The organism is Aquimarina sp. RZ0 (assembly GCF_008370685.1).
In the GTDB taxonomy this organism is placed as follows: Bacteria; Bacteroidota; Bacteroidia; order Flavobacteriales; family Flavobacteriaceae; genus Aquimarina.
This window is the reverse complement of sequence record NZ_VTZU01000042.1, coordinates 1-57,671: the sequence shown is the minus strand read 5'-3', so window position 1 is coordinate 57,671 and position 57,671 is coordinate 1. Positions and strand designations below refer to the sequence as shown.

The following is a 57,671-nucleotide window of genomic DNA, read 5'->3' as shown; positions in this document are numbered from 1 at the left end:
TTTTATGACCAAAGAGGAAGCCATCGCTAACTATGAAAATAGCCCAGAATGGCTTAAAAAGTTATGCGTTGCTTTTGCCGATGGTATCAATTTTTATCTAAAAACACATCCTGAGGTAACTCCCAGATTGCTAACTCATTTTGAACCATGGATGCCCATGTATTTTAGCGAAGGCTCTATTGGTGGAGATATAGAACGCGTTTCTATCCATAAAATCAAAGCTATGTATCAAGACGGTATGGAAATACCTAATGAAGAGGAAGAAGTGATACAAAGAGAAAAGGAAATGCTAGAGCCACAAGGATCAAATGGAATTGCCATTTCTGGCGATCTTACACAATCTGGAAATGCAATGTTATTAATTAACCCGCATACTTCTTTTTATTTTAGGGGCGAAGTACATATGGTAAGTGAAGAAGGCTTACATGCCTATGGAGCTGTAACCTGGGGACAATTTTTTGTATACCAGGGGTTCAATAAAAAAACAGGCTGGATGCATACATCCACCTATACAGATGTTATTGATGAATTTATAGAGACTATAACGACCAAAGATGGGAAACCTATGTATAGATATGGTAATGAACTACGCCCGATAGAACAATATTCTGTTACTTTGAAATATAAAGAGGGCGAAACTCTAAAAGAGAAAACATTTCCAGCCTATAGAACACATCATGGCCCCATCACACATCTCAAAGATGAACATTGGGTTGCCTCTGCACTCATGTGGCAACCAGTAAAAGCATTACAACAATCTTTTATTCGTACAAAACAAGATGGATACGATGGTTTTCGTGATATGATGAATATACGTACTAATTCTTCTAACAATACAGTATATGCTGATGCTGAAGGTAATATTGCCTATTTTCATGGTAATTTTATTCCGATACGGGATCCATCTTTTGATTATACAAAAGCTGTTGATGGCAGCAATCCTAAAACCGACTGGAAAGGACTACATACGGTAGACGAAACTATAACACTCTTAAACCCTAAAAATGGATGGATTCAGAACTGTAATTCTACTCCATTCACTGCTGCGCAAGAATTCAGCCCTAAGAAAGAAGACTACCCTTCTTATATGTCTATCGATCGGGAAAATTTTAGAGGAATACACGCAATAGATCTTTTAAAAAACAAAAAAGACTTTACCCTTGATAGTCTTATTAGCCTAGCCCATGATCCTTATCTCCCTGCATTTTCGGTATTAATACCAGGACTGGTAGAAGCTTATGATAAAATAGATAAAACAAAAGAAGTAGGAAGTAGTATCGAGATTTTACGTAATTGGGATTATAAAACTTCAAAAAAATCCATTGCGATGACCCTTGCACACTTTTATGGAACCAATTATGCTAAAAAAGGAAAACGACCAGAGGATCAAACTCTTAGTGATATGGAATTATTCACATACTTCGGTACAGAATCTCCTTTAGAAGAACGGTTAGCTATTTTTAAAGAAACGCTTACACAATTAAAAACAGATTTCGGAGAGATTTTACCCTGGGGATTGGTGAATCGTTTCCAGAGAATTAATGGTGATATCAAACAGCCTTTTGATGACCAGAAATCTAGTGATGCTGTAGGGTTTGCATCGGGACGTTGGGGAGCCTTAGCTGCATATGGTGTGCGATATACAAATAACACAAAGAGAATCTATGGAACCCGAGGTAATAGTTTTGTTGCCGTAGTAGAATTTGGTGACAAAGTCAAAGCAAAAACTATTCTGGCGGGTGGTCAAAGTAGTAATCCTACTTCTCCACATTTTAATGATCAAACAAAATCTTATATAGAAGGTAGGTTTAAAGATGCTGCATTTTATAAAGAAGATGTAGTAAAGCGTGCAAAAAAGACATATCATCCGGGAGAAAAATGACCAGTTGGAATACTCTTTTTTAAATCAATAAACTATTAAAGTTATTTTTTGATTCTATGGGGTAATTAGTATATTAGACATTAAATACATCAATTAATGAGAAATCTTAAAATCTGCTCTATATTTTTTTACTTTTTATCAATTTCGCTTTGGTCTAATACGCAAAAAACTTCTGTAGAATATATCGAAACAGATGGTATCATTAAAGAAATTATTTTTAAAATGAGAGGACATAGATCCTCAGCAACTGCCACTGTAAGTTATAAAAAGATAAAAGGATATAATCTATCGAGTAAAGTAAAACTGATGCACATCCCATTTATTGGTTCATTAGACAAAGAAGGTCTTATTATCAAAGTTTTATACAATAAGAATATACCACTCCTTTTTACTGGATAGTACTCCCTTCTGGCAATCCTATTGGCTGTATACTATTGTTCTAATTAGATGTTGACATTTTTGGTGTTCCAGCTAATCAAGAGAGCCAAATAATTAGTAACACAATAAAGGTTTACGTAAAATTTAGTCTTTAAAAACTAATATTTCCTATTTTTAAGTTAGGCAATAATATTCCTTTATCTAAATCATTTTTGTAACTTTAAGTTGAGAATAACTAACTCTTATGGCTTTTACAGGAAAAGAATTTGAAATCCTTGCAGAAAAAACATCACTTTTCCTTGTCTTAATGGATAAAGAAGGAAAGGTTCGCAAAGTAAATAAAAGATGTGAATCTTTATTCTTGCTACCCAAAGATCAAATTATAGGTCAGTCCATGTTCCAACGTATTCTTGATGAAGACGAATCTGATTTCAGAAAACTTATCTCAGCACTATCTGACAACTCGCCTCAAGCTAATCGAATATATAGATTTGCCACATTAGTTTCTGATGCGATATTATCTATAAAATTTGATTTTGTATATCACCACGATCAAATGATCTATGCCACAGGAATCGATGTGACAGAGGAGAATGAAGAGCATAATTTATTAGTGACACTTTCTAAACTCACCAAAACTGGTGTTTGGCATTTTGATCCCTTAAAAGAAAAGTTATATTTTTCTAAAGAGTGTTATCATCTTCATGACATAGCACCCAATACACCAATCGCATTAGAGACAGCTATAAAGTATTACCACCCTGCATCCAGACAAAAGGTAGAAAAACATATCGATAGTCTTATTAATGATAAAAAACCTTTTGACTTTATTGAACGACTAATTAGCGAAAAAGGAATTGAAAAATGGGTACGTGTCATCGGAAAACCTGTACTTCATAAAAATAAAGTGATTTTTATTAATGGAAGCTATTCTGATATTACAAATCGATATAAATATATCAAACAACTAAAACATAATGAAGAAACCAAAAACCTGGCATTAAAAGGAATACGGTCTGGTCTTTTTGATTATAACATCGAAAACAATTCTATTTTTTATAGCACGGACTTTAAGAAAATGCTAGGTCTTCCTCTTGACAAAGATTTTGTTCCAGAAGAAATTTTTAGAGAAATGATTCATCCAGATGATGTAGATGATTCTATACAAAGACATACAGATAATTTAAAAAAAGATGGGTATCATTATCATAATTTTTATAGACTCAAGCACCTTAATGAAGGATATCGACATTATGAAGTTTATGGATATCGAAAAAAAAATAAAAATGGAGAAACTATTAGAATGATTGGTAATCTGATTGATATACATCAGAAAAAACTAAATGAACAAACCATTGTGGAAAATCAGAGTAGATTATTAGCAATGGTCAACAATAGTTTTGCATATACGGTATTACTGAATACCAAAGGTGAGATTCTAATGGCTGACGAAAACTCATTATATATTATCAAAAGAGATTTTAAAGTAGACCCTACGACCACCCCATCTCTATTTATAAATGTAATGCCAGTAAATTTCAAAAATACGTTTGCTCACGAGTTTAATGAAGCATTAAAAGGCATAAGTGTAAAAAAAGAGATAGAACGCATTACTATTAAAGGTACTACACAATGGTTAGAATCAAAATATACACCAATTTTTGATGATCAGAATAAAGTGAATGCAGTGCTCATTAGTTTTCATGATATTACAGAATCAAAATTAGCAGAACTAGCCATAAAAGAAGCACATATAAAGGAGCAAGAGCTCAGCAGCCTTAAATCAAATATTCTTTCAAACTTTAGCCATGAAATCAGAACTCCATTAAATGGTATTATGACTATTTCAAACCTATTATTATCTGGTGAAGAAAAACAGCAAGAACGAAAAAAATTATTAAAATACCTTGATCAAAGTAAAGATAGATTATTAAAAACTATTAATAACCTTTCTCTATATAGTGAGTTTGAAACCATCAGGAAAAATCTGGATTATATTGAGGCAGATATGAATTATACTGTAGAAACTTCCTATCGCGAATATCGGCACTTAGCCAAATCTAAAGGCCTTACTTACTTGTTAAAACTTGATGAAAGTTGCCCAATTGCTACTATTGATGAAAATATATTCCGAACAGCTTTAAACAACATTATACACAATGCTATTAAATATACAGACACGGGTAAAATTGTAGTTAAATTAAAAGCAATTAAAGAATATATCCATATCACTGTTAAAGATACAGGAATCGGAATTGACAGAAAAAACCTCAAAAAGATATTTGATCCCTTTATACAGGAAAGTATAGGACTGAATCGCAAGTATGAGGGTATTGGCATAGGATTAACTTTATCTAAAAAATATATAGAAATATTAGGAGGAATAATAACTATCAAGAGTGAAACACTTAAAGGTACTAAGTGCACTATTAAAATACCGCGAGTTTTATGAATATACTTTACGTAGAAGACAATAAAATCAATGCTATGGTTATGGATAAAATGCTTTCGAAAAATGATGCTAAGGTAATCATTGCCGAAAATGCCTCGAAGGCACTGAATATGGTAAAAGAAGTCTCCCTAGATCTCATCCTGGTTGATATCAATCTGGGACTTAATCAAATGGATGGATGTGAATTATTAAAGCATTTCAAGAAATTAGACATGCTAAAAAATATTCCAATGTATGCGGTAACCGCCTATGCAATGCCAGGAGATTCACAACGTTTTATACAATTAGGCTTTGATAAATATTTCTCTAAACCAGTAAATTTTGAAAAATTATTGATTGCTATCTCTAAAGTAAAGAAATCAAATGTTTCTTAAACTAAAAACGAGTATCAAATCTTGATACCCGTTTTTTATACTTTTATAAAATTTCTATTTATTGTTGTTCATAATCAGAATCCCAGTCTGTACCATCATCTCCTTTTTGACCATCCATTTTAATCATAAAGTTTTTAGCTGGAAAATATGGTTTCATATGAATATCCAAAAATACTCTATCTTTCTGCTGTGGATCTTGCTCAAAACGTTTAATAGAAAAATCTTCTATTAATTGATCTGGTCCGGTAATACCATCTAAGAATTTTACAATCTGTCCCATTAATTCTTTACGTGTTCTGGCATTAAAGTTTTCAAAAGCTCTTCTGTTTAGGAAATCCATTAATACTTTTGTCACATAATCGAATACACGAACTACTGAATATGTCTGTAAGCCCAGGTTATCTCCATTAAATAATGTTTTGGCAGAGAAGGCCATCACTTTACCATACTCATTAACCATCGGTACCAATCCAAGTTTTTCTAATTGAGCAATTTCACTTTTCTTTAGATCAAAACGTACACCATCTACTTCATTCATACCTCCAAATTTCTTACCTGCAGTAACTTGTGACATCAATGTTTTATATATTTTTCCGGCAAGAGCACTAGATGGAGGTACAAAAAGATCATCCTCCTCACCTACTTCATCATGTTTTCCTCTTCCCACCAGCCAATTACAAGACATAATTACATTAGACCTGTATTTATCACCTCCAGTTAAGTTAGCAGCTTCAAACATTTCCATGACATCATCTGGTTCATCGAGATGCTCAAAATCGGTGATCATCATTACTTTATTTTCATGAGCAATTTTGGCCCACTTCTCTACTACCTTATTAGACCCCAAATATCCTGGTATTACTAATAATCCATAGTTATCTCTCAAATCAAGACGATCATATCCCTGGACTAATTCTTCCTGGACAGCATCAATAAATCTAGTGTTATCCAGATCTTTTAACTGCTCCAGTTCTGCATTCATAATATTAATATTCTTAATTTTTTGAGATTCTGTATTCTTGAAAAATAAAGCTACAGATCTATAGGACTGTTCTAAATCTCTGGTTTGCTCTAATGCTGCTCCAAGATTTTTCTCTAATGACTTACCAGCAATTTTGGATCTCTTTTCTGATTCATCTACCATAACAGAAAGATCTTCAGATGATGATAAAATATCTCCCCAAATCTCTAACGTTTTTTGAAGTTTTGCTCGTTCAGCCTTTTTAGAAGATTCTGTAAGAAAAATCTTTTTACGCGCTTTACGATCAGGATTCATATTCTGAACGTCATCTATGCACGCTTCCAGTAGATCAAATCCACCGTACTTAGCTAATTTTTCTTCATTTATTTTTAACTCCTTTGCTGGATTTTCTATTTTTATACTCTCTTGAGCTTGTTTCCCTGCTGCCATGTAATCTTTTTTTAACCTTGTTGTAATTCTGCTAATAGTGATTGAATAGATCTTAATAATGCTTCCTTAGCATCAGGATCTGCCAATGCAGTCTTTAAAATTTTATTTGATTTAAGTTGTTTTACAACCTTTAGATACTGATCTTTTTCTGTATCCAAATCATTCAAAAATTTGCTTTGATTTATGATCCCTTTTTTTCCAAAATCACCTAAATGACTAAATTTCAAAGTTTCTTTGCTCTCTACCCCATCAGCATCTTCAAACTCAACTTCTACTTCTGGTTTGTAATTTTCGAATACTTGCTCAACAGAGGTAAGTCCACTGACTATTTTAGGTTTAATTGCCTGGTCTTGAGTCAATTTTTGAACAAGCAATGTTTTGTTTTGCCCAATTTCTAAAATTGCTTCACTAGCATCAGTTTTTACTTCTGTTCCTCCTAATCCATATGTGTTATTTCCCATATTTTTCTTAAATAATGATTGTAAATTATAAATATACTAAATTTTATTACAGCATATCGGCTTTATTTATATGTCCATTGCATTTTTTCTTCTTTTACATCAAGACTCACCTTACTTCCTTTACCTATCTTTCCGGTAATCAACATTTTAGACAAAGGCCCTCTAAGATCAGTTCTAATAACTCCTCTCAGTGGTCTTGCTCCATATTTGGGGGTAAATCCCTTATAGGCAAGATATTCCTGAGCTGCCTCTGTAAGTTCTAAAATTACCTCTTGCTTATTAAGAGCTTTGTGTAGATCTTTTAACTGAATATTAAAAATCTTAATTACATTTTCTTTTGTAATGGGTGCAAAAGGTACTATTTCTGTTAGTCTTCCTAAAAATTCTGGTCTAAAATGCCTTCCCATTATCTCCAGAAGATCCGAAGATTTAGGAATCTCTCCATCGGTAAACGATTTAACAACATGTTCACTACCAATATTAGACGTAAACAAAATTACAGCATTCGAGAAATCTCCCGTTTTCCCCAGGCGATCATTTAATTTTCCTTCATCTAAAATCTGTAGAAATATATCAAATACTGATGGATGTGCTTTCTCGATTTCATCAAATAAAACTATTGAGTAAGGTTTTTGTCTTATTTTATTCACTAACAAACCTCCTTCTTCATACCCAACATATCCAGGAGGCGCCCCATATAACAGGGCAGCAGAGTGTTCTTCTTTAAACTCTGACATATCAAATCGTATAATAGCATCCTCTGTCTGAAATAAAAACTCTGCCAGCGATTTTGCCAGTTCTGTTTTTCCGGTTCCGGTAGGTCCTGTAAAAAAGAAAGAACCTGTAGGCAGTCCTGGTTTACTCAAACCTGATCTCGATTCTAATACAGCTTCAGAAATTGTCTTAATAGCATGGTCTTGTCCGATCACTCTTTTCTTTAAATGATCTTCCATACTTAATAATCTCTCTTTTTCATCTGCCTGAAGTTTCCCGACAGGAATTCCTGTCTTATTAGCAATAGTAGCAGAGACATCATTTTTATCAATAAATGTCTTTTCTTCGGATGATTTCTCAAAAAATCGATTCAGGATATTAGAAATTTTTTCTTTGTAATTATCTAAAGTTTCTACCCCTAACTTCATTTCTTCTTCGCCCAACTCTGTAAATAAAAGATAACTGAATTTATTCTTTAGATTATTATATATCCAACTAATTGAATCTATCTTTTCGGATTCATCAGATTCTTTTGCAGTAATTTCTTCCAGGTTTTTTTGTATTTCCTCTACTTGATTCGCGGTTGTCTCAATCATGTATCTGGAAGCGGACATCGTTCTATCAATAAGATCTATAGCCGCATCTGGTAAGCTCCGATCTTTATTAAACCGCTTAGACAATCTAATTGCTTCGGCAATCGTATCATCTATGATATCCAAACTATGGTGTTTTTTATACTTATCTATAGTATTTGATATCATTTTTAACGTATCATTTTCTGAGGGTTCTTCCAGAGATACTATTTCAAATCTTCTGGAAAGCCCTTCATCAGTTTCGATATGTTTTCTATAAGCATCATTGGTACAGGTAGCTATAAAAGTTACTTCCCCTTTGGCCAATTCTGATTTTAGGATATTAACTAATCCTTTATTACCATTATCTTTATCTGTAAGATTATTCAGTTCATCAATTAGTAAGACAGGTTTATCAAACTCCTTTAATGCTGCTAAAATCTTCTTAAAACGATCTTCTACCTCGCTTTTATAACTCGCACCAGAAACTAAATTAATAAAATCTAATTCATAAATCTGAGCATTTTTTAACGATTCCGGTACATTACCATTCACAACAGCTTGAGAAAAACCATCTAACAAAACAGTTTTACCTACACCGGGCTCTCCGGTAATCAAAACATTAGGTTTAGAATGTCTTCCTAATATTTCAGTAATCATTTTTACTTCTGCATCTCTTCCAAAAACATCATCCAACTGCTGGTTTTTTGCTCCAAATGTCTTATCAAAGCAATAAGTTTCCAGAATTCCAGTATCTGCTTGAGAACCTGTTTTTGCACTCTTAGCTTTTGTCTTATTTGCTTTTCCTGTTATAGTCTTTCCTTGATTGGCAGCAATTAAAATCTCATCAGCTTTGAGTGGTAATGTTTTTAGCTGCTCATACGAAAATCCAACACCAGGAGTACATAAAGAAATTAGAATGGCTTTGGATGTTATTTCTTCTTCACCTAACTTTAATTTAATCGTATCAGCTTCGTTAAATACTGCTTCAATAGATTTATCTCCTTTTATTACATCAGGAATGTTAACCACTCTGGGCAATGCTTCAATTCTAACCTCTGACCATTCTTCATAATAATAAATATCCCCATCTATCTGATTAAAAAAATCTCTTAGCCCAACATCTTTATGGATCAATGCTTTTAATAAGTGAGCAGCATTATACTCATTATTATGATATTCTTTGGCAATGGATTGCGCTATATGAATTGCATTATTCACCTTAGGTGATAATTGGTAATCTAAAATTTGCATGAAGTCGGTTTTTCGTAAAGTAAACAAATAACCTAGTAATAAGCAAAAATTTATTAAATAGCCCTAAATAAAAATTTAAAACTAAAAGAAACTGCGCTAACAAACTAAGAGTGTATTACTTTATAGAAACCAAATATAAATTAAAATCTTAGCATGAATTACCTGTTTTTTGGCTAAAATCCCCCCCCTGTTTTCCGGGTAATACTATAAAGATATATTTATACCATTTATTTGGCGTGTCTACATTCAAGGCGAAACGAATAATAGACCCTAAAAAAGTTCAAAATATCATTTTAGGAGAAAAAAAAATGATGAAAGAAAAACACGAATTAGAAAATCAAATTTTGGGAATATTCCAAGAAAAAGGGAAGGGCGCAAATAAAATCGTTTTGCAAATGCTAAAGCCCACAACACCGCTAAAAAAACGTGCCGTTATCCGTAATATACTTTCACGCGTTTATATCAATAATGATGGAACATATTTTTTAAAACCATTTTTAAATGAACAAAAAAACTAACCATATGCCGCAATTACCACCATTGCCGTATCATCTGCATATTGATAAAGCTCCTAACAATGAGCGTGCAAAATCAGGGAGTATCAGTCACCAAAATACACCGCGCTTTGTGTGTCGTTTTCTAATTGGTGATGTTCCTAAAGAAACAAAAGGTTTGACCGTTCATAATGCAGAAACGGGCGTGACTTTATACAATCTTATATTGTCCGATACTACAGACTTAAAAAATGATTTACGCAATGTTGAGAGCGCAATGAAAGAGGGCGCACGGGTTATATATGACACTATAAACCCTCCATTCTTCAGGAAATAAGCAAGCACCTGAAGAAATAAAAAACGTAGTTAATTAATCAATAGGCTTGTTCATTGATGGGGAAGATTCATAAAGTTCATCAGGAAAATATTTATAATATTTGAAATGATGTTTTTTTAATAATTTTAATCCATAATAATCGTGCATCTTAAATTCTCGATTATAATCATTAATATCCCACGGCGCTAACACACGATTAACAAATTTTGAATCTTTGAAAGGGTCTTCTTTTTTAAATTTTTTACGGCATTTATATAAATATTCTATTACGTGACCTACAACAAAAGCACGTTCAGAAAAAGAAAGGTCATTGGCTATTTTTCTATCTTTAGTCGTAAGTCTGCTAGAATAGCTACGTAATAAACTAAAATAATCATCTTCACTAGATTTAGTATTTCTATAGATTCTTGTGAGATTGGCTTTATTTAGGATAAGAGTGTTGTCTGTATTTTTAGACCATATAAGTTTTTCAAAAGATACTAGGTCTTTAGGTTTGTCATTTCTTAATAGATTATTTCCTGTAAGACTCTTTTGCGAACCACAAGAAAAAATCATCAAACCAATCGCCAGTAGACAGCTTAAATTTATTATTTTTTGATATTTGAATATATTAATTAAGTATCTCAATTTCATAATAAAGTAGGTGTCTATTTGTAAAAATCTTTACACTCTTTTTTTGCTATCTCTGCTTGGTGTTTAGCAAAGTACGTTCGGTCATTAATATAATCCATATAGTTTTTCGTTTTTGCTTGAGTCACTTTTAAGCCACATACTCGTTTAATATCTATTTTTCTGAGTTTGTCTTTTAGACGAACAATAGATTTTTCTGTGTTTTTTATATTTTCCTCCCCTTCTTTAATCTCTGTTAAATCTCTGGGTGAAGGATTATTTTTCGCCTTTAGCTTCTTTATGTTTTCCTGATCCTCTTTAATATAGTTCTCTTGATAAGCAATTAGATCGTTAATTTCCTTCTTTCCATCAGCAATGCTTTGGTTACGTGTTAGATCACCCAATTTAGTATTCTCGCTACTCATATCTGCCACGTCCTTAAAAAACGTGTGTTCCATCCCAAGCATATGCGCTATTTCGTGAGCAAATACCGAAACATCACTTAATCCACCATTAAAGATAACAGTTCCTTGACTTCTTATAAGGCTTGTTTGCGAAAAACCTTGTATCAAAGGATCAGTATAACTTTTATCAGTCACAAAAATGAGCGCACCTTTATGCGTTTTCCCATATTTGGCAAAATACATATCCTCTAATTTATCTATTAAAAATCTTGGGTTTGGATCTCGTGTACCATAGATTTTTTCACCATCTTCATCGACTGATACTGTGGGTTTAATAGTCGTTTTTTGATATTCCCAATCTTGAAATACGCCGCTTTTATAAAACTGCGTCCAATTGTCTTTAGTAACATCTATAACAATACATTCAGGCGATGGCTTTATAGGGGCTATAGTAAACCTAAGACCTATCTGACTAAAAGCCTTGCTGTTAAGGCTATCTATTAGTTTTGTGCCATTTGTTGCACTTTTATAGAGTGTTTGTGCATCTGATTTCTCGGTGTTTGGGTTGGATTTAAAAACAACTGGAACAATTTTTATTGCAAGGTTTTCAATGCTATTAGGAGACATTTCTATTTTGCCAACTTCATCTCCATTATAATCCTGTATGATAATGTATTCTGTTTGCCCAAAGGTGTTTAATGCCTTTATTTCTATATCAGAACCTTTGCTTTTTAACTTTTCTAATTTAATTGGTGGGTTGCTACCTGCATCTGACTTTTTATCGTAAGATATTTCAAAATTCGCATTTTTTACAATCGTTAAAAAATCAGTTTTTTCGTCCTTCCCACTTATCAAAGGTGTTTTAATATTTATAGTCGCTACCTTCCCTTTGGGAAGATTAATCCAAGTGACAGGATAATCTTTGCCGTAGTACTGCACTATTTCATACATTTCTTTTAAGATTGCCTGCTTTTGGGGATCAGTACCTCCCTTTATAAATTGGCTACTTGGTTCATCCAATATATGACTAATATCGGAAGTAGGCGTATTTTGAAATTTTACAATTTTTGAAAAATTAGTATCCATTTCACACCAGTCTATCCCATATTCACCAGTAAATTTAGTAGGGTCTATAGGGGAAGGTGTTACAGTAGCTATATATTTTGCGGGTAGTATTGGCATTAAACTTGCCGATCTGGTCTCTCCGTCTTCAAAAGTTATTCTAAATGTAGTTTTTTTCATTAGTCTTTATTTTTTTGCTCAACTACTTTTAATTCAATTTGTTCTAAATCATTACTAATAACAATGTTTCGAAGCGTGTCATTAGGTAATACATCGCCATTATATTCAAAATCATACTCTGCATCATTTAGATCAATTGTTAGGCTATCACCTATACGGTTTCTAGTTTCTATGTTTAGCACGATGATGTCGCCCTTTTTGTAATCGTCAATTGCTTCACCATCTGTATTGGTTAAATAATAATTCGTTACTTTCTTCCCATTATCAATAACAGTCGGTTGCACATTAAGCATTGCGGGGTCTGTCACCGCCCAATGCCTTTTTAGCAAAACTTCGCCATCACGGATGATTGTCGCGGGGGATAGGCTCACATCTATAGTTAAAGGATTATTGCCAGTAGATGAAAAATGGTATTGGCAGAAAATACAATAAACGTCTAATAATTCAATGGTGGTGCTTTTGCTCATTCCATTAACTGGAGAAAATACAATTTTACAGCGTTTTTTCATCATTGTGGCGTGCATTGCCCATTCTACAAACGTAATATCTTTGCTTGCTTCGATCACAAATTTGAAAGGGTTTGCGTTGGGTGTGCTTACTGGTCGCCCTGTATAATCGGAGTTTTGAAAGAAGCCGAAAAAGAAATCCAAAACACGGAATTCTATATCATCGACAATCAAAGCAATTCATATACTCATAAATGGTTGGTTTTAAGGATTCAAAAATAAAATAAATTAGGTGTTCTGTGCTTTATATTCCCTGATTTTTTTCGTCAATCTAGTAAGTGTATTCTGGTGGATTATAACTTTACCCTCTTTTATTGCTAATAAGGGGTTCACTACTAACTGAATTTACACTTTGACCTGATTGCAATAATTCTACAATCATTAACTTAAATTCATCTTCATACTTTTTTGCCATAATTCAAATATAAGATTACGGGCTATATTTTTCTGTCCTATTAAAAGTAGACATTCCACTATTTACAGGACATACTTTTTTATAGATTTTAATTGAAATTAAACGAGCATCTAGACTCTACCTGGTCAATTGTAAAACCATCAATATATCTCATAAAGTATGCATATATTGAACCCAAATGATAATTACTTATAGACCCCTAATTAGTATTATTGGAGTTATAAAACATTCTCATGAGAAATAAGGTTCTTCTCCTACTCTTTTTTATTGCAAATGCTGGCTGGTCTCAAGATTTATCTAAACTTTATGAAAGAGTCAATCCTGCTGTGGTAGTAATATTTACTCAAGAAGCTAAATTAGAATCTAATGCAGGAGTTACCAAAACAATAACTTCAGAGGGTTTGGGGTCTGGGTTTATGGTTTCAGATTCTGAAATTATTACGGCATCCCACGTCGTTGATGTTGCTGAACAGCTCAAAGTTCGATTTCTGGATGGAGATATACGATCTGCCAAAGTGATTTCCACTTTTAAAACTGCCGATGTTGCATTAATTAAACTAGATATACCAAAAAAATACGTTACAACTGTTTCTTTTGGTGATTCTGATCAGATAAAGATCGGAGAACAAGTTTTTATCGTGGGAGCTCCTTTTGGGTATAGTCATTCTCTATCCTCGGGTTATATAAGTGGTATTATCAAAAACAAACAAGGTAACAACCCCTTTACGCAAGCTGAATTTATCCAAACAGATGCCGCCATCAATACCGGTAATTCTGGCGGACCTATGTTTAATATGAAAGGTGAAGTTATAGGCGTAGTAAGTCAAATTCTTACCAAATCAGGCGGTTTTGAAGGTATTGGATTTGCAGCAACTGCTAATATTACTAAAAACCTGATCGCAAACAACAGAACTCCCTGGTTAGGTTTTGACGCATATCCTCTTATCGGTAAAACCAAGCGATTATTCAATGTACCCCAAAACAGTGGTTTATTGGTACAGCGTGTAGTCTTTGGATCAATATTACATAAAATGGGACTGCAAGGAGGGGATACCGAAGTTGTGATTGATAGACAAAAATTAATAATTGGAGGTGATATTATTCTGGCTTTTAATGAAGTTGAATTTGATTTAACCGATGAATCCTTGGCAAAATTAGGTAAACTAGGAAAGAATCTTAAATCTACAGATCCGTTAGAACTAAAAATACTCCGCAATGGAAAAATCATTACATTGAAGCGATAACTAATTGTTTTGTGAATTAATCCTATTTAATGAAGTACTACACTATTCTAAAAATAATACCCATATGCATAACGCTTCTCTTCTATGGTTCTATCAATGCGCAGGAAATCAAAAATGACTCCGTAGTTACTCCATTCCGTAAAGGAAAGTGGCTTACAGGATTATCCGGCACCATCAACTCGAGTACTATCGAATTAAGAAGCACGGATGAAACAACTACAACCAATGAATATGGGATTAATCTCACTACTGGAAAATTTATAAAAGACCGTTTTTTAGTAGGAGGTACAATTGCAGCGAATAGAAGTAATAACTCAGGAATTGTGGAAAGAACTACAGAAAACTTATTTGTAGGGCCGCTAGTTTCCTACTACATCTCCAAGGTAGAGCGTGGCTCACTTTTTTTTCAGGTATCCCCCGGGTATGTACGTTATATAGATAATACTCGCATAGAACAAACCACTGGTTTTGTAGAAGAATTGAGCGAAGGCAGTGGTTTTGGTACACTGCTCGGCGTTGGATATTCTTATTCTTTTTTTGATCTGGTCACCTTTGATATAGGATTAAAAACCAATTTATTATGGATCAATATTGATCAAGAATCGATTCCTGTAAACACTGCTACCTCAGAAGATATTTTTGTGAATAGCATTTCTTTTTCATTTGGTTTTAACATTTTAGTAGATACATTCTAATGAAAAAGCAAATTTTAATATATATGGTTGCTCTGATATCATTAATATCTAATAGTATTCAATCTCAGAGTAAAGAAACTGTATTTAAGACAGATACGATTGCAAGTACAAAAAGTATTCAATTTATAGGAGTTCCTATTGCATTTTATACACCAGAGACCGAATTTGGTTTTGGCGGTGGTGGCCAAGTATTTTTGCTAAACAAAACCAATATCTATAATGACCGCCAGTCAAACATTTTATTTAGTGGAATTTACACACTGAATGAACAGTTTTTATTTGAAGTCAAGCCAGAAATCTATTTAGGTAAAGGAGACTATTTTATCGATATAGACTATGTTTGGGAGATCTATCCTAACCTATTTTGGGGAATAGGGAATAATGCTCCTGACAGGGATGAAGAAGTCTATAACATGACTTCGCATAAATTAAAGATTGGTTATCTAAGACGTTTACCTCCAAATCTTAATTTTGGATTTGAATATATCTTCGAAAATCACCAGGTTACTGAAGTTGAAGAAGGAGGAATTCTGGATGGTGAGACTATTTTGGGTAGTGACCGCGCTATTATTAGCGGGTTAGGCGTGACCTTTAATTTAGATACCCGAGATGATCTGGGGTCTCCTCTATCAGGTCGTTATTATAAATTGAATGCACAGTTTTCAAGCGAACTTCTGGGAGCAACCCACGGATATAATAAATTCTTTTTGGATTTACGAACCTATGAATCATTATCCAAAACGAGCATCCTGGCAATGCAGGTATATAGTGAAAACACTTTTGGAGATGCGCCTTTTCAAGGGTTGGCTAAGTTTGGAGGAAGTTATAGCGCACGAGGGTATTTCTATGGTCGATTTACAGACAACCATATGTATATAATACAAACAGAGTATCGATGGCGTTTTAGACCGCGATGGACAATGGCGGCCTTTGGATTGATAGGTGAAGTAGCAAATACTCCCGAAGACTTCTTTAGTATAAGCAACATGAAACCGAGTGCAGGAGCGGGAATACGTTTTAAGTTGCTTAAAAATAAAAGTACCTGGTTACGATTAGATACCGGATTTGGAGAAAATGGAAATAGTGGTTTTTATTTTGGAATCAATGAAGCTTTCTGATAATGAGCTCATCATGAGTACTGTTTTGAGCTACAAAATTTACATATTGCACGCTAATTTTGTTAGTTTTTTTAACCATAGCTACGAGTTATAGTGAAAAAAACCTACTCCATCATAGTACAAAAGTCAAACTTTTCGGTTGAGAACCACTACTCAGGATGAGTTCAATGCTTTAATGAGAGAATATCATACTTTCTCGATATTCACCAGGGGTTAAACCTGTCCATTTTTTAAAGGATCGAATAAAATTTGGACTGTCAGAATATCCCAAGTGTTCACTAATCAAATTAATATTCATAGTAGAGGTAGTTAGAAGGCAAACTGCTCTTTCTTGTAATATATGACCTAGAATATCAGAAAATTTAGCCTCTTTTGATTTTAGTATCCTTTTCAGACTACTCTCAGAAGTATTAAAATGACTAGCGAGTGTTTTAAGAGAGGGGATACAACCATACTTATAGCTCGATATCACATTTTCAATAACTTCTACTATATTTTTTTCTTTATACTTAGGTACTCCACAAAAATTCAGAGGATTGGTATAAGTCTCGTGCTCCAGTAAAGATTTTGAAAAAACAAATCGATACTCTGGTTGATTGTATTGAACAGGACATTCTACGCCTGGTAACAAGGACTTGATACCAGAAAGCGCAGCATCTGGTATATGGATAGAGATTGGATGCCAATTGTGTCCTCCATATACGGTAAACAATTGAGATACGATTGTCAATAAAATATACTCTGGTATTCTGCATTTTCTAGAGTTTTGATCTAAAAATGAAAAAGAGAATATAGCCTTATTTTTATGAATCTTTAAATTTGTTTGAAGATTTGTCTGAAGTACATAATTGGATTTGACAAAAGCAGCAATAGCATCATTCAATGTTGAGAACCCTGTCAGATATGATCCATAACTACCTAATTCTGAAAGACTAAAATCATTAAGGGAATTAACTATGAGTGTATCATTCTCACTATTTCTTCTCAGTAATGAAAATAATTCATGAGCTACCATTGTAGGAACATAGTTTTGTGAACTAGAAAGATCAAAATGTCGTATTTCACTTTTTTGAATAATTTTTTCGGTATCAATTCCGAAATTTCCTAACCTAATCAACAGTGGTTTAAAATAAGATACCTGATATACAAAATACTCTTGTTTCATTATACATGATTTATGTGCGGGTATTACTAAAAATCATGATCTAAACGAATAAGCCATATTAGATCACACTAAATGTATTTGATCTACCATGCTAAAAAAAACAAAAATAAGTGAAGTGGATAAATACCTATTTAAAGTGTCTGGATTTTGATTTCAATTACTCATTAGCCAATTCTTAAAATCCTTTGCTTTTGCCTTACTAATGATAATACTATCATCAATTTCTGGGGTTACGGTTACTTTAATTTTTCCATAAAAAGGATAATTTATTTTATCCACAGCATCACGATTTATAATGAATTGTCTATTCACTCTATAAAATGATTCAGGATCTAACTCTTTCTCTAGTTCTTGTATTTTTTTATCAAAAGTGAAGGACTCTTGAGAAAAAGTAATTCCTCGCACTATCCCAGTTTTAATATAAAAAAAAGCAAAATTCTTGACTTTTACCGGGATAATATCTCCTCTATTAGGTATTAACAGGGTAGAATGGTATTTTTTGCGCTTCGCTTTCAGGTTTTCTAACAGTAAATCAAATTCTTTTTGCACCCCATTGTAAGTATTCTTCTTAAACTTAGTAATAGCATGTATCAGTTCTTTTTTACGAATTGGTTTCAGCAGATAATACAAACTATTCACCTTAAATGTCTCAATTGCATATTGATCATAGGCTGTGGTAAAAATTATAGGGGTGTTCAGTTCAATTTTCTCAAAAATTTCAAAGCATATACCATCTCCCAAATGGACATCCATAAAAACAAGGTCAAAATCTCTATTTTTTCTAAAATATCGTATGGCAGACTTTACACTATCCAATATTTCAACGATTTCTATTTCAGTGTTTTCGAGATACAGTAAATCAATTAGATTTTTGCCAGCAGCAATTTCATCCTCAACAAGTATAGCCTTTATAGCATTCATAATTAGTGCATAGGAAGTTTAACAATAAAATGATCTTTTTTATGAACCTGAATATCTTTTTCTTTTAAAAGAATATACCGTTTTGATAAATTTGCAAGTCCATATCCTGTACTTTTCTCAGGGTCGTTTCGGGGCTGGATTTTATTTTTGACTATAATATACTCATTTTCATGGTAAACCTCTATCGTTAAAGGATAATCTTTAGAAATTTCGTTGTGCTTTATTGCATTTTCTACTAGTATTTGTAGAGAAAGAATAGGAATCAAAGTAGAATAAAAATCTTGTGCAATGTCTATTTTTATTTGAACATTAGTACCATATCGTATGGTCACCAAATGTATATAATTAGTCAAAAACTCTATTTCATCTCTTACAGGGATGAGGTTCTTTTCACTGCTTTGCAAAATATATCTAAAAATGGAAGAAAGCTTGTCTACAAAATCAACAGCTTCTTCCTGGGAATTTCGGATAATGTAATTTAAAGAATTTAAAGAGTTAAATAAAAAATGAGGGTTGATCTGACTCTTTAACACCATTAATTCATTCTGAATATTCTCTTTAATAAGCATTTCTTTTTCAATTTCATTCATTTTCTGTTTTTGCTGAAAAACAAGCAACCAACCAATTAAAACTGATGTTATGCCCATAACCACCCAAACATAACGTATCCCTTCTCTTTCTGGCTCTACAACTTTAAACAATACCATCTGATGAATCCACATGATTAGATAAAAAGCAACTATAGAGAAAGAAGTAATAATTATAATAAAAGTCAATAATCTAACTGACTTAGAAAACCGTAATAAATACTTAGTTGAGTATACGGTCATATATAAAAGAACTATACAATATGCAGCAAAGCTTAGTAATCGAAATAAAAAAACAAAAACCGAACCGGCTGCAACATCATTAAAATAAGCTAAACTAGGGTATACGATAAATAAAAACCTATTCAGATTAATTAAGAAAGATATACTAAGTGATATCAGTAATAAAGTTCTTATTCTGATTTTAATTTGTTCCCATGTAATCAATTTGATTTTATAATGTTTCAACTTAATATTAGTTATTGGTTTTGTTAATGTATTTACCTATAACAATAGCAGTCAAAATCACTAAATAAAATTGACCCATCATGCCTGTTAAAATAGCTGCTTTTTGCGCTAAAGAAGTCACTGGAACGATCTCGCCGTAACCAATCGTCATTAGCGTGATGTAGGCGTAATACATTAATCGTTCTGTAAATAATTGTGGTTGGTCAATAGTCGCCTTAAGTCCTTCAAAAGAATTTGGATAGACCATTTCTATGGATAAGCAAATAAAAAAACTGATGAGCCCTAATGCGATATATCCGCTAATCAATCCGAAAATCACATTTTTGTTTATGATTTTAGCTTGCCAAATTTGTTTAATAATTTCCAAAGTGACAATGGTATAGAATGAGAAAAACACTCCCATATTGAGTAAAGAACGCAGTTGGTTATATTTATTTTCAATCATATTTGCACCAAAAACAATTCCGGAAACAATCAATAAAATAATAAAAAACCAGGTAAGTTTTTTCTTCTTAGAGATTAATAAAATCCCTGCAACCAAATTGATCAAAAACAATATGGGTGATATATGAGTCTCGAAAAAGTCTCCTGGAATAATCAATGACCCAAAAAGGATAGCTATCTGACTACACAGAAAGAATTCAAAACGGTATGGGTACAATTTTTCTATCATAATTACTTATTCAACCACTATAAAACAATCAGCATCTCTATCGTAATTGTATCCTCCGATCTGATTTTTTTCAAAACATTCGCTAAAAAACTTAATGAGGTTGATCTCATAGCTTTGTAAAGATACCTGTAAACGATCTAATACAGATTTATGAATCCTTAGTTTTTCTTTTTTATATCCGTTTTTTGATACTAAAAAAGAAAGTTTACGACTGCTTTTGGGATAAACCAATCTGACAAAGCCTTTAACCGGGTTATTAGTCTTATCAAAACGATCTTCATATACGTTTGCATCCGGAGGAAGCAATTGATAGGGTTCTAATTGTTTAATCATCCAGTTTAGTGAAACCCCGCTAATATTTGTATTTCTGGCTCCTCCTCCTACATCAGAATGTGCTCCAAAAAACCAGACTTCATTAGCAACTTCTTCCGGTTTTACTTCAGGGCAGGTGGATACCATGCGTTGCTGCGTAAGCAATACTGGTGTAAATATAGAACTGCGATTATCATTAAGTGATAGGGCATGTACTGCTTTTTTTACATTACATAACTGATCAAAGTAGTTATTTTTTGGTGCATAATATTCCTCATCATATTTTGGAACTCCAAGTGCTGCTACTGTATCCCACAATCCTATAAATTCAATTTTATAATCATCAGGGTTTATGGGTTTTCCTGTTATTTCAACAATATCTTTTCTCCGATTTTCTAAGGTTTTTTTAGTTTTATGCGCATCAAAAATCTTTTTAATAAATTTTAAACGCTTTTCTTTAGGAATATCTTTGACATCTATAATTCCTGCAACATAAATCAAGCCTGCCAAAATTCTAGATGCGTAGGCGCCACGGCTAAATCCAAAAATATAGATTTCATCCTTTCTTTGATGATCATAATGTTCTACCAGATATAGATATCCTTTGCATACTTCGCGTCTTATTCCTGAACCTGTGATCATTCCTAATACATCTGCTCCATTTCCAACTCCTCTAAGATATACAGCACTTACATTTGTATTATCCTGGAGTGTAGTTAGGTTATAAAGTTTAGATACATTGGTATAATTCTCCTCATTATTATGAGTGCCGTCTAGAAATATTGCCAGCTTTTTGGGATCATTTTCCTTATCTATAGGATTGTGAACAATAGGAGCTTTTATTCCACAGTTGACGAAAAAAAACAGTAGTATCAATAGCACTATTTTTACTAGTTTCATCTGTTTATAATATTGTTTTAGGGGGCATATGGAACTCACCAATAATCATGCTACTATGAATAAAAAAATTGTTATGTCTTGCTTCATTTCTTTTTAAATTGATCGGAAACAATTTTGGAAAACTTGTTTAAAATCTTTTTTCCCGAATTGGGATCTGTAACATCTACCAGGCAAACATTTACCAATTGTTTGTCTTTTTTCTGGGATAAATCATACGTTATCGCTTCTAAAACATACGTAGTTGATGTCAACTCTACTTTGGGTACATCTCCTCCTTCTAGCGCTGATAGCTTAGGTAACATGTGAATATCATCACCAGCATTAAAGGAAAAGAAATATCTTTTTTGATATTCTGCAGGAATGTCAACTCGTTTCGGAGTATTGTCATTTCTCGTATTTATTGTGTTTTTTAATGATGTAACCAAAATAGCAGTAATCCCATCATTTTTAAATTGTTTAGTGATCTCTGCTATTTCTTCTTCTGTAGGATCTTCTTTCTCTTCAAAATCAGGAAATGTTTTATGTATTTCTATTGCATTAATACCTTGATTTCTTAACTGATTTGCAATGGAGACTTCATAAGATTTCCTTACCTCCACATCAGGACTTTTGGCTGCTATCAAAATTTTCTTGCTTTTTACGGCTTGAAAATCTTTTGACTCCCAAGAGTCTATCAATTTAACAGAAGAACAACTCCAAGTTATTATACAAAGTAATATCACTAGTAAAAAACGTTTCATTTTTTTCATTAATATAAATTTAGTTAGTCAATTTTATTAGTTTGTTATTGAGTAAAAGGGTTTCTATTCCTATAATAAACATCCAATGATCTAAATTTAGATTTGAGCTAGTTCCTGAATAAATACTACTGATAAAAAACAACTCTAAACTACTATCATATTGTTTTATCATCATTAAGATATTTAAAATGAATAGCCCAACTTTATTCCATATCGAAGTGCAGGAAGTACAATATTTGTATCCTGATTTCCATTTATTCGAAAATCCAGATTAAGTCCATCAAAAACAGCATATTCAGAAAGAGCATCGGATACGTCATCATAAAATTCTTCTGGCACGGGCTGCTTTTCTACAAGTTTAATCCTATTTGTACTAACACCAGGTCCCGCAATCAAAAAATCGATAAAAAAACGTTCCCAGATTATTAATTTATAACCTATTTCCAATCCTCCCGCGAATGTTACTATGTTGGCATCAATTTCTATAGTACTGTCCATTTGATTACTATCCGTATAAACACCTAAGATTTCATCGGTAAAATTTTGATATTTTGCGTAGGCTCCAACATAAAACCCAGATAATCTATTTCTGGACTTCTGAGTATACCACCTAAATTCTGGTAAGATCTTTATTCCCTTAAAATTAAATTCATCGATAGAAATTCGATCTCCGTTAATTCCCGAAACTTTAAATATCCCTGAACCTGTTTTTAGTCCAACCGAAATTCCAACACTCATTTTATCACTAATACCCCGTTCATATTGAATCTGAACAGTACCAAAAATAGGTAAAATAGGATCTATGCTGATGTAATTTTTTTCTTGTGCGTTCGTCGTACCACTTACAAGAAAACAAATAGCTATCAAAACTTTATTTTGCATTATACTTTGATTTTTTAAGATGGTTCAACAGATGGATTACATCAGAATTTTAGTTATCTAGCAAATTTTTAAGTAACTTTTAATCCAATAATGTGTCATCAAACTCATATCCTTTATAATCCACCTTATATAATACACTATAAAAAGCAGGAATAAACAGTAAGGTAATTACAGTACCAAATAACAATCCTACCATAATAGTTACCGCCATAGGTTCCCAAATAGCGCCTCCACCCAAATACAGTGGTATCAATCCCAAAACAGTTGTAAAGGTTGCTAGCAAAATTGGCCTGAACCTTTGTAAGCATGCCGCAATAATTGCATCTTGGGGCGATCTCTTAATTTCATTTTCTTCAATCTCTATACGATCCACTAATACAATAGCATTATTGATCACAATTCCTGCTAAAGAAATGACTCCCAGAAATGCCATAAACCCAAATGGTGTCCCAAACAATAATAAACCTAACACCATTCCAATGACTCCCAATGGTATTGTGCATACGATCATCATCATTTTTCTAAAGGAGTTAAATTGTATAATGAGTAACATGATGATAATAAAGGCTGACAAGGGCAAATATTTTACTACAGCGCCCATATTCTCTGCAGTGCTTTCTGCTTCTCCACCCAGGTCATAAGAGTATGCGCCTTTCCAACTTTCTTGCTTCTTTTCTAACCAAGGTGTTATTTCTTCTATAATGGCAGAAGCATTACCATCTTCTGTAAGTTGAGAAGAAATCGTAATGGTTTTTGTTAGATCTAATCGCTTTATTTTAGAATATTGCCATTGAGGTATAATTTTGGCCACCTGTAAAAATGGAATACTCTTGCCAGAGCTTTGTGCATAGATATTCAAACTTTCTAAGGAAGAAAGTGTTTGCTCTTTATTATTTTCACCTTGCATGATGATCGGAATATTCTTATCATCTTCACGATATTCTCCCGCTCTAAAACCATCCAATACCGTTTGCAATGAGGTTGCAATATCTTGATTGGTTACACCAGCAGATTGTGCTTTGGTTTGATCAATTTGGATCACAAATTTCTTGCCTTTTGGTCCCCAGTCATCTTTTATATTTTTAGTCCCCGAAATTTGAAATAATTGAGATTTAATTTGACTTGAAATCGCAGCCAGACGATCTGGGTCATCACCCGAAACTTTAATTTCTACAGGGGCTCCACCACCGGTAGAACCCAGTAATCCTGATTTTATATCTGCATTAGGAAAACTTTCATACGTAAAAACATCCAAAGCATTCACCACAGCTGTATTGTCTTCAAAAGATGATGTATTCACCAGAATATGGGCATAATTAGAATTTGCTTCATCTGCATTGTATCCTAAATCATATGACGAAGGTCCTTCTCCTATAAAAGCAGACCAATCTACTATTCCTTGAGATCGCTCTTCGTTTACCAATAACTCTTTTTTAATAAACGTCTCTATATCCTGCACCACTTTTGTTGTTGTTTCTATATTCGTTCCTTCGGGCAAATTAATATCAATGGTAATCATATTACGATCACTATCAGGGAAAAACAAAAACGATAATAATGTAAAACCATATAATGATAAAAAGAACAGTGCAACGATACTTACAAGGACCGTTCGTTTCCAGGATAAAGCAATCAGGATTAAATTTTTATAGTATTTCTTTAAGGTATTAATTATTCTGTCTAAAAAACTCACTTTGCCTTCTTCTTGTTTTTGCACTTTGAGGAAGAATACACAAAAAAGCGTAATGATGCTTAATGACAATAACCAGGAAGAAAGTAAAGCAATAGTAATCACCACAAATAAAGGTCCCATAATATCTCCCATCACAGATTCTGCCATATAAAAGGATAAGAATGCTGCTGAAGTGGTCAATGTCGAAATTAATAACGGAATAATTAATTCTCCACAAGAATCTATGGCAGCTTTTTGCACAGAATCACCTTTTTCCAATTTTACCATAATAGACTCGGCGACCACGATACCATTATCTACCATCATTCCTAAAGCCATAATTAAAGCAGCCAATGTAATCTGATTAAGACCAACACCAATCAATCCCATGACCATCAATGTCGTTATGGTTACAATTGGGATCAAACTAGCAATCACTAATCCCGTGCGTAATCCTAAAAAGAAGAGCATAACGGCTAATACAATGACAATCGCCTGGATCAAATTGCTTACAAAACCACTTATTTTTACATTAATATAAGAATCCAACGAAGAGATCCGAAAAACTTCGAGACCTACTGGGAGTTTTTCTTTCCATTCCTTTAGCACGATATCTAATTCTTCTCCCATTTTAATAATGTTGGCACCTTCTTTTAAAGAAACGTGGAGCGAGAGGGCATCTTTACCATTAATTCTAACTTTTTGGGTGGGAGGATTTATGTATCCCCTTTTTACTGTAGTAATATCATTAAGTGTCACTACCTGACCATTTTCTCCAACGGGAATTAAGGTATTTTGTATATCAGAAATACTATTAAAGTTTCCGGTAGGCTCTAAGGTAATTCGCTCATCTTCAACTGAAATCTCACCACCAGAACTTAAAATATTTGTACTACTGATAATATTTTGCAATCGATTTGATGTTAGTCCGTAAGTTTTTAATCGTATATTATCAAACTCAATAAAAATACGTTCCTCCTGATCTCCGTTAAGTTCTACTTTGGCAGCGTCATCTAATTTGATCAAATCGTCTCTGAGATCATCTGCATAGTCTTTCATTTCGGCATACGAAAAACCATCACTTACTAGTCCCACAGCAATACCAAAAACTTCACCAAGACCATCGTCTTTTAATTGAGGATGTACATTATTAGGCAGTCCTTGTACTGTGCTTAATTTTCTGCGTAGTCGATCCCAGACGGGTTGTAGCTCCTCTGGAGCAACCTCCATTCTTAATTCGACTTGTACAACAGATAATCCACTACGAGAAGTACTTTTTACGAGTTTTAGTTCCGGTAATTCCTGAGCTACTTTTTCGATCTTATCGGTTACCAATTCTTCTACACGTTCTGGTCCTGCACCAGGAAAAGAAGAAACAATAGATGCAACTCTTATAGTATATGGTGGCATACTATCTCTGGACAATGACTGATACATAACAGCACCCATAACAATCACCACAGTAAGGATACTTAAAACAACTCGGTTTTTTTCAATAGAAAACTTGGTAAGATTCATACACTGATTCTTTTGTGATGGTTATTGTAATTTTACTTTTTGTCCTTCAAGTAATGTTTGTAAACCTGCGGTTGCTATTTTTTGTCCTTCAAAAAGTCCCTTTTTTACTTTAAAACCAACTGTAGTAAGCTCCCCGATTTCTATAGTCTGTTTTTTAATAACTCCTTTAACCCCATCCTCTGATTCGATGATATACACAAAATTACCATCACCATCTTCACCTACAGCTTTTACTGGAATAATAATTGAATTGTCACTTGCTATTCCTGTATTTTCAAAATTGAAGGTAACTTTTGCTGCCATTCCAGGCTTGATATCGGGTGTTGGCGTATCAATTCCTATAGACGTAGTATAGGTCGCTGCACCGTCATCTACTGTAGGGGCTACTTCGAGTACCGTTCCATCAAAAGTCTTTTGATCTAATGAAGAAAAGGCTATGACAGCTTCCATACCAGTTTTTACCGTATTCACTATATTTTCTGGTAATCCAACTTCGATTTTCATCTGATCTCCTGCATTAAGAATAGCAAATTGATGTCCTGCACCTACACGTTCACCAACACCCCCATCGGTATCTGCAATTAAACCATCTTTGGGTGCTGTTATGACTCCATAACTTAATTGTGTTGCTTGTATCCCTTTGTTACGTTTTGCAGACTCGTATTGAGAGAGTGCATTCTGATATGAATTTTTGGTTTGTTCGTATTCACTAAGAGATTTACTCCCTTTTTCATATAGAGATTTCATACGATCCAATTCTGATTTTGCAGTATTCATAGCTGATTTGGTACTATTCAAAGCAGAAATTGTTTGTTCATACGCCAAATTAGCCTCTACATTATCAAGTTTGGCAATAAGGTCACCTTTCTTCACTTTTTGACCTTTGCTTACGTTTACTTTAGAAATAATACCACTACTCCTAAAACTTAATTCTATTTTATCTCCTGCTTTGGCTATACCACTGAATGTCCTTGTTTTTTGCACTCCCAAAGTTCCTACTGTTTCATAACGTACTGGTCGTAATACTTCTTCTTTTTTTACCTCAGCATCTTTACAAGCAGTAAGCATCGAAAATGCAAATACCACTAATATTATATGTTTTACGAATTTCATAGTCATTACTTAGTTTTTATTTAAAATATATTGCGTAGCTCTTTGAATAAAATCCTGATTACTTGCCTCGTCATTCATTAAAAAGAAATACCCTATAGCTCTTTCTAGCTGCATAGAGGTCAATAGATAATCATAATTAGCAGTTGCTCTGGCTAACTGTGCTTGCAAATAATTGGTCTGAGCATCGATTAATTGGATGAGTGGAACTGCGCCCTGAGCATATGCGTTTTGAGTAAGATCCAGGCTCTCTTTGGCAGTCTCTTCTGATACTTTGGATATTTCAATATTTGCAATTTGATTGATTATGTCAAGCAAAATATCGTTCACATTTCTTTCGATGTTCAATTCGATGTTTTCTTTCTGAATCAATAACTGATCTTCCTGAATTTTTGCAGTTTGTCTATTAATGTTTCGCTGATTTTGCTGAAATATAGGTAAGGAAAGGTTTACGCCTACATTATAAGTTCCCTCAGGAGTAGTAGGAAAACCGGTAGGTACTGTTGTTCCTTTGCCTGATTCTGAAATAGCAAGATTGTATTGCCCTTGCAATGCTACTGTGGGTACAAATCGCCCGAGATTATTAAGACGGTAATTTCTTTGCGTTGCTTCCATGTTGTAACCGATATTTTTTAATTCGGGAGCATTTTTCTTTGCTTCTTCAACTAAAAACTCGATTAAAGTTGGTCGTAATTTTGGGTCATCCAGAATTTTTAGAAAATCTTGATACTTATAATTTTCAAATACACCTTCAGATATTTTGGCATTATCGATATCAATCTCAGTAGCAATAGGGTTATTCATTAACTGATTAATTGCGTTGAACGCCTGCTGTTTTTGATTTTCTGCATTAATTAAACTCTGGGTATTTTGTGCCAACTGACTTCTGAAACGCAGCACATCAGACTTACCGGATTCTCCTGCAGCAAAGTTTTGATCTGCTATTTCTAAATTCTTTTTGGTTAGCTGGAGGTTTTGATTTTGAATCTCTGCATTTGTTTTCAGTACCAGAGCATTAAAATAAGCCACCGAAGCATTTAGAAGTGCATCCAGTTCTGCAGCATTATAGGTTTCATTCTGTGCTTTTCGTATGTTCTCACTGATTGTGATATTAGCTCCAGCTCCTTCAGAATAGATCACTTGCTCCAGTGTTACGTTTCCAGAAGTAGAAAACTCTGGATTCGCTCCATTAGAGATTTCTGCAACCTTTGGATCAAGATACACAGCGTTGGCATTTGCTGTTACATTAGGTAAATAACTACTCTTTGCCGTTTTTACATCCTGAGTACTTAACTCAATATTTTTTCTTTCTACATCCAATGAAAGGTTTTTTTCTACCACTCCTTTCATAATATCAATAATAGAATACGATGTCCCTTCTTTTATATCATTTTCTCCTCCTATAAAATCTGCTGAAGCCAACATGCTATAGCGTAACGGAAATTCTATTTGCTTTGCGGTACTATAATTAATAGACAGTTTCTTCTTATAGTTTATATACATGGGTAACTCTGATGGATTTGTTCCATCAATAATTGCCTCTACATTAAGAGCTATACGTCTAAAGAATTGATCAATATTAGTTTCTGGCTGATTAGAAGCCAAAATACCTTTCTCAACATCTTCTTTGCTGTACGCTGAGAATGAAGGAAGCTTTTTAGCATTGATATTGGTAACTAATGTTTTAAATTCACGATCATTTAAATAGAATCCGGCTGCCAGATATATGGCATCTATATCGGTTAAATCAGCAGGGATGCTCCCATCTTTCTGAAGCGGAATAAGTTCATAAGATCCTCCATTCTTAGAAAAGTACTCATCAAATAATTTTTTTATGGGTAATAATTCAGATATAAAATCATCTATAACTATACCTACTTTGTTGTAATCGTATAATGCTTTAAATACATCCAGATCATCTCTATACGAAAAAGGTGCAATCAGGTAGGTAATATTAGCAATTCCTGAATTTTTTTGACCATCCGGAAAATCATAAAAATCACTATTTGCACTGCCAAAAAGAATAATCGGTTTAGGGTATTGTTCTTCTTTATCGATCATTATAGTATTCACCAGTCCAAAGGCTAATATGATATCTGCATTAGAATTTAGTAATGTTTGATAATTTGATTTTGCTGTTTGGTTATCAAATCCATTTTCAAGAACCTCTTTAAACACGATATTAGCACTTTGTCCAACTACAGATCTTATTTCGTTTTGAAGCTCAGTCAATAAAGACCTTGTTTCTACTGTTGACTTATCTGCTACAATACCAATCGTCACTGTTTTGGAGGATTGTGAATATCCTGAAAAGTATACGAAGGTAAGTAATAGAAGTAATCTTATATTTTTCATATTACTAAAATGATGCGTGTATAATATAGATTAAAATAATAGGCTATAATTGATTCAGTCGTTTATTTACTGACCAGGATAATTTGTCATAGAATGTAGAGAAGCTATCGAATTGTTCTGCTGGCAATACTTCTTTAAGTTCTTTGTTTTGTTCCTTTACTAATATATTAAATTTTGCGATGACTTCAATTTTAGTGAGTTTTGCACTTTCAGCCAATTGCCTCATTTTTAATCCATAATATGAGGTGATGATCTTAAATCGATTCTTTGTTTCTGGAGTCATGTCTTCATTCGAAATCAAATCACCCATCCATTTTTCGATATAGTCAGTTTCTTCCTTCTGAAAAATCTTCATAGATGATTTATTATTTTTTTCAATGACTTCTGTTTGTCCAAATATGTTTATTGAAAAAAAAACAAAACAGATACTAAGAAAAATGTTTTTGATATTCATAACCTACTAAGTTGTGATGACTATGATTTATTATTTGGCCCATCCATTACGATTGTATACACTAGTTACAATTTTACTAAAGCTCTCCTGATGAATGGTAAACTGATCCTTGGTAAGTATTTCTTTTACGTCTGTCTCTAAATCCTTAATCATCTGCTTAAACCTTGAGATTACCTCTTTTTCTGTAAGTTGAGCATCTTTATCATCCAATCTGGACATTTTATTAGTATGATAGCCAATAATCATATAATAATCATCTTGTAAATCTTCAGAAAGTTTCATTTTACCCACTTCTTCGGCAACGAAAACTTGTAAATTGTCTTTTTCTTTTGATGAGAATATTTCGACTTTATTCTTTTGTCTTTCTTGTTGTTTTTCTTTTTGTGTTTGACTAAATGTAGCTAGAGAAGTTAGTAGCAACAACCCTGTGATGATAGTTTTCATAGTATTTAAATTTTTAAAGATGATCTTAAAAGATAATCCGTGTTTTGTTAGAATTGGCTAATTTTATTGATTATTAAAATTTAGTACGATATTATGAAATCAGAAAGTACCTATCATTATCAATTTGGCGCAGTTGTTAAAATAACCTTAAGAGATGGCGAAATATCGGAAGAAGAGAACACCTTTTTAGGTCATTTGGCCAAAGTTTTAAGGATTTCAGAAGAAGAATATGATCACATCAAGCAAAACTATCTTACCTATCCGTTAGAACCTACTAATACTTATAATGAACGTTTAGAGAGTATGTATACTTTGACAAAATTAATCTCTGAAGATGAGGCTATTTCTGGAGAACAGCAAACTGTTTGGTTAGAGAGAATGGCCAAAGCAATAGGTTTTACCTCAGGTAATGTTAAATATATAGTTGCAAAATCGTTAGCCGTTATTGAAAAAGGAGTGGATCAGGAAACTTATAAAAATGAGATTAGAAATATTAATAAATAATCTATTGTTACACTTATTTTTTTAGCTAAATCAGATGTATGACCATAACATTTTACGGTACCAGAGGTTCAATACCAGTTTGTGAATCAGGTTTTCAGGAATTTGGTGGTAATACTACTTGTGTTGCAGTATCTGGTAAGAAAGAAGGTGAAAGCATTCTGGTTTTTGATGCAGGCACTGGTATTAGAAAATTGGGAAAAGAACTCATTTCTAAAAATTTTTCTCAAGGTAATAAGATCTATCTTACCTTCTCCCATTTCCATTGGGATCATATTCAAGGATTTCCATTTTTTGCTCCTGCGTATGATCTAAGTAAAGAAATTGAGTTTTTTATCATTGGAAATGATGCTCCGGATATACATGATTTTAAAGAAATACTCGCTAAGCAAATGGAGAGTACATATTTTCCGATACGTATAGATGATATGGGAGCAAATTTTGCTTTTACAGTCAATAAAGACAATAAAGTTACCTTTGATGGAGGTCAAATAACAGTCAATAAACATTCGCATCCTGGTGGAGCTTATGGGTATCGCTTAGAGACTGAAGGAAAAGTATTTGTCTATTGTACAGATATAGAACACGGTGACGGATTAGATCAAAATGTTGTCAATTTTTGCAGCAATGCAGATCTGCTTATTCACGATGCTCAATATACACCAGAAGAGTTAGCAAACCACAAAGGCTGGGGACATAGTAGTTGGGAACAAGCTATTGCCGTTGCTGAGGCTGCAAATGTAAAAAAGCTATACCTTACCCACCATGATCCAGAGCATAACGATGATTTTTTGAGAAAGGTAGAGTGGCAATGCCAACAGCGTTTTTCAAATTGTTTCTTGGCACGTGAAGGGCAAGTGGTGGAAATTTGATTTTTATAAATCCACCCTTTTCCTAAATCCAGTAGCTTTTGCTTTGCTTACTGCAATACGTTCTTTTGAAGATGCCCTAATATGTGGCTTTATAAGATTTTGTTTTGGCCCGAAGTAAATTGTAGCAGTCCATGATTTGATTGCCTAAAAAACTATCTTCTTTAGAGCTGTTTTTGAATTTTTGAACTTATCTTGACTTTTATTTTTAATCGAAAATGAGATGAAACTTATATAAATGAGATGTTTTTTTGAAAGGCATAGTCTAGCTATGTCTGAAAAAAATAACGAAATATGAGTTAATTTTATCCATTTTTCAGGAAATAGAAAAAGTTAAGATGAGTGCTTTGTCTACACATGAAATTACTTCTTTTATATGAACATTTTTAAATCGGATATAAGATTCTATCCATTTTATGTGTATAATATACTAAAACAAAATTTCAGAAAGTCTTGACCACAATTAATTTTGGGTGATCAAAATTTATCGAAAACACATAACAAACATCTGATTATCATAAATTTAGCTGATTTTAATATTTAACGAATCTGGCTAAACTTAATACCTAATTGCTTTTCTATATCTTTTATTATTTTCAATTCTTGTTTTACGATCAAAGCTAGTGATATTCCAGTTTTTCCTGCTCTGGCAGTTCTTCCGCTTCTGTGCGTATAATATTCCATCTGATCAGGAAGTTGGTAATGTACTACAAAAGCTAAATTAGCCACGTCAATACCTCGAGCTGCTACATCTGTTGAGACTAACAATTGTAGCACTCCTTTTTTAAAAGCGCGCATTACTTTATCTCTATCTTTTTGTGTCATATCCCCTTCCAGCAAACCTATTTCATAATTTTTTGCTTTGAGTTGTTTAGATAATGTTCTGGCTGCGACTTTTGTTTTGGTAAAGATAATACCTCTTTGATTTTTCTGAGACTTAAGAAAATAAGCTAATGTATCCAATTTATTACCATCTTCGCCTACCACAAAATGATGATCTATACCTTTATTAACTGCTTCATTTTTATCAATCGAAACTCTTACAGCATTTTTATTGATATAAGAATCGATAATATCACTCAAGGAAGAAGGTATTGTAGCAGAAAAGAGCCATATATTTCTATGGCCTTTGGTCTTACTGAGTATTGTAGTGAGATCTTTTTTAAACCCCATACTTAACATTTCGTCTGCCTCATCCATGACAATAGTTTTAATCTTAGAAATATCGACTGCTTTTCTTTCTATTAAATCAATTAATCTTCCTGGTGTGGCGACTACAATATGTGTAGGCCTTTTAAGTCTGGATAGTTGAATTTCTATTTTTTCTCCTCCATACACTGATTCTGTAAAAATTTTCTCTGTGTACTTGGTGAATTTAAAAAGTTGCTTTGCTATTTGTTGTCCTAATTCTCTTGTAGGTGACAAAATCAAGGCTTGAACTTCTTTTTTAACGGGATCTATATTTGCTAATAGCGGTATTCCAAAAGCAGCCGTTTTTCCTGTACCAGTCTGAGCTTTTCCTATAAAATCAGTCTTGCTATTTATAAGAATCGGGATTGCTTGCTCTTGTATTTTACTTGGAATAGTAATTCCCATTTCTTTAAGACCTTTACTTAGATCATTAGGAACGCCTAATTCTTTAAATGTCATATTCATTATTATTTAGGCTACAAAAATAGGTGAATATATTCATTGCCCAATAAAATAATAATATTACTAACCGAATAAGAGTTTGTATAAAAACCTGACTACTCTAAAAAAATTAGTTTAATACGTATGAAATCAATTTGTACCAGTAGAATATCTGCTTACACTCACGATTTCGAAATATGTCGGGCAACGTTAATTATTGACTTTCAGCTAAATTTAGTTAGCAAGAAATATTAATAAAATAATTAAATAATTGTTTTTTAGGACTTATTCCTTTTTTATGAAAATGCGATTTATCCATACAGAAACCACCTGAACAGTTAAAATCAGATCTTTTGTCTGATGAAATAATGTCTATAAGTGATACAGCGTCTGTATGTTTATGTGTGTGATTGCATTTCTTTATAACGCTATAATTACAGGAAAACTCCTGTGTTTCCGTTTGGTGATTATGGTCTTTTATCATTTCAAAACCTGTCAGATTGTTTACAAAATCTAACGATCCAGAACGTTTATTCATGTTTTTATTCTGAGAATGTATCGGCAGAGAAACTAACAAAGAGACTAATAATAAAAATAGGGGTAGTTTTTTTATCATATTTTTTTTGATTGTTATTTATTCTTTAGCTTAAAACTAATCAATTTCTAAAAAACCTACTTATAACAAATAGTGATTACAAAAATAATTATCGGCAAATTACACATAACATCGACAAAAAACAATAAAAACTTATAATTTAACATTAAAAGTAAGCTAATCACTTCTTTTGAAAGCATGTATGATCCAGTATATTACTATCTCCTTTAGAAAAGTGTGGGGTCTGTAGAAGTATGATTAGGGAGATTTAGTTTGCTATTAAATTTCTCATTCAATAATCTAATCAAGTATTTAGATAATAAAGGTGATTCTTTCTCAATATTTTGATGAACAAAAAAATGAATTTCCTCTATTCCTTGTTTTTCCCATACTGCTAACCTATCTACCCAATCGTTTAACCTGCTATAATCTGTATCATGATTGGCCCCTACATACCGAATAAAAGCTTCCTTATTCGTTAGTCTCATATGAAGAAGATCCCTTCTTCCTGCTGTATCAGTAATAACATTGGTAATATTATGTGATTCTAACAGATCATATAATTCTTCGGCTACAGCTGTATCATTAAACCAATCTGTGTGTCTAAACTCAACAGCCAATTTTAATTCTTTTGGCCATTTAGCTATAAAATCAACAACACGATCAAAGTATTTTGGTGCAAAATTACTATGCATTTGTAAAAAAATGGTCCCCAACTTCTCTTTGAGATGAGTTGCATTTACCAGGTATTCATCTACATAAGGCTGCACATCTTCATTCAATCTTTTCAGATGCGATATATTCTGCACTAATTTTGGGAAAAACTTGAAGCCTTCTGGTGTTTTATCATACCACTTCTTAAACTGATCTTCTGGAAAAATCCTATAAAAAGTTGCATTAAGCTCTATAGAATTAAACTGTCTGGAATAATAATACAATTCATCCTTAGTGCCTCTTGGATAAAAGCCTTTAAGATCTTGTCTATTCCACTTGGCACATCCTACATATATTGATAAATCATTTCTGGCACTGGCACTTGCTTGCAATACTCTAGCTGTACTTGAATGATCTTCGGGTAACTTAAAATCTATATCCCCGGGATTCTCTACTTTACCAAACTGCATACATATCTTTTTCTAACTATATTTTATTTCTTTGTACCAAAAATAATACTATCGAAGATAATGTACTCATCTCACTTTTTATTTTTAACCAAAAATGAGTTAAAATTTGACCAGATGAGTTCAATCCCTAGTACTAACTTAAATTTGCCCAATAAAACTATATCTTTCTATTTTGGACAAAAAATGTTTTATTTTATATAAGTATCTCACCTTACGCAATCAAAGAAGCATTTTTATTCATTTTAACAAAAAAACTGTTGATAAGTGATGTTTTTCTTAATAATTTTAACCGTTTTAACCGTTTTAACCGTTTTAATTACCAAACCTCTTCAATGAATATTTCGTTAGTTGAATAATTAAGATGATTAAACAAAAATAAATACTTGATATTCATTTAATTAAATTGTTATTAACAATGCATCTTGATTTTAACATAGTATTATGCGTAAGGTGAATAAGTATATTCAAATCAAAATAACATCCCAAAATCATCGTTTCCTATCCGTATTGAATCTATTAACGTTTACAATATGTAATGATATGATTTACATAACTCTTTTGGTATAAAAGCTACGTAATTTAATATCCTGAAGTACCTAATTGTTCATAACTGGTTTAAAACTCTAGTGTCTTATTTTATTTTGGATTAAACAATTCTGTATTTTTAGTAAACATTCTTTATTATGGAAAACAGAGAATCTAATTTATTGGCAATACGACCAATAATTTTAAGTGCAAAAGTTTCTGAAAATATGTCTACTGATGAACAGTTTCAGAATAAAACAATCAGACCTATTGCTAAATTACAAAATGAGTTATTAATTGAGGTATTTAGAAATTATATTAAAAAAAGGAAGAATACCTTTTATGAGTTATCACTAGAAAAACGTATGTCATTTATTGAAAATGCCATACAGAAAGACATGAAACTCAGAAATAGTTTAAAAGGAATGATTATTGGTCAATTTACGGTTAACGAGTACTTACTTTATGTTGAGAATTCATCTGCATTGAATAAAAGAATGATGAATATTGTTAGGGAACGCCTACAAGCAAACATTCAACTTTTGGAACGTGAACTAATACCAACTTGATTTCCCTGAAAAACAAATCAGAATTGGTATATCCCTGCCATTCTTGTATAAAATCACCGTAAACTGAATCAAATTATTTTTTAATTCAGACAAAAAAGAAGATTAGATAGCTACGTTATCGGTACTTTTTGTTTTGAAATGTGAAACAAAAAGAAATGATTTTAGCTGGTAATTTTATTCGAGAATATGGTACAACTATTTAATGATTTCTTTCTGAAAAAATTAAAAGCCTGAGTATAATATATACTCAGGCTTTTCTATGAAATTTTGATAGAAAAAAATTTAAAAATTAGTTCCCTCCTTCTAAAGCTTTTAGTTTATTTTTCATTTCCTCAGCTTTAGGGTCATCTAACTGATAAAATATATTCATCAATGTTCGTATAGCTTCTATATTATCTGGTGTACTTTTTATGGCTCCTTCTAGATAAGGAACTACACTTTTATATAAATCTTGTCTTTTTTGCTTTAAGACATCATATTTTTTATAGTCCTTACTAGAAGTTCCTAATCCATTCATTTCTTCTACAATTGCCTGCTCTCCACTCAAGATTATAGAAGCAATATTAATTTGAGCAGATGCATAGTCTGGTTTTATCTTCAGTGCATTCTTATAGTATTCTAATGCCTGGTCATTATTACCAAGACGAGCTGCGCTTACTCCCAGATTGTATAATAAGTCAGCATTTTCTGGATCTTTTGCTACTATTTTTTCAACAATCTCCTTATACTTAGCTATGTTTCCCAGTTTATAAAACATATCAGCTTCTGCTTGCATTAATGAAGTGTCATCAGGGTTCTCTTTCTTGGCAGCTTCCATTGCTTTCAACGCTTCTTCATCTTTTCCCTGACTAATATAGATAAGTGCTATATTTTTTGTGATCTCAGATTTTTTAGAATCTGTTTTTCTAGTTTCGGGTTTAATATGTGTTCCTGCTTTTACAGATAAATTCATTAAATCCTTAGATGTAAAAAGTTCTTCTTTACCTGTCTCTTTATCTACAGCAAAAAATTGTTCTTCTACGCCGTCAAAACCAAGATCTACTAATTCATTATAATAGGATAAAGCAGCGTCATACTCTTTAGCATTTACTGCATTGGATGCTGCATAATAAAGATAGGTAGTATCAGCTTTATTAGTTTTATATCCTAAATAAAGTTTTTCTGCTGCGCTTTTATTATTTCCGGTCTTCTGATCTTCTATTGCATCTTCTACCAATGCCTGACGTAATGTTTGTAGCCCGGTATTTGCTTGTTCTGTATACTTAGAATTTCCTGATTTTTTCTCTATTTCCAACGTTTTCATATAAGCTTTGGCAGAAGCTTCTATTTTTTCTAAAGATTTATCAGATGTTGCAGATGAAACCTGAGCTTTTATAAAATAATATTGCGCTTTCATTTTATCATCCGCTGCGTCTAATTGCCCTTCAGCTGCTTTAAGTGCATCATTTGCAATCTCAAAATCACCAGATTTCAAAGCTTTACTAGCTGCTTTAAGTGCTTTCTTTGGGGTTTCCTGTGCAAATGAAATAGCACTCATTGTTAGAAAAAATGCTATTATAAATTTAGTTCTCATTACTTTTATTTTTATGGGATTTGTTTTATTCATTCGTTGATTCATCAATAGTCGTGCCATCTTCAGAGGAATCGTCATTATTATTATCCAGTAAGCTTGTATCATCTTCATCAATATCTTCTACACCATCTTCATCGTGCATCACTTTTGCTACAGCAGCAATAGAATCTTTTCCTTTTAGATTTATTAAACGTACTCCTTGAGTTGCACGTCCCATTACTCTAAGATCTTCAATAGCCAGTCGGATAGCAATACCAGACTTATTAATAATCATTAGGTCATCAGAATCAGAAACATTCTTAATCGCTACTAATTTTCCTGTTTTATCGGTCACAGAAATAGTTTTAACACCTTTTCCTCCTCTATTAGTAACTCTATAGTCCTCTAATTTAGAACGCTTTCCATAACCATTTTCTGATACTACAAGAATATTACTTTCCATATCATTAACAGCTACCATTCCTATCACTTCATCATTTTTATCTGCTAATCTGATTCCTCTAACACCAGAAGCTCCACGACCCATAGGTCTTGTCTTTTCTTCTTCAAAACGTATAGCTTTACCAGATTTCACGGCAAGCATAACCTGACTTTTTCCATCTGTTAATTTAGCTTCGAGCAACTCATCATCGTCCTTAATAGTAATTGCATTGATACCATTGGTTCTCGGTCTTGAATATTGTTCTAAAGATGTCTTTTTGACCTGACCTTTTTTCGTGGCCATTATGACATAATGAGAATTTATATATTCTTCATCTTTCAGATCCTGGGTGCAGATAAATGCTTTTACCTTATCACCATTCTCTATATTGATCAGATTTTGTATCGCTCTACCTTTTGATGTTTTACTACCTTCAGGAATTTCATAGACCCGCATCCAGAAACATTTCCCTTTCTGTGTAAAGAACAACATATACTGATGATTCGTTCCTACAAACAAATGCTCAAGGAAATCTTCATTACGGGTAGTACTTCCTTTTTGACCTACTCCTCCTCTGTTTTGTTTCTTATATTCATTAAGAGAAGTTCTTTTGATATATCCAGCATGAGAAATAGTAATAACTACTTTTTCATCAGGAATCATATCCTCAATACTTAAATCTCCTCCTGCATATTCAATTTGTGAACGACGATCATCTCCGTATTTTTCTTTTACTTCGGCAAGCTCTTCCTTAATAATATTCATTCGACGTTCTTTCTTGTCTAAAATATCTTTAAGGTCTTCGATAGTTTTCATCAATTCTTCATATTCTGCACGCAACTTATCTTGCTCCAGACCTGTCAATTGACGCAATCTCATCTCAACAATTGCTTTTGCCTGAATCTCAGATAACTTGAACCTTTCGATCAGTTTTGCTCGTGCTTCATCAGCATTAGCAGAAGCTCTTATTAGCGCAATTACTTCGTCTATATTATCAGAAGCAATAATTAATCCTTCTAGAATATGAGCTCTTTCTTCAGCTTTTCTAAGTTCATATCTTGTACGACGCACTACAACCTCGTGTCTATGCTCTACAAAATGATGAATCATTTCTTTGACATTCAATAACTGCGGTCTTCCTTTAACCAATGCTATATTATTAACACTAAAAGAAGATTGTAACGCAGTATATTTATACAAAAGATTGAGTACTATATTAGGTATTGCATCTCTTTTTAAAATATAAACAATACGCATTCCTTTCCTATCAGACTCATCTCTTATAGTAGAAATTCCTTCAATTTTTTTATCATTAACAAGATCAGCAGTTTTCTTAATCATATCCGCTTTGTTCACTTGGTAAGGAATTTCGGATACAATAATACATTCTCTACCATTTACTTCTTCAAAACTGGCTTTGGCACGAATCACAATCCTACCTCTTCCTGTTTTAAAAGCTTCTCTTACTCCATCATAACCATATATAGTTCCTCCAGTTGGAAAATCCGGAGCTTTGATATGTTGTATAAGCTCGTCTATTTCAATATCATTATTATCAATGTAAGCAATGGTACCATCTACAACTTCGCTTAAATTATGAGGAGGCATATTAGTAGCCATACCTACTGCTATCCCAGAAGCTCCATTGATCAATAAACCAGGTACTCTACTAGGAAGAACTGTAGGTTCTTGCAACGTATCATCAAAATTAAATGTATGATCTACTGTCTCTTTTTCTATATCAGCAAGCATATCTTCTGATATCTTACGCATTCTTGCCTCTGTATAACGCATCGCTGCGGGGCTATCGCCATCTACAGATCCAAAGTTACCCTGACCATCTACCAACATATATCGTAAACTCCACTCCTGAGCCATACGTACCATAGTATCATAAACAGAAGTATCACCATGAGGATGATACTTACCTAACACTTCTCCAACAATTCTTGCCGATTTCTTATGAGCACTATTCGCTTTAACGCCTAACTCATACATACCATATAGAACTCTTCTATGTACCGGTTTAAGACCATCTCTTACATCTGGAAGTGCGCGAGACACAATGACTGACATCGAATAGTCGATATAAGCAGACTTCATCTCATCTTCTATATTGATAGGTATTAGCTTTTCTCCTTCTGCCATAAAATTATTTATTCTAAATTTGATTTATTAAACGCGCTAATTTAAGCAAATTAGCGCGTTTTTAACAACCTATAGCCTACGTAATATACGTAATTTATTAACAACATTAACGACCTATATAGTTAATAAGTCTCTAAAGTTACATTTTGATTATTAAAGCTTTTTTTGTCTATTTACTCACTAAAGCTAATAATTGATCAAATTAATGGTGGATTTATTATAAAATTATTTAATAAATATGACAAGACTAGGTATGCTATAATGTCATATTTATTGTTAATCATGGTTAAAAGGAATAGTTTTTGCCAATGTAATTTTAAAAATTACTATATTTAATAATAAAGAAAAGAAAAGAAAGAAATTAAAATATATGGATGATAATTTTTCACCAAGAGTCAAAGATGTAATTGCATACAGTAAAGAAGAAGCCCTTAGATTAGGACATGATTTTATTGGCACGGAACATCTTATGTTAGGTCTATTGCGTGATGGAAGTGGAAAAGCAATTAATATCCTTGATGCGTTAGATATAGATTTAACAAACTTGAGAAGAAAAGTTGAAATTCTTAGCCCCGCAAATCCTACTGTAGCAGTAGCTACCAACGAAAAAAAGAATTTACATTTAACACGACAAGCAGAAAGAGCTTTAAAGACTACTTTCCTGGAAGCTAAGTTGTTCCAAAGTTCGTCTATAAATACTGCACATCTGTTACTATGCATACTACGTAACGAAAACGATCCAACTACTAAGTTACTAAACAAACTCAAAGTAGATTATGATAATGTTAAAGATCAATTTAAATATATGATTGCTAACGAAGAAGAATATATAGAAAACCCAAAAGCGGAATCATTTTCTGAGGATGATGATATGACCGGAGATGCATCAAAAGATAATCCTTTTAACTCTCCTACTGGTGGAAGCAAAACCAATAAAAAATCTAAAACTCCGGTATTAGACAATTTCGGAAGAGATTTGACAGCCATGGCAGAAGATGGAAAATTGGATCCGGTTGTTGGTAGAACCAAAGAAATAGAGCGTGTTTCTCAAATATTAAGTAGACGCAAAAAGAACAATCCACTCCTTATCGGAGAACCTGGTGTAGGTAAATCTGCTATAGCAGAAGGTCTTGCACTAAGGATTGTAAAAAGAAAAGTCTCCAGAATCCTATTTGACAAGCGTGTCGTGACCTTAGATTTAGCCAGCTTGGTAGCCGGTACTAAATATAGAGGTCAGTTTGAAGAACGCATGAAAGCGGTTATGAATGAATTAGAAAAGAATGAAGATATAATTCTTTTTATAGACGAAATTCATACCATTGTCGGTGCAGGAGGTGCCACAGGAAGTTTAGATGCCTCTAATATGTTTAAACCCGCACTTGCCAGAGGCGAAATTCAATGTATCGGTGCAACTACCCTCGATGAATACAGACAGTATATTGAAAAAGATGGAGCTTTAGAAAGGCGTTTTCAGAAAGTTATTGTGGAACCAACTAATATAGAAGAGACTATTGAGATTCTTAACAATATCAAAGAAAAATATGAAGAGCATCATAATGTGAGTTATACCGATGAAGCTATCAAGGCTTGTGTAAAACTTACGAACAGATATATGACAGATCGTTTCTTACCTGATAAAGCAATTGATGCATTGGATGAGTCAGGCTCCAGAGTACATATTACCAATATTGATGTTCCTAAAAAAATTCTGGATTTAGAGAAAAAACTTGAAGAAGTTAGAGAGTTAAAAAATAGTGTTGTTAAAAAACAAAAATACGAAGAAGCTGCTAAGCTAAGAGATGATGAAAAGAATCTTGAAAAAGAATTAGTACTAGCACAGGAACAGTGGGAGAAAGATTCTAAACTGCACAAAGAAATTGTAGATGAAGAAAGTGTCGCTGATGTAGTTTCTATGATGACAGGAATTCCTGTAAATCGTATTGCACAAACAGAAAGCAATAAACTGGCAGAATTACCAAGCTTAATAAAAGGTAAAGTAATTGGTCAGGATGAAGCAGTTGCAAAGGTTGTAAAAGCAATCCAGCGTAACCGTGCCGGTCTGAAAGACCCTAATAAACCTATTGGTTCATTTATATTTCTTGGTCAAACAGGTGTTGGTAAAACACAATTAGCCAAAGTGCTGGCCAGAGAACTATTCGATAGTGAAGATACACTCATAAGAATAGATATGAGTGAGTACATGGAGAAATTTGCAGTCTCCAGACTTATTGGAGCTCCTCCGGGATATGTAGGCTATGAAGAAGGAGGGCAACTCACAGAAAAGGTGAGAAGAAAACCCTATGCTGTAATTTTGCTGGATGAAATTGAAAAAGCACATCCAGACGTATTTAATATGATGCTTCAGGTATTAGATGATGGGTATTTAACGGATAGCCTTGGTCGAAAAATCGATTTCAGAAATGCTATTATTATTATGACATCTAATATAGGAGCCAGAAAATTAAAAGATTTTGGTCAAGGTGTTGGTTTTGGAACAAACGCCAAAAAGAGTCAATCTAGTGATTATGCGAAGGGGGTTATCGAAAACGCATTAAAAAAGGCATTTGCTCCTGAGTTTTTAAACCGTGTGGATGATGTTGTTGTTTTTAATGCATTAGAAAGAGAGGATATTCATAAAATTATTGATATTGAATTAGATAAATTATATGGTAGAATTAGAGATTTAGGTTACGATCTAACCCTAAGCGAAAAAGCCAAAGATTATATCACCGAAAAAGGATTTGATAAACAATATGGCGCAAGACCGCTTAAAAGAGCTATCCAGAAATACATTGAAGATGCCTTGGCAGAAGAGATAATCAACGCTCAGTTACAAGAAGGGGATACTATATTTATGGATCTTGATGAAAATTCTAATGAATTAACCATCAAAATCAATAAAGCAGAAGAATCAACAGAGTCTTAATGCAACGATATTAAATTAGTATACTCAAAAAAGTATAATTCAAAAAAAAAGCTTCTATTTCTATAGAAGCTTTTTTAGCTATAGACCATATATCCTACTTCCATATTTACGCTAAATTCAATATAAAGATTCAATTGAAGATTCAATATTGCGAGAATACTTTTTCGTTCCGTTGACTTTGTTAGTACATACCCAACCAGTTTTAAAGTCGTCATATCACTTCCTACCGGTCAAAATGTAAATCTTTTCTTGTTAAATAGTAATCAGATATTTTTTGATATACATATATGATTTTTCAGAATTAACTGTAGCTATCCAGACAAACTTCCACAAGCGTAGCAACTTGACTTTTTAATAGATGGATTTCTATAATTTTTTCAGGATAAATAATATAATTTTCTATTGAGGCGAAATAAGTTCCGTTACTACGTGTTCTTCAATTGAAATCTCCAAGAAGTAGTTTTATAATATTTATATCTAATTCAGACCTTATTGTAAGATATTATTTCTAAAAGCTTTCTTTTTCGTTAATCCCACAAGTATAAAAAAGGATAATCCATTTTACCGCAAAATCTTTATCAACTTCTAATTGGGATGTATACTATTCTAATTCTACAAATGGATTTTTGTGGTGAATCATTACACTAACAATATGCCGTGCTATTTTTTTATGTATCTACTTGTATTATCGATATCTACATGAACATCATTCTGATAATGAAATTTTAAGCAAAAGATTATTTTTTTTACCATCAAAAGCTTCAAAAATCATATCCATATTGGGCAACATAGCGGCTTTATTAACTTCTAGATGATCCAGGCGAGAATTTCTTATATCACTCCCGGTAAGTATTGGTTCTTTAATAACTTCTCCAGATACATTATCTATCGTATACGAAGTTAAGTATAGAAACTCCTTTTTACCATCAAAATACCTAGTTGGGAATTCATCAAATGATCTTTTTAAATTTGTAAAATCATCAATATAAAACAAATAGTGTTTTCCCTTATTCACAAAATTAAAATAAGACATACTTTTTTTACCTCTGGCACCAGTTTGATATTTAGGTAATTTATGAAACCATTCTATTTTCCCGTCTTCAGACATTCTGGAAGCTACAACATCTCTATAATAATGCTTATACGTCGTTCTGGAACCCGAAGAACTTGACGTAGTAAAGGACTCTACATAACGCTGCTCTCCTAATACTACCATACTCCCATCTGTATTATAAACAATACTATTCACTTTTAAGTCTTCAAAATCCTTTTTATCATCTTGCTCCTGAGTTCCTTCGTTAACCCGTGTTTCTCGATTAAGAATATATTGTTCTGACACCTCTCTGGGGATATCACTTTTTACCACAAAACTCACTACACCGGTAGTATCTATACTCGCAGAAAACATCCCTGATGTTTCTACTTTTGTATACTGATTACTATACAAACCAGATATTCTAATTCTACCGCGGGTATCCAATCCAATCGCAGCATCCATTATTGATTTTCCAGAAAGTTCTATCTTACTTTTGGTAATTTCTTTTGGGTCTTCTTTAATAACAAACACTTCGGTTCTAAAGCTAGACTCTAACTTATTTTTCTCCTCATCTTCATTATTAAAGATAGAAGCTGTCATATAAAAGTTTCCTTCATTATCAATAGCAAAATCTTCGCCTTGCATTATTTTCGAACTGTATGGTAACGTTACTTTTCTTTTCCAGATCAATTCTAACGACGCGTCATAAACACTTATCCCTATTTTATCAGGTTCATCATTAGCCGTTTTCACTCTGAATAAAACCAATAATTTACTCCCATCAAATGATTTTTTAAAGGCAAATTGATGGATTCTGCCACCAGCATCAAATCCATATGTACTTTTAAAACCAAAATCATTGGCAATATTATCTTTGTCACTTCCAATAAGTATTGGTTTCTCTACAACAGCATTCTTCACAATAATTCTTTGGGCAAACGCCTTATCCTTATTAGTATAAAAGGCGATAGCATTTCTACCGAAACTCATTACGGTCTGAAAATCTCCTTTATCTTCTATCACCTGCCTTTTTTTTACATCCTCTTTTAGGTCATCCAGAGAGAATCGCTGTATGGTCATATCCGTTCTTCCTTTTTTGATAGACATCAATCTATCTCCAGAAGCTATAAAATAGGATCGTAAACTTTTTACACGCTTATATTTCTCTCCAATTTTAAAATTAAAATCTTCGGACAAAACAGGTTTTTGTGCAAATAAGCACGCCTGTATCAATAACAAAAGAAGTAATAAATATTGTTTCTTCATTTTTTTAATATTTTTATTTGTAAGCACAGTAGATTCAATTAGGTCAATTAACACAAATATATAATTCTTCCAGGAAATGCTTGTTTTAATCAACTCTAAAGTGATATTAAGTAAAAACTCAAGAACCTAATTTATCAAAAAAACTGATTTTCAAGTTTTTAAAATATAAGATACAATAAAATAAAAATAATGCTAAAAAAATGTTGCATTGTAGGTTCATAAAAGCTACATTTGCATCCGCATTTGAAATATTAAATGCGACGTTCATAATCAATTTTTGATTAAAGGAGAGGTGCCAGAGTGGTAATGGAGCAGATTGCTAATCTGTCGACGCGCAAGTGTCGCCGGGGTTCGAGTCCCCGTCTCTCCGCAATGTATTTTGATTCTTATATCAAAATTCGGGGTGTAGCGTAGCCCGGTTATCGCGCCGCGTTTGGGACGCGGAGGTCGCAGGTTCGAATCCTGCCACCCCGACAAATGCAATCCGTTCGTATTCAATAAAATACGAACGGATTTTTCATTTATAGGTGGTTCTGCATCAGTAAACAATGAAATAATTAATGTTTTTGAGCTGGTATGCAAAAAAAACAGAGAATGTACCTCAATTTAAAAAGGCTGTAATAGTCAAATCTAAAGCTAAACGAGGTGACTATTTAAAATTCTGCATATGGAATGTTCAAAAGAATGATTTGGATCGCAAAAGGTTATATCCCCTGCAAGATACAAAACAAAAGAAGAAAAAACAGCTTTTTTAAAGGATCGTAAAAAAACAAGTCAATAGAATATTAGAACTTGGCTATTATCTTTAACCTATCCTAAACAACTATACAACACCCTTTTTAGTACTGCTTGGAAAACAATCGAAACCTTTTCTAAAGACACCAAATATCTTGGAGCAAAAAGTGGAATGATTAGTATTTTACACATTTGGGGGCAGAATTTAAGTGTGCACCCGCATATTCATTGTATGGTACTATCTGAAGGTATAAACAAACAAAAAAGATGGAGACAAACTTGCTCAAATGGAAAATACCTCTTCCCTGTAAAAGCAATGAGTAAAGTTTTTAGAGCCATCTTTCTCAAGCAGTTAAAACAACTGAAAAACAAAGTAGAGATTGATCCTGTAAACTTACAGAGCATAGTAGATACTTTATTTAATAAACCTTGGGTAGTCTATGCTAAAAAAACTTTTTCAGGAGTAATACGATTTACGAATAAAAATTTCGCATCTAATGACATTCTTTTTCTACCATATTTTCTTCATAAAATGAAACAATAGCTAATTGTTAATTAATATTAATCTTCGGAGATTGGTTTATTGATTCAATTAGGTGGGAAAGCTCGAATTTTCCCACTTTTTTTATTTAATCATCCACTCATTTGTTTGTTGATTTAGGTTATACTTAAAATTCTTAGAGGCATTAAGAACTTCTAAAATTTCTTCTATAGGAGTAGATCTATCAAAAACAGCTGTAAACCTAGACTCGGCAATTGACTCATTTTCAAACACTAACTTTATATTTAATTGATTATTCAAATCATTAGCAATGTTTTTAAACGACAGGTTTTCAAATCGAATTTCACCTTTTCTCCAAGCCAAAATAGCTTCCTCGTTTTGAATTGTAGTTTTTACTGGTATTCCATCGGCTTTAAGAATTCTAATATTGTCATTAGGGAGCATGACAATTTTTTCTTCAAAATAGTTTTTTGATAATACTTCGACTTTCCCGCTAAGAAGTGTCGTTTCTAAATAGGTATTCTCAGGATACGCCTTAACATTAAAACTTGTACCTAAAGCTTTTACAATGACATTATCGGATGTTTCTACTGTAAAAGAGTGTGCTTTATCTTTAGCAACTTCAAAAAAAGCTTCACCTCGTAATTGAATTGTTCTCGGAGAATTTTCTTCATAAGAAATCTTACTCCCGGCATTTAACCAAACCACAGAACCGTCTGAAAGAGTAACTTGCTTTTCTTCTCTATAACCGGTTTCTATAATAATAATATTGCCAGATAGACTTTGATAGGTAATGCCTGCAATTGAGATAAACAACGCAACTACAGCAGCATATTTCAAATACTTCTGTATACCTTGGCTTTTTCTATTGGTGGGCGCCACGGTTGAGAAGAATTTAGCTTTCTCTACCTCAATATCAATAACATCATCAAAAGGATTTTTTCCCGTTACATCATAAAGTTTTACTATTGAATCGAATAACTCTTCATCAAAGTCATTTGAGTCTTTCCAATGCTCAACTTTTATACGTGTAGCTTCATTTGCGCTCTTTGACACATAAGCCCAAATCTCTACTTCTCGAACTAAGCTATTTTTCATAAATAGGTGTTTTACTATAGGACGTTTGTCAACCAGTAGTACCCTATTTTTATTTTATAAATAGTCCTTTAACCTTTTTCTAAAGGTATGCAACGACTTTGAATTATGAGACTCTACGGTCTTGATAGATATATCTTTTAAAGAAGCAATTTCTGGGAACCTAAGCTCCTTGATAACTTAAACATTTCTGAAGTTTTTGGTTGTAACTCATTATAAATCTTCTTTATTTCTTTTTCTAGCTCTCATTTGCTATCAATATCAGTGGCAAACTCTGTATTTATTTTATATAAATTGAGGTGTTTTTCTTTGGTTTGAGTTTTTAAGACTGTGATCAGATACGATCCTACTGATGCTTCTATAATTTTCAAAACACTATTCATGATAAAAATATATCCAGATGCAATATTTTGTAATCCATATTCTGACATTAGCTGCGAAGGTATTCCCGAAATTATGTAGTCGTTGCTATTTCATTTTATAAAGAACACCATAGGCTAATTAGCAAGAAGTGGTATTATAATTTTTCATTGCACACAAATATCCAAAAAAGCTCTACTATAATCTATGGAAAATCAATAGATTAAAAGCACGCGAGCCATGGTAACTAAAATGTAAAATATAAAATATAAAAAAAAATTAAAAAAAACTCTTTGTATACTTGCAAAAATCCCAATGTGTTGTATCTTTGCCGCGCTGAAAATGTCAAGTAACAGTAAAAAGAAATACCGACGCATAGAATGTTTGAATTCTATCACGACTGTTTTATTTATCTGATAATACATCTTGACATACCATCATAATGGTCGCGTAGCTCAGTTGGATAGAGCATCTGCCTTCTAAGCAGACGGTCACAGGTTCGAATCCTGTCGCGATCACAAGACAAAACCTACTGATAATAAGTAGGTTTTCTTGTTTTTAGCACCTTTCTAATCGTTAGTATATTTACGGATCAAGCTCAATTGTTGTGTTTAGACAAATATTCCCGCTAGCCCAAAGAGGAAAAATTCGGATCAAGACCAATTGTTGTGTTTATGCAAATATTCTTGTTAATCTAAAAAGGAAGAATTCTACATTTTTGACACCTCTGAACTGTGCTCTAAATGCTTTTATTTTTGCATTAAATGATTCTGCTGACGCATTTGTACTTCTTTTTATAAAGTAATTCAAGATTGATAGTTATCGGATTAACTATTGTATTGAAGGCCTTAAACTCAAATCAATACTGCATTTTGATATAATTTTATGTTTTAGATATCAGGAATTTTCTAAATACAGTTATTCACCTGACAAATATCCTACATAAAATTAGCTGTAAAAACTTCCTTTTATCTTTTAAGTTTATTTTATATGTAGGAAATTATTTTCAAATACTGAAATAGCATTTATTCATACATTATATATTTATTATCAGCTATTTAAGTATAAATATACTACTCTAAACATTTGTTAATCTTACATTAAAAACCGGTATTGTCTAGTTTTAATCTAGTTTCTTTCCTTTGACACAGGCCTAATATATGATTAAATTCGTGTTAAATAATTATTAATATCTTATTAACAATTGCTAAAAATTAATAAAAGCGTAAAACAACTAAATTATATGACTTATTGACGAATTTATACTCTAATTATTTAACACGAACTCTATTTGGGTGAGTCTATTATTTATCTACAACCAATTTGATAAAAAATAATACTTAGTCAAAAGGCAATAAATGCCAATTACTCTTAAAGCCTTTGCATTTCTGTCCAGAAAAATAAACTTAAACTACGTTTATTTATGCTGGTTAATGATTTGTAAAAGGCTTTTTTTCATGGGGAAAAATTGTATTAGGCACAAACAACACTTTTTATATTAATTAATAAAATGAGAAAACAATTAATTCTATTAATCATTAGCATTTTTACATTTACAATAAGTGCACAAGATTGGAATGGGCTTGCGGTTCCCGCTAGTCCAGGTTCGGGGAATGTATGGCAATTACAGGAAAATTTTTCTGATGATTTTAATTACAACAACAAAAATGATAACCGATTTACAAACAAATGGGATGATCGTTACAATCCTGATCGAAATTTCAGAGGACCAGGTGCCACAAACTGGGTTACTGGTAATACGCAGATTAATAATGGAAAATTAGAAATAAGAGCGACACCCGGTAGTAACGGAAGAGTAAACTGTGGTGTAATTTCCTCAAAACGTAAGGTAAAATATCCTATTTTCATGGAAGCTCGAATCAAGGTTGCCAATGTTGAAAACTCTTCAAATTTTTGGATGCTTGATAGTGGAGGGTTTAATGAGATTGATGTACTGGAGGTATATGGTGGATCTCCAGATGCTTTCTTCAGTAAACAAATGTCAACAAATTTTCATGTTTTTAAGAGACAAGGACCTAATGGTCCTATTATAACCGATAATACGTATCAGGTATTTTTTCAGACAAACCCTGAAGCCAATAGTCTGAATCAAACAGATTTTTGGAGAAATGGTTATCACAGATTTGGTGTCTATTGGAAAAGTCCTAATGACATCACATTTTATATCGATGGTGTACCAACGAGAAATGGTCAACATTACGTAAATGGAAGGTATAAAAGTCAATTGAACGGAAGTTTTGCTCAGGCAATACTACAAGTTCCTTATCCGAATGTAAACTCATCTCCTTTAAATAAAAATGACCACGCAAACCAGATTACTCGAGAGCTATTTATGATTTTAGACATTGAGAGTCATGCAGGCAGACCTATTTCACCTAATAGCGATCTTAGTAATAACTCTAAAAATGTTATGCGAGTTGATTGGGTTCGCACTTACAGACCTGTTAACAATTCCAGGGGAGGAGGGAATTCTGGTGGTGGTGGAAATTCCGGCGGCGGAGGAAATTCTGGAAACGCAACAAATCTAGCTTTAGGAAAAACTACAAGTCAATCCAGTACTTATCAAAATAACAACAATAGCTATGGTTCTGAAAAAGCTGTTGATGGAAATACTGGCAACATCACTCATACAAATAATGACAATAATGCCTGGTGGGAAGTAGATTTAGGAAGTGTTCAAAATATTTCTAACGTACAGGTATTCAATAGAGATGGATGCTGTGGTAATCGTTTATCAAGATTTCATGTACTCGTATCAAACAATCGATTTAATACCAAAAACCTGAGCCAATCTATCAGCCAATCTGGAGTAGGAAATTATTTCACATCCGGACAAGCAGAAAGACCCACAACTATTAATGTAAACAGAAGCGGACGTTATGTTAGAGTACAATTAGCAGGGAAGAATTTCTTACACATGGCAGAAGTTAGAGTTAATGGATCTGCCGGAGGTTCATCTGGTGATGGAACAAACCCACCAAGTGGTGACGGAAACGCGGATGGTGCTCCTATCGGAAGTATCATTTCCCTTAGAAAAACTGGTGGAGATCGTAAATTTATATCCACAGTACAAGAATTATCCAATGACCTATATGCAAACAAAAATAGCGTTGAAGGAACTCGTCAAAAATTTAGAATTGACAGGCATCGTCGCGGTGGTGTGGCACTTTATTCCTTATCAGCTCGTAAATATGTACAAAGTAATAATACCAATCAAAATATCATCCTTAGAGCACGAGGAAATAGTGATGGAAATTGGGAACGATTTGAGTGGAGAAATCGAGGAAATGGAAAAGTAGCTCTTAGAAGCATACAAACTGGAAAATGGATGCAGGCTGCTCATAACCAAAATAATTCTGCAGTATTCCCTAAAGGAAATAACCCTAACGCCTGGGAAACATTTGATTGGCGTACAGAAAACAATAAATCTTTTGATCTTGGAAGTACAATAGAATCTCAAGCTATTAATATTTATCCCAATCCAGTACTGGGAGGTAATAACATTTTTGTAGAAGGTATTGGTAAAGGAGATACTGTGAGCGTTTATAATACATATGGACAAGAGCTTTCAAAAACAATTGCTAATAATTCTACCGAAATTATTTCAATATCAAGCTTAGCAACAGGTATTTATTTTATACGTGTTAATGATGGTAAAACTCTGAAATTAATAATTAAATAAAATAACTATTAAATTATGGAAAGGAATCTTTATGACGTTTTAAAGATTCCTTTTTTTTCTTTACCTATGAACTTATCTTGACTTTTTATTTTTAACCAAACATGAGTTAAAATTTGTACAGATGAGGCACTTTTTGCAGTCTATAGGAGCACGATAGACGAAAAAAACAGCAAAATGATGGACGAATGTCAGCCATTTTTTAGGAAATCGAAAAAGTCAAGATAAGTTCTGCTATAAAAAAACACTACATCATACTGAAAAAGCGAAGCTTTTCTGACTCAAGGCTACAACTTTCACTTTAATCATCAGAAAACAATTATTTTCATCAGCATTAAAAATATCGAATCAACTCATTATCAAAATTATATAAAGTACAACTTTTTTTGAACGTTAGAGATTTTTAAAATAAAAACTAATCCTAATTACAACATAAAAATGATCTGAAAAAATAGCACTATTTTTGGCGAGTTATTTTATTCTAAAAAAACTAACCGTATATAAGAAAGGTTTATAGTTTGCTTTTTAAAAGCAATCTTAAACTAAAAACTTAGTGTATTATAAATAATATAGATATAAGCAATGGTTCTAACATATACATTACAGGAACTACCTAAAGTGGCAAAAGAGCTAATTACTAATGTACCTACCAAAACACTTCTCTTTAATGCTGAAATGGGAGTTGGTAAAACAACACTGATTAAAGAAATTTGCAAACAATTAGGTGTAGAAGATACAATCTCCAGTCCGACTTACTCTTTAGTAAATGAGTATCAAGGAAACGGATCACTAATTTACCATTTTGATTTTTATAGAATATTACACGAAGAGGAGGCCTATGATATTGGTTTTGAAGAATATTTAGATGAAAAAAACTGGATTTTTATTGAGTGGCCCGAAAAAGTGCATCGTTTATTACCAGAAAACTGTGTTAAAATTAATATCAAACTACAAAATGATGGTAAAAGAATACTTTTAATGGAGTAAAAACATGAACTCACTATAATACAAATAATTACAATTAATAATCCTTTAACATTCGTGAAATTGATTTATCAGAATTAGATCATTTCAATAAATCTAATAAAAAAACAGGCGGAACAGGTTTTACTAAAGATTCCAAAATTCATAAACAAACTAGCTTTATCCAGTATTTTCTCCTTAGAAAATATACTAGATCCAAAATCTAAACGACCAATTACATTTGCATGCTATCCTTTTTTATTCGTAATTTGAAATATCGAATTTTTCACACATGAATAAACCAACCTCTCCCTTTACTAAGGAGCAACTTCTTCCGCAGGAAGAAATGATAGAAGTAGCACGAAAAAAGGGCAAATTGTTTATTGGCATCCCCAAAGAAACCAGCTATCAAGAAAAACGAGTATGTCTTACTCCTGATGCCGTTGCAGCACTAACAGCGCACGGCCATCGCGTATTGATAGAGTCTAATGCTGGTATTGGCGCTAGTTTTACAGATAGAGAATACAGTGAATCGGGTGCAGAAATCACAAAAGATACTACAAAGGTTTTTGGATGTCCCATTATTCTTAAGGTTGAACCACCTTCTATTAAGGAATTAGAACATATAAACCCACAAACAGTGTTAATTTCAGCTTTACAACTAAAAACACAGTCCAAAAATTATTTTCAGGAATTAGCAAAGAAACGAATTACTGCTTTAGGATTTGAATTTATTAGAGATATAGATGGTGCATATCCGGCAGTAAGGGCATTAAGTGAAATTGCAGGTACTGCTGCCATTTTAATTGCTTCAGAATTGATGAGCAATGCAACAGTAGGTTCTGGTTTGATGTTAGGAAATATTAGTGGTGTACCTCCAGCCGAGGTTGTTATTATTGGTGCGGGTACTGTAGGTGAATTCGCAGCACGTTCGGCAATAGGACTTGGTGCTAATGTGAAGGTTTTTGATAACTCTATTACAAAATTGCGCTGTTTACAAACCAATATAGGCAGGCCATTATATACCTCTACTATACAACCTAAAAATCTGATTAAAGCCCTGCGACGCTGTGATACTGTAATTGGTGCTGTAAGAGGTAAAGATCGTTCTCCGATTATTGTATCAGAAACCATGGTAGAACGCATGAAACCAGGTTCTATTATTATAGATGTAAGTATTGATATGGGTGGATGCTTTGAAACCAGTGAGGTAACCACACATGATCATCCAACATTCGAAAAACACGGAGTAATACATTATTGCGTCCCCAATATACCTTCTCGATATGCCAAAACTTCATCCCTGTCGATTAGTAACATATTTACTCCTTATTTATTACAAATAGGTGAAGAAGGTGGTATCGAAAATGCGGTACGTTTTGATCGTGGTCTCAAAAATGGTCTGTATTTTTACCACGGTATTCTAACCAATAAATCTATTGCAGATTGGTTTGAGTTATCATACAGAGATATTAATTTATTGATTATGTAATATATCTATAATTGTAACACTAAAAGGAACTTCTTTATAATGAATTATTCATTAATGAATCTTTAGGGTAAAATTTACTCGATAGTCTAAATTTAAATGCTTCGAACTTGTCTCAGAATTGAATTTTTTTTTCAATAAATACCTTGTAGTATCGCTTCGAGTGATTTAGTGTACTCTATCTCTAAAGTACTACCAAAGAAGATACATAAAAAAGTACTTATCCCGAGAAGTATCTAGATAAAAACTCTTGCAAGCATCAGGTAAACTTTTGCTAATCTATTAGTATACTTGATTTCTCTACTATACATATACTTACCAGATGCTTACATTAAAATTTTGTTATATATAATTTCTGAATTTTAAAGCTAAAAAATATTCCTCAGTTCTTCTAAAATCAATAAAGTATAAAATCAACATATTTATAAAATTAAATATGTATATTTGAAAAATGAATTCAGATGCTATTTTGGAGATTAATAAAGCACTTTCTAATACCACAAGGTTAGAAATCCTAAAGTGGTTAAAAGATCCTGAAGCAAATTTCCCTCCTCATCTGGAGTTGGGGCATTTTGATTTTGGAGTATGCGGTCAAAATATTCAGGATAAATCTGGGTTATCTCAACCCACAATTTCCCATTATTTATCAGTTATGCACAAAGCTGGTTTATTAATTCCTACAAGACACGGAAAATGGACCTATTTTAAAAGAAATGAAAAAATTATTGCTGAGTATATAAAAACATTAAATAAAGAACTTTAAAAATTTAAAACAACATATTCATAAAATTAAATATATAATTATGAAGATTTTAGTAATTGGTGCTACAGGTACAATAGGAAAAGAAATTTACAACACCTTAAAAGAACATCATGAAGTATACGGAGCCTCCAGAAAAAATGACTCCTACCCTATTGATATAACGAATAAAGATTCTATAGAAAAACTTTTTAAAAAGTTACCAAAATTAGATGCTGTAATAAATGCAGCAGGCACAGCTGCCTGGAAACCATTATCAGAGCTTACAGAAGAAGATTACTACATTGGGATACAAAGTAAACTAATGGGACAGGTAAATCTGGTACATATAGCAAATAAGCATCTAAAAGATAATGGCTCAATAACCCTTACAACAGGTATTCTTGCAGAACATTATGAGCCAAATACAGTTCCACTCTCACTTGTAAATGGAGCATTACACAGCTTTGTAAATGCTGCATCCCGAGAATTAGAACGAAATATCCGTCTTAATGTTGTTGCCTCCGGAGCGATCGCAGGTGGTTTTCCGAAAGACAAAAAATTTGCCGGTTATCTTCCTGTACAAATAGAAGATGTGGTAAAAATTTATGAATATACACTCACAAACACGAATACTGGTCAAATCTTAAAAATTTATTAGCTCCATGAAAATTCCAATGTATCAAATTGATGCTTTCACACAAAAATTATTTGGAGGAAATCCTGCCGCAATATGCCATTTACCTCATTGGATAGATGATGACACACTACAAAATATTGCTATAGAGAATAACCTGGCCGAAACTGGTTATTTTGTAAAAAAGAATGATGTTTATGAAATTAGATGGTTTATGCCTCATGCAGAAATTGATCTATGTGGTCACGCAACTTTAGCCTCTGCGTATGTCATTTTTAATTACCTGGACACAACAATAGATGAGGTTATATTTTCTTCTAAAAGTGGAATTCTAAAGGCGAAGAAAGAAAATAATGGTTTGATCACCTTAGATTTTCCTTCTCGTCCTCCACAACCTATAGATATTCCTAAGGAAGTTTTTAAGGCACTAAATTCTAAACCTATAAAAGCTTATGCATCCAGAGATTTGATTATTACACTAGATTCTGAAGAATCAGTTCTTGCAGAAAACCCAAAACTTGAGTTTCTCAAAGAGCTCCCTTATTTATGCACGATACTCACAGCTGAAGGAAAATCTGTTGATTTTGTATCCAGGGTTTTTGATGCTAATGCAATTGTAATGCCAGAAGATCCGGTTACAGGGTCTGCCCATGTATCTCTTGTCCCCTTCTGGGCAAAGAAATTAGGAAAATCAAAACTAAAAGCTCTACAATTATCTAAGCGAGGTGGAGAAATCGATTGTATACTTCATAATGACAGTGTATTTCTCAGTGGATATTCAGTACCCTATTTAGTAGGAGAAATAGAGATTTAAAATTTTATATTAAATATTTATTAATAGAAGTCCAATAGCGTTCAAAACATTTGAAAAAAAAAGTAAAAAAAGAGAGAATTGTAACTAATCAGTCTATTTACTACACTGTAACTAATCAGTTTGTTTTTTTTTAAATGTTGAATCATGCCTAATTGTCATGTTTTTTATTTTTTGGTTATCACTTGTTTTATTTACTTAGCAGTATGAACACTTCTGTATTATACGATTTGTGATTAAAAAATTCGTATAAATTCATTGAATTATTTTTTCTTTATGCAAGGCAAAAAAATCAAGCATAGCTATAGCTACGGTTTATTTTTTAAACGAAGTAGAAAGGAAAAAGAAACGATGAATATGCGAAATTTTTAGTTATAAATCGTATTACTACTTCAGTTAGAAGCTCTCAAATTTCGTTTAGATCTCTTAGAAAAGGAGAATGTAGCACTAAAAGAACGTCTTTCTAAATACGAGCCCTCTAAAACCGGTGGTCATTGATAGTTGGCAAAATAACTGGGAGGAACTCTCACAATATTTTCAATTTAGTGCTCCTATCCGTAAAATGATCTATACCACTAACGCAGCAGAAGGCTTTCATCGCCAAGTACGAAAAGTAACAAAAACTAAAGGTGCTTTTACCAATGATATGGCATTGCTCAAGCTTGTGTACTTAGCCACTAAAAATATTCAGA

General features: G+C 32.8%; 46 protein-coding genes, 3 tRNA genes and 2 pseudogenes (1 of these 51 running past the window's edge). 24 read left to right on the top strand and 27 right to left on the bottom strand.

Going from position 1 to position 57,671, the window contains the following annotated elements; translation table 11 throughout:
• From F0000_RS16595 to F0000_RS16580, 4 genes are all read left to right on the top strand, one after another.
• A protein-coding gene (locus F0000_RS16595; protein WP_149625849.1) for an acylase crosses the window boundary here: on the top strand, nt 1-1,882 show its 3' portion. It extends 305 nt beyond the left edge of the window; 1,882 of the gene's 2,187 nt are visible here — the last part of the coding sequence; the start codon falls outside the window, past its left edge; the stop codon is at nt 1,880-1,882.
• A gap of 96 nt (nt 1,883-1,978) precedes the next feature.
• Nucleotides 1,979-2,281: a hypothetical protein gene (locus F0000_RS16590; protein WP_149625848.1), complete on the top strand. Its 303-nt coding sequence runs from the start codon at nt 1,979-1,981 to the stop codon at nt 2,279-2,281.
• 223 nt (nt 2,282-2,504) lie between these two features.
• Nucleotides 2,505-4,712, top strand: coding sequence for a PAS domain-containing sensor histidine kinase (locus F0000_RS16585; RefSeq protein ID WP_149625847.1), 2,208 nt, complete (start codon nt 2,505-2,507; stop codon nt 4,710-4,712).
• On the top strand, nt 4,709-5,086 hold the full coding sequence (locus F0000_RS16580; protein ID WP_149625846.1) for a response regulator: 378 nt from the start codon (nt 4,709-4,711) through the stop codon (nt 5,084-5,086). Before F0000_RS16585 ends, F0000_RS16580 begins: the two co-directional genes overlap by 4 nt.
• Before the next feature lie 58 nt (nt 5,087-5,144).
• Here F0000_RS16580 and F0000_RS16575 read toward each other — a convergent pair whose 3' ends face one another.
• The 3 genes from F0000_RS16575 to F0000_RS16565 form a co-directional block, all read right to left on the bottom strand.
• Nucleotides 5,145-6,497, bottom strand: a complete 1,353-nt coding sequence (locus F0000_RS16575) for a DUF5458 family protein (RefSeq protein ID WP_149625845.1) — start codon at nt 6,495-6,497, stop codon at nt 5,145-5,147.
• A gap of 11 nt (nt 6,498-6,508) precedes the next feature.
• A complete protein-coding gene (locus tag F0000_RS16570; protein WP_149625844.1) occupies nt 6,509-6,958 on the bottom strand; it encodes a hypothetical protein in 450 nt (149 codons plus the stop codon).
• 62 nt (nt 6,959-7,020) lie between these two features.
• Nucleotides 7,021-9,498 (bottom strand): ATP-dependent Clp protease ATP-binding subunit, encoded by a 2,478-nt coding sequence (locus tag F0000_RS16565; RefSeq protein WP_188112152.1) that lies wholly within the window; start codon nt 9,496-9,498, stop codon nt 7,021-7,023.
• A 236-nt stretch (nt 9,499-9,734) separates the two neighbouring features.
• Here F0000_RS16565 and F0000_RS16560 point away from each other — a divergent pair, with 236 nt between their 5' ends.
• Nucleotides 9,735-10,016 (top strand): hypothetical protein, encoded by a 282-nt coding sequence (locus F0000_RS16560; protein WP_149625843.1) that lies wholly within the window; start codon nt 9,735-9,737, stop codon nt 10,014-10,016.
• On the top strand, nt 10,000-10,329 hold the full coding sequence (locus tag F0000_RS16555) for a hypothetical protein (protein ID WP_149625842.1): 330 nt from the start codon (nt 10,000-10,002) through the stop codon (nt 10,327-10,329). Before F0000_RS16560 ends, F0000_RS16555 begins: the two co-directional genes overlap by 17 nt.
• A gap of 33 nt (nt 10,330-10,362) precedes the next feature.
• On the opposite strand, the gene F0000_RS16550 is transcribed toward F0000_RS16555, so the two are convergent.
• From F0000_RS16550 to tssD, 3 genes are read right to left on the bottom strand one after another with little or no spacing between them, the layout of a single operon-like run.
• Nucleotides 10,363-10,962 (bottom strand): hypothetical protein, encoded by a 600-nt coding sequence (locus F0000_RS16550; RefSeq protein WP_149625841.1) that lies wholly within the window; start codon nt 10,960-10,962, stop codon nt 10,363-10,365.
• 14 nt (nt 10,963-10,976) lie between these two features.
• Nucleotides 10,977-12,584 (bottom strand): hypothetical protein, encoded by a 1,608-nt coding sequence (locus tag F0000_RS16545; protein WP_149625840.1) that lies wholly within the window; start codon nt 12,582-12,584, stop codon nt 10,977-10,979.
• Nucleotides 12,584-13,264 carry a type VI secretion system tube protein TssD gene (gene tssD, locus F0000_RS16540; RefSeq protein WP_149625839.1) on the bottom strand — a complete coding sequence of 227 codons (681 nt, stop codon included), beginning with the start codon at nt 13,262-13,264 and terminating at the stop codon, nt 12,584-12,586. The genes F0000_RS16545 and tssD overlap by 1 nt, the downstream gene beginning before the upstream one ends.
• 474 nt (nt 13,265-13,738) lie before the next feature.
• Between tssD and F0000_RS16535 the strand changes: the two genes are divergently transcribed.
• The 3 genes from F0000_RS16535 to F0000_RS16525 are packed head-to-tail and all read left to right on the top strand — an operon-like array spanning nt 13,739 to nt 16,562.
• The gene (locus tag F0000_RS16535) at nt 13,739-14,749 is read left to right on the top strand and encodes a S1C family serine protease (RefSeq protein ID WP_149625838.1); all 1,011 of its coding nucleotides are present in this window, start codon (nt 13,739-13,741) and stop codon (nt 14,747-14,749) included.
• Between the two features lie 29 nt (nt 14,750-14,778).
• Nucleotides 14,779-15,444, top strand: a complete 666-nt coding sequence (locus tag F0000_RS16530; protein ID WP_149625837.1) for a DUF481 domain-containing protein — start codon at nt 14,779-14,781, stop codon at nt 15,442-15,444.
• Nucleotides 15,444-16,562, top strand: coding sequence for a BamA/TamA family outer membrane protein (locus F0000_RS16525; RefSeq protein ID WP_149625836.1), 1,119 nt, complete (start codon nt 15,444-15,446; stop codon nt 16,560-16,562). Before F0000_RS16530 ends, F0000_RS16525 begins: the two co-directional genes overlap by 1 nt.
• A 172-nt stretch (nt 16,563-16,734) precedes the next feature.
• Here the strand turns inward: F0000_RS16525 and F0000_RS16520 are convergent, their stop codons facing one another.
• The 12 genes from F0000_RS16520 to F0000_RS16465 all read right to left on the bottom strand — a co-directional run bounded on the left by F0000_RS16520 (nt 16,735) and on the right by F0000_RS16465 (nt 30,763).
• Nucleotides 16,735-17,727: an AraC family transcriptional regulator gene (locus tag F0000_RS16520; protein WP_149625835.1), complete on the bottom strand. Its 993-nt coding sequence runs from the start codon at nt 17,725-17,727 to the stop codon at nt 16,735-16,737.
• 153 nt (nt 17,728-17,880) lie between these two features.
• Nucleotides 17,881-18,648 carry a LytTR family DNA-binding domain-containing protein gene (locus tag F0000_RS16515; protein WP_149625834.1) on the bottom strand — a complete coding sequence of 256 codons (768 nt, stop codon included), beginning with the start codon at nt 18,646-18,648 and terminating at the stop codon, nt 17,881-17,883.
• A gap of 2 nt (nt 18,649-18,650) precedes the next feature.
• Nucleotides 18,651-19,355, bottom strand: a complete 705-nt coding sequence (locus tag F0000_RS16510) for a sensor histidine kinase (protein WP_223148913.1) — start codon at nt 19,353-19,355, stop codon at nt 18,651-18,653.
• A gap of 355 nt (nt 19,356-19,710) precedes the next feature.
• A complete protein-coding gene (locus tag F0000_RS16505) occupies nt 19,711-20,376 on the bottom strand; it encodes an ion channel (RefSeq protein ID WP_149625832.1) in 666 nt (221 codons plus the stop codon).
• Nucleotides 20,377-20,382: 6 nt separating this feature from the next.
• Nucleotides 20,383-21,588, bottom strand: coding sequence for a DUF2235 domain-containing protein (locus tag F0000_RS16500; RefSeq protein ID WP_149625831.1), 1,206 nt, complete (start codon nt 21,586-21,588; stop codon nt 20,383-20,385).
• Between the two features lie 83 nt (nt 21,589-21,671).
• A complete protein-coding gene (locus F0000_RS16495; RefSeq protein ID WP_149625830.1) occupies nt 21,672-22,337 on the bottom strand; it encodes a hypothetical protein in 666 nt (221 codons plus the stop codon).
• 174 nt (nt 22,338-22,511) lie between these two features.
• Nucleotides 22,512-23,210 carry a DUF3575 domain-containing protein gene (locus tag F0000_RS16490; RefSeq protein ID WP_149625829.1) on the bottom strand — a complete coding sequence of 233 codons (699 nt, stop codon included), beginning with the start codon at nt 23,208-23,210 and terminating at the stop codon, nt 22,512-22,514.
• Nucleotides 23,211-23,289: 79 nt separating this feature from the next.
• Nucleotides 23,290-26,400 carry an efflux RND transporter permease subunit gene (locus F0000_RS16485; RefSeq protein ID WP_149625828.1) on the bottom strand — a complete coding sequence of 1,037 codons (3,111 nt, stop codon included), beginning with the start codon at nt 26,398-26,400 and terminating at the stop codon, nt 23,290-23,292.
• Between the two features lie 21 nt (nt 26,401-26,421).
• Nucleotides 26,422-27,513 carry an efflux RND transporter periplasmic adaptor subunit gene (locus F0000_RS16480; protein ID WP_255452774.1) on the bottom strand — a complete coding sequence of 364 codons (1,092 nt, stop codon included), beginning with the start codon at nt 27,511-27,513 and terminating at the stop codon, nt 26,422-26,424.
• Between the two features lie 9 nt (nt 27,514-27,522).
• Nucleotides 27,523-29,865 (bottom strand): TolC family protein, encoded by a 2,343-nt coding sequence (locus F0000_RS16475; protein ID WP_149625827.1) that lies wholly within the window; start codon nt 29,863-29,865, stop codon nt 27,523-27,525.
• 43 nt (nt 29,866-29,908) lie between these two features.
• Nucleotides 29,909-30,220: a hypothetical protein gene (locus F0000_RS16470; RefSeq protein WP_149625826.1), complete on the bottom strand. Its 312-nt coding sequence runs from the start codon at nt 30,218-30,220 to the stop codon at nt 29,909-29,911.
• Nucleotides 30,221-30,349: 129 nt separating this feature from the next.
• Nucleotides 30,350-30,763 carry a hypothetical protein gene (locus F0000_RS16465; protein ID WP_149625825.1) on the bottom strand — a complete coding sequence of 138 codons (414 nt, stop codon included), beginning with the start codon at nt 30,761-30,763 and terminating at the stop codon, nt 30,350-30,352.
• A 93-nt stretch (nt 30,764-30,856) separates the two neighbouring features.
• Between F0000_RS16465 and F0000_RS16460 the strand changes: the two genes are divergently transcribed.
• Entirely contained in the window at nt 30,857-31,267 is a 411-nt protein-coding gene (locus tag F0000_RS16460; protein ID WP_149625824.1) for a TerB family tellurite resistance protein, read from the top strand.
• A gap of 38 nt (nt 31,268-31,305) precedes the next feature.
• On the top strand, nt 31,306-32,136 hold the full coding sequence (locus F0000_RS16455; RefSeq protein WP_149625823.1) for an MBL fold metallo-hydrolase: 831 nt from the start codon (nt 31,306-31,308) through the stop codon (nt 32,134-32,136).
• A 537-nt stretch (nt 32,137-32,673) separates the two neighbouring features.
• On the opposite strand, the gene F0000_RS16450 is transcribed toward F0000_RS16455, so the two are convergent.
• From F0000_RS16450 to F0000_RS16440, 3 genes are all read right to left on the bottom strand, one after another.
• Nucleotides 32,674-33,783 carry a DEAD/DEAH box helicase gene (locus F0000_RS16450; protein ID WP_149625822.1) on the bottom strand — a complete coding sequence of 370 codons (1,110 nt, stop codon included), beginning with the start codon at nt 33,781-33,783 and terminating at the stop codon, nt 32,674-32,676.
• Nucleotides 33,784-34,003: 220 nt separating this feature from the next.
• Complete coding sequence (locus F0000_RS16445) at nt 34,004-34,303, bottom strand: hypothetical protein (RefSeq protein WP_149625821.1); 300 nt, start codon at nt 34,301-34,303, stop codon at nt 34,004-34,006.
• Between the two features lie 284 nt (nt 34,304-34,587).
• Nucleotides 34,588-35,484, bottom strand: a complete 897-nt coding sequence (locus tag F0000_RS16440; RefSeq protein ID WP_149625820.1) for a DUF72 domain-containing protein — start codon at nt 35,482-35,484, stop codon at nt 34,588-34,590.
• A 683-nt stretch (nt 35,485-36,167) separates the two neighbouring features.
• Here F0000_RS16440 and F0000_RS16435 point away from each other — a divergent pair.
• Complete coding sequence (locus F0000_RS16435) at nt 36,168-36,578, top strand: glyoxalase (protein ID WP_149625819.1); 411 nt, start codon at nt 36,168-36,170, stop codon at nt 36,576-36,578.
• A gap of 289 nt (nt 36,579-36,867) precedes the next feature.
• Here the strand turns inward: F0000_RS16435 and F0000_RS16430 are convergent, their stop codons facing one another.
• Nucleotides 36,868-38,151 (bottom strand): lipopolysaccharide assembly protein LapB, encoded by a 1,284-nt coding sequence (locus tag F0000_RS16430; protein WP_188112150.1) that lies wholly within the window; start codon nt 38,149-38,151, stop codon nt 36,868-36,870.
• Between the two features lie 25 nt (nt 38,152-38,176).
• Nucleotides 38,177-40,720: a DNA gyrase subunit A gene (gyrA, locus tag F0000_RS16425; protein WP_149625817.1), complete on the bottom strand. Its 2,544-nt coding sequence runs from the start codon at nt 40,718-40,720 to the stop codon at nt 38,177-38,179.
• Nucleotides 40,721-41,090: 370 nt separating this feature from the next.
• Between gyrA and F0000_RS16420 the strand changes: the two genes are divergently transcribed.
• On the top strand, nt 41,091-43,646 hold the full coding sequence (locus F0000_RS16420; protein WP_149625816.1) for an ATP-dependent Clp protease ATP-binding subunit: 2,556 nt from the start codon (nt 41,091-41,093) through the stop codon (nt 43,644-43,646).
• Between the two features lie 706 nt (nt 43,647-44,352).
• On the opposite strand, the gene F0000_RS16415 is transcribed toward F0000_RS16420, so the two are convergent.
• The gene (locus F0000_RS16415; RefSeq protein ID WP_149625815.1) at nt 44,353-45,948 is read right to left on the bottom strand and encodes a hypothetical protein; all 1,596 of its coding nucleotides are present in this window, start codon (nt 45,946-45,948) and stop codon (nt 44,353-44,355) included.
• Nucleotides 45,949-46,234: 286 nt separating this feature from the next.
• Here F0000_RS16415 and F0000_RS16410 point away from each other — a divergent pair.
• From F0000_RS16410 to F0000_RS16400, 3 genes are all read left to right on the top strand, one after another.
• Nucleotides 46,235-46,318, top strand: a tRNA-Ser gene (locus F0000_RS16410).
• A 29-nt stretch (nt 46,319-46,347) separates the two neighbouring features.
• Nucleotides 46,348-46,422: transfer RNA gene (locus F0000_RS16405), tRNA-Pro, on the top strand.
• A 433-nt stretch (nt 46,423-46,855) separates the two neighbouring features.
• Nucleotides 46,856-47,227 (top strand): transposase, encoded by a 372-nt coding sequence (locus F0000_RS16400; RefSeq protein ID WP_149625814.1) that lies wholly within the window; start codon nt 46,856-46,858, stop codon nt 47,225-47,227.
• Between the two features lie 81 nt (nt 47,228-47,308).
• On the opposite strand, the gene F0000_RS16395 is transcribed toward F0000_RS16400, so the two are convergent.
• Nucleotides 47,309-48,283 carry a FecR family protein gene (locus tag F0000_RS16395; RefSeq protein WP_149625813.1) on the bottom strand — a complete coding sequence of 325 codons (975 nt, stop codon included), beginning with the start codon at nt 48,281-48,283 and terminating at the stop codon, nt 47,309-47,311.
• Nucleotides 48,284-48,525: 242 nt separating this feature from the next.
• Complete coding sequence (locus tag F0000_RS16390; RefSeq protein ID WP_149625812.1) at nt 48,526-48,711, bottom strand: hypothetical protein; 186 nt, start codon at nt 48,709-48,711, stop codon at nt 48,526-48,528.
• A gap of 373 nt (nt 48,712-49,084) precedes the next feature.
• On the opposite strand from F0000_RS16390, the gene F0000_RS16385 reads away from it, so the two are divergent.
• Nucleotides 49,085-49,158, top strand: a tRNA-Arg gene (locus F0000_RS16385).
• A gap of 154 nt (nt 49,159-49,312) precedes the next feature.
• Here the strand turns inward: F0000_RS16385 and F0000_RS16380 are convergent.
• A pseudogene (locus tag F0000_RS16380) lies at nt 49,313-49,453 on the bottom strand (transposase); the annotation flags it as partial.
• Between the two features lie 697 nt (nt 49,454-50,150).
• Here F0000_RS16380 and F0000_RS16375 point away from each other — a divergent pair.
• The 7 genes and pseudogenes from F0000_RS16375 to F0000_RS16345 all read left to right on the top strand — a co-directional run.
• Nucleotides 50,151-52,343 carry a discoidin domain-containing protein gene (locus tag F0000_RS16375; protein WP_149625811.1) on the top strand — a complete coding sequence of 731 codons (2,193 nt, stop codon included), beginning with the start codon at nt 50,151-50,153 and terminating at the stop codon, nt 52,341-52,343.
• A gap of 579 nt (nt 52,344-52,922) precedes the next feature.
• A complete protein-coding gene (tsaE, locus tag F0000_RS16370; RefSeq protein WP_149625810.1) occupies nt 52,923-53,327 on the top strand; it encodes a tRNA (adenosine(37)-N6)-threonylcarbamoyltransferase complex ATPase subunit type 1 TsaE in 405 nt (134 codons plus the stop codon).
• A gap of 268 nt (nt 53,328-53,595) precedes the next feature.
• Nucleotides 53,596-54,795 carry an alanine dehydrogenase gene (locus F0000_RS16365; protein ID WP_149625809.1) on the top strand — a complete coding sequence of 400 codons (1,200 nt, stop codon included), beginning with the start codon at nt 53,596-53,598 and terminating at the stop codon, nt 54,793-54,795.
• 448 nt (nt 54,796-55,243) lie between these two features.
• A complete protein-coding gene (locus tag F0000_RS16360) occupies nt 55,244-55,555 on the top strand; it encodes a helix-turn-helix transcriptional regulator (RefSeq protein ID WP_149625808.1) in 312 nt (103 codons plus the stop codon).
• Nucleotides 55,556-55,595: 40 nt separating this feature from the next.
• Entirely contained in the window at nt 55,596-56,192 is a 597-nt protein-coding gene (locus F0000_RS16355; protein WP_149625807.1) for a short chain dehydrogenase, read from the top strand.
• 4 nt (nt 56,193-56,196) lie between these two features.
• Nucleotides 56,197-56,982: a PhzF family phenazine biosynthesis protein gene (locus F0000_RS16350; RefSeq protein ID WP_149625806.1), complete on the top strand. Its 786-nt coding sequence runs from the start codon at nt 56,197-56,199 to the stop codon at nt 56,980-56,982.
• A gap of 481 nt (nt 56,983-57,463) precedes the next feature.
• Nucleotides 57,464-57,671 (top strand): annotated as a pseudogene (locus F0000_RS16345) (transposase); the annotation flags it as partial.

What these genes read in the sequence shown, in the direction of transcription:
- F0000_RS16395 (WP_149625813.1), bottom strand. Translation starts at nt 48,283, where the DNA reads ATGAAAAATAGCTTAGTTCGAGAAGTAGAGATTTGGGCTTATGTGTCA.
- F0000_RS16400 (WP_149625814.1), top strand. Translation starts at nt 46,856, where the DNA reads ATGATTAGTATTTTACACATTTGGGGGCAGAATTTAAGTGTGCACCCG.
- gyrA (WP_149625817.1), bottom strand. Translation starts at nt 40,720, where the DNA reads ATGGCAGAAGGAGAAAAGCTAATACCTATCAATATAGAAGATGAGATG.
- F0000_RS16520 (WP_149625835.1), bottom strand. Translation starts at nt 17,727, where the DNA reads ATGAAACAAGAGTATTTTGTATATCAGGTATCTTATTTTAAACCACTG.
- F0000_RS16550 (WP_149625841.1), bottom strand. Translation starts at nt 10,962, where the DNA reads ATGAAATTGAGATACTTAATTAATATATTCAAATATCAAAAAATAATA.
- F0000_RS16585 (WP_149625847.1), top strand. Translation starts at nt 2,505, where the DNA reads ATGGCTTTTACAGGAAAAGAATTTGAAATCCTTGCAGAAAAAACATCA.
- F0000_RS16525 (WP_149625836.1), top strand. Translation starts at nt 15,444, where the DNA reads ATGAAAAAGCAAATTTTAATATATATGGTTGCTCTGATATCATTAATA.
- F0000_RS16510 (WP_223148913.1), bottom strand. Translation starts at nt 19,355, where the DNA reads ATGGTATTGTTTAAAGTTGTAGAGCCAGAAAGAGAAGGGATACGTTAT.
- F0000_RS16375 (WP_149625811.1), top strand. Translation starts at nt 50,151, where the DNA reads ATGAGAAAACAATTAATTCTATTAATCATTAGCATTTTTACATTTACA.
- F0000_RS16455 (WP_149625823.1), top strand. Translation starts at nt 31,306, where the DNA reads ATGACCATAACATTTTACGGTACCAGAGGTTCAATACCAGTTTGTGAA.
- F0000_RS16570 (WP_149625844.1), bottom strand. Translation starts at nt 6,958, where the DNA reads ATGGGAAATAACACATATGGATTAGGAGGAACAGAAGTAAAAACTGAT.
- F0000_RS16530 (WP_149625837.1), top strand. Translation starts at nt 14,779, where the DNA reads ATGAAGTACTACACTATTCTAAAAATAATACCCATATGCATAACGCTT.
- F0000_RS16390 (WP_149625812.1), bottom strand. Translation starts at nt 48,711, where the DNA reads ATGTCAGAATATGGATTACAAAATATTGCATCTGGATATATTTTTATC.
- F0000_RS16485 (WP_149625828.1), bottom strand. Translation starts at nt 26,400, where the DNA reads ATGAATCTTACCAAGTTTTCTATTGAAAAAAACCGAGTTGTTTTAAGT.
- F0000_RS16435 (WP_149625819.1), top strand. Translation starts at nt 36,168, where the DNA reads ATGGAAAACAGAGAATCTAATTTATTGGCAATACGACCAATAATTTTA.
- F0000_RS16465 (WP_149625825.1), bottom strand. Translation starts at nt 30,763, where the DNA reads ATGAAAACTATCATCACAGGGTTGTTGCTACTAACTTCTCTAGCTACA.
- F0000_RS16555 (WP_149625842.1), top strand. Translation starts at nt 10,000, where the DNA reads ATGAACAAAAAAACTAACCATATGCCGCAATTACCACCATTGCCGTAT.
- F0000_RS16355 (WP_149625807.1), top strand. Translation starts at nt 55,596, where the DNA reads ATGAAGATTTTAGTAATTGGTGCTACAGGTACAATAGGAAAAGAAATT.
- F0000_RS16535 (WP_149625838.1), top strand. Translation starts at nt 13,739, where the DNA reads ATGAGAAATAAGGTTCTTCTCCTACTCTTTTTTATTGCAAATGCTGGC.
- F0000_RS16415 (WP_149625815.1), bottom strand. Translation starts at nt 45,948, where the DNA reads ATGAAGAAACAATATTTATTACTTCTTTTGTTATTGATACAGGCGTGC.
- F0000_RS16580 (WP_149625846.1), top strand. Translation starts at nt 4,709, where the DNA reads ATGAATATACTTTACGTAGAAGACAATAAAATCAATGCTATGGTTATG.
- F0000_RS16470 (WP_149625826.1), bottom strand. Translation starts at nt 30,220, where the DNA reads ATGAAGATTTTTCAGAAGGAAGAAACTGACTATATCGAAAAATGGATG.
- F0000_RS16495 (WP_149625830.1), bottom strand. Translation starts at nt 22,337, where the DNA reads ATGAAAAAAATGAAACGTTTTTTACTAGTGATATTACTTTGTATAATA.
- F0000_RS16460 (WP_149625824.1), top strand. Translation starts at nt 30,857, where the DNA reads ATGAAATCAGAAAGTACCTATCATTATCAATTTGGCGCAGTTGTTAAA.
- F0000_RS16505 (WP_149625832.1), bottom strand. Translation starts at nt 20,376, where the DNA reads ATGATAGAAAAATTGTACCCATACCGTTTTGAATTCTTTCTGTGTAGT.
- F0000_RS16565 (WP_188112152.1), bottom strand. Translation starts at nt 9,498, where the DNA reads ATGCAAATTTTAGATTACCAATTATCACCTAAGGTGAATAATGCAATT.
- F0000_RS16440 (WP_149625820.1), bottom strand. Translation starts at nt 35,484, where the DNA reads ATGCAGTTTGGTAAAGTAGAGAATCCCGGGGATATAGATTTTAAGTTA.
- F0000_RS16490 (WP_149625829.1), bottom strand. Translation starts at nt 23,210, where the DNA reads ATGCAAAATAAAGTTTTGATAGCTATTTGTTTTCTTGTAAGTGGTACG.
- tsaE (WP_149625810.1), top strand. Translation starts at nt 52,923, where the DNA reads ATGGTTCTAACATATACATTACAGGAACTACCTAAAGTGGCAAAAGAG.
- F0000_RS16365 (WP_149625809.1), top strand. Translation starts at nt 53,596, where the DNA reads ATGAATAAACCAACCTCTCCCTTTACTAAGGAGCAACTTCTTCCGCAG.
- F0000_RS16430 (WP_188112150.1), bottom strand. Translation starts at nt 38,151, where the DNA reads ATGAGAACTAAATTTATAATAGCATTTTTTCTAACAATGAGTGCTATT.
- F0000_RS16500 (WP_149625831.1), bottom strand. Translation starts at nt 21,588, where the DNA reads ATGAAACTAGTAAAAATAGTGCTATTGATACTACTGTTTTTTTTCGTC.
- F0000_RS16360 (WP_149625808.1), top strand. Translation starts at nt 55,244, where the DNA reads ATGAATTCAGATGCTATTTTGGAGATTAATAAAGCACTTTCTAATACC.
- F0000_RS16590 (WP_149625848.1), top strand. Translation starts at nt 1,979, where the DNA reads ATGAGAAATCTTAAAATCTGCTCTATATTTTTTTACTTTTTATCAATT.
- F0000_RS16575 (WP_149625845.1), bottom strand. Translation starts at nt 6,497, where the DNA reads ATGGCAGCAGGGAAACAAGCTCAAGAGAGTATAAAAATAGAAAATCCA.
- F0000_RS16445 (WP_149625821.1), bottom strand. Translation starts at nt 34,303, where the DNA reads ATGAATAAACGTTCTGGATCGTTAGATTTTGTAAACAATCTGACAGGT.
- F0000_RS16515 (WP_149625834.1), bottom strand. Translation starts at nt 18,648, where the DNA reads ATGAATGCTATAAAGGCTATACTTGTTGAGGATGAAATTGCTGCTGGC.
- F0000_RS16450 (WP_149625822.1), bottom strand. Translation starts at nt 33,783, where the DNA reads ATGACATTTAAAGAATTAGGCGTTCCTAATGATCTAAGTAAAGGTCTT.
- F0000_RS16545 (WP_149625840.1), bottom strand. Translation starts at nt 12,584, where the DNA reads ATGAAAAAAACTACATTTAGAATAACTTTTGAAGACGGAGAGACCAGA.
- F0000_RS16350 (WP_149625806.1), top strand. Translation starts at nt 56,197, where the DNA reads ATGAAAATTCCAATGTATCAAATTGATGCTTTCACACAAAAATTATTT.
- F0000_RS16480 (WP_255452774.1), bottom strand. Translation starts at nt 27,513, where the DNA reads ATGAAATTCGTAAAACATATAATATTAGTGGTATTTGCATTTTCGATG.
- F0000_RS16475 (WP_149625827.1), bottom strand. Translation starts at nt 29,865, where the DNA reads ATGAAAAATATAAGATTACTTCTATTACTTACCTTCGTATACTTTTCA.
- F0000_RS16420 (WP_149625816.1), top strand. Translation starts at nt 41,091, where the DNA reads ATGGATGATAATTTTTCACCAAGAGTCAAAGATGTAATTGCATACAGT.